This is a genomic window from Marinomonas alcarazii (genome assembly GCF_003208215.1).
In the GTDB taxonomy this organism is placed as follows: Bacteria; Pseudomonadota; Gammaproteobacteria; order Pseudomonadales; family Marinomonadaceae; genus Marinomonas; species Marinomonas alcarazii.
In genome coordinates this window covers 1-57,671 of record NZ_QKLW01000007.1, presented here as the reverse complement: position 1 = coordinate 57,671, position 57,671 = coordinate 1, and the positions used below count along the sequence as shown (strand labels likewise).

General features: G+C 42.1%; 49 protein-coding genes (1 of these 49 running past the window's edge). 37 read left to right on the top strand and 12 right to left on the bottom strand.

Going from position 1 to position 57,671, the window contains the following annotated elements:
- The 8 genes from xylB to DFP75_RS13770 all read left to right on the top strand — a co-directional run.
- On the top strand, positions 1-255 hold the 3' end of the coding sequence (xylB, locus tag DFP75_RS13805; RefSeq protein WP_110576638.1) for a xylulokinase. Its footprint begins 1,194 nt before the window's first position; 255 of the gene's 1,449 nt are visible here — the last part of the coding sequence; its start codon lies off the left edge, out of view; the stop codon is at positions 253-255.
- Positions 256-412: 157 nt separating this feature from the next.
- Positions 413-1,594, top strand: a complete 1,182-nt coding sequence (locus DFP75_RS13800) for a XylR family transcriptional regulator (protein WP_110576637.1) — start codon at positions 413-415, stop codon at positions 1,592-1,594.
- 223 nt (positions 1,595-1,817) lie between these two features.
- Complete coding sequence (locus DFP75_RS13795; RefSeq protein ID WP_110576636.1) at positions 1,818-2,831, top strand: substrate-binding domain-containing protein; 1,014 nt, start codon at positions 1,818-1,820, stop codon at positions 2,829-2,831.
- 338 nt (positions 2,832-3,169) lie between these two features.
- Positions 3,170-4,114: a D-ribose ABC transporter substrate-binding protein gene (locus DFP75_RS13790; RefSeq protein WP_110576635.1), complete on the top strand. Its 945-nt coding sequence runs from the start codon at positions 3,170-3,172 to the stop codon at positions 4,112-4,114.
- Between the two features lie 53 nt (positions 4,115-4,167).
- Positions 4,168-4,782, top strand: coding sequence for a DUF2291 family protein (locus DFP75_RS13785; RefSeq protein ID WP_110576634.1), 615 nt, complete (start codon positions 4,168-4,170; stop codon positions 4,780-4,782).
- Positions 4,779-6,302, top strand: a complete 1,524-nt coding sequence (locus tag DFP75_RS13780) for a sugar ABC transporter ATP-binding protein (protein ID WP_245927064.1) — start codon at positions 4,779-4,781, stop codon at positions 6,300-6,302. Before DFP75_RS13785 ends, DFP75_RS13780 begins: the two co-directional genes overlap by 4 nt.
- A 1-nt stretch (position 6,303) precedes the next feature.
- A complete protein-coding gene (locus tag DFP75_RS13775; protein WP_110576632.1) occupies positions 6,304-7,368 on the top strand; it encodes an ABC transporter permease in 1,065 nt (354 codons plus the stop codon).
- A gap of 45 nt (positions 7,369-7,413) precedes the next feature.
- Positions 7,414-7,854: an RbsD/FucU family protein gene (locus DFP75_RS13770; RefSeq protein ID WP_110576631.1), complete on the top strand. Its 441-nt coding sequence runs from the start codon at positions 7,414-7,416 to the stop codon at positions 7,852-7,854.
- Positions 7,855-7,946: 92 nt separating this feature from the next.
- Here the strand turns inward: DFP75_RS13770 and xylA are convergent, their stop codons facing one another.
- From xylA to DFP75_RS18440, 6 genes are all read right to left on the bottom strand, one after another.
- On the bottom strand, positions 7,947-9,266 hold the full coding sequence (gene xylA, locus DFP75_RS13765; protein ID WP_110576630.1) for a xylose isomerase: 1,320 nt from the start codon (positions 9,264-9,266) through the stop codon (positions 7,947-7,949).
- A gap of 1,719 nt (positions 9,267-10,985) precedes the next feature.
- Entirely contained in the window at positions 10,986-11,438 is a 453-nt protein-coding gene (locus DFP75_RS13760) for an REP-associated tyrosine transposase (RefSeq protein ID WP_110576629.1), read from the bottom strand.
- Positions 11,439-11,596: 158 nt separating this feature from the next.
- Complete coding sequence (locus tag DFP75_RS13755) at positions 11,597-13,822, bottom strand: YjbH domain-containing protein (protein ID WP_245927063.1); 2,226 nt, start codon at positions 13,820-13,822, stop codon at positions 11,597-11,599.
- The gene (locus tag DFP75_RS13750; protein WP_110576628.1) at positions 13,822-14,592 is read right to left on the bottom strand and encodes a capsule biosynthesis GfcC family protein; all 771 of its coding nucleotides are present in this window, start codon (positions 14,590-14,592) and stop codon (positions 13,822-13,824) included. The genes DFP75_RS13755 and DFP75_RS13750 overlap by 1 nt, the downstream gene beginning before the upstream one ends.
- Complete coding sequence (locus DFP75_RS13745) at positions 14,589-15,350, bottom strand: YjbF family lipoprotein (protein WP_110576627.1); 762 nt, start codon at positions 15,348-15,350, stop codon at positions 14,589-14,591. The genes DFP75_RS13750 and DFP75_RS13745 overlap by 4 nt, the downstream gene beginning before the upstream one ends.
- Positions 15,351-15,440: 90 nt before the next feature.
- Positions 15,441-15,791, bottom strand: coding sequence for a hypothetical protein (locus DFP75_RS18440; protein WP_181417032.1), 351 nt, complete (start codon positions 15,789-15,791; stop codon positions 15,441-15,443).
- 382 nt (positions 15,792-16,173) lie between these two features.
- Between DFP75_RS18440 and DFP75_RS13735 the strand changes: the two genes are divergently transcribed.
- The 3 genes from DFP75_RS13735 to DFP75_RS13725 all read left to right on the top strand — a co-directional run bounded on the left by DFP75_RS13735 (position 16,174) and on the right by DFP75_RS13725 (position 21,223).
- Positions 16,174-17,442, top strand: a complete 1,269-nt coding sequence (locus DFP75_RS13735) for a capsule assembly Wzi family protein (protein WP_110576625.1) — start codon at positions 16,174-16,176, stop codon at positions 17,440-17,442.
- A gap of 68 nt (positions 17,443-17,510) precedes the next feature.
- The gene (locus DFP75_RS13730) at positions 17,511-20,117 is read left to right on the top strand and encodes an SLBB domain-containing protein (RefSeq protein ID WP_110576624.1); all 2,607 of its coding nucleotides are present in this window, start codon (positions 17,511-17,513) and stop codon (positions 20,115-20,117) included.
- Between the two features lie 158 nt (positions 20,118-20,275).
- Positions 20,276-21,223, top strand: a complete 948-nt coding sequence (locus DFP75_RS13725) for a Wzz/FepE/Etk N-terminal domain-containing protein (RefSeq protein ID WP_110576623.1) — start codon at positions 20,276-20,278, stop codon at positions 21,221-21,223.
- A 168-nt stretch (positions 21,224-21,391) separates the two neighbouring features.
- On the opposite strand, the gene DFP75_RS13720 is transcribed toward DFP75_RS13725, so the two are convergent.
- A complete protein-coding gene (locus tag DFP75_RS13720; protein WP_110576742.1) occupies positions 21,392-21,814 on the bottom strand; it encodes a type II toxin-antitoxin system HicB family antitoxin in 423 nt (140 codons plus the stop codon).
- A gap of 152 nt (positions 21,815-21,966) precedes the next feature.
- Positions 21,967-23,457, bottom strand: coding sequence for an MBL fold metallo-hydrolase RNA specificity domain-containing protein (locus DFP75_RS13715; RefSeq protein WP_110576622.1), 1,491 nt, complete (start codon positions 23,455-23,457; stop codon positions 21,967-21,969).
- 380 nt (positions 23,458-23,837) lie between these two features.
- On the opposite strand from DFP75_RS13715, the gene DFP75_RS13710 reads away from it, so the two are divergent.
- The 13 genes from DFP75_RS13710 to DFP75_RS13650 all read left to right on the top strand — a co-directional run bounded on the left by DFP75_RS13710 (position 23,838) and on the right by DFP75_RS13650 (position 38,435).
- Positions 23,838-24,158: a MarR family EPS-associated transcriptional regulator gene (locus DFP75_RS13710; RefSeq protein WP_110576621.1), complete on the top strand. Its 321-nt coding sequence runs from the start codon at positions 23,838-23,840 to the stop codon at positions 24,156-24,158.
- A 121-nt stretch (positions 24,159-24,279) separates the two neighbouring features.
- The gene (locus tag DFP75_RS13705; RefSeq protein WP_110576620.1) at positions 24,280-25,266 is read left to right on the top strand and encodes an NAD-dependent epimerase; all 987 of its coding nucleotides are present in this window, start codon (positions 24,280-24,282) and stop codon (positions 25,264-25,266) included.
- Between the two features lie 125 nt (positions 25,267-25,391).
- A complete protein-coding gene (locus DFP75_RS13700; RefSeq protein WP_110576741.1) occupies positions 25,392-26,567 on the top strand; it encodes a nucleotide sugar dehydrogenase in 1,176 nt (391 codons plus the stop codon).
- Entirely contained in the window at positions 26,568-27,806 is a 1,239-nt protein-coding gene (locus tag DFP75_RS13695) for an oligosaccharide flippase family protein (RefSeq protein WP_110576619.1), read from the top strand.
- A complete protein-coding gene (locus DFP75_RS13690; RefSeq protein ID WP_110576618.1) occupies positions 27,803-28,399 on the top strand; it encodes an acyltransferase in 597 nt (198 codons plus the stop codon). The genes DFP75_RS13695 and DFP75_RS13690 overlap by 4 nt, the downstream gene beginning before the upstream one ends.
- Positions 28,392-29,882: an asparagine synthase-related protein gene (locus tag DFP75_RS13685; protein WP_110576617.1), complete on the top strand. Its 1,491-nt coding sequence runs from the start codon at positions 28,392-28,394 to the stop codon at positions 29,880-29,882. Before DFP75_RS13690 ends, DFP75_RS13685 begins: the two co-directional genes overlap by 8 nt.
- Positions 29,883-29,955: 73 nt before the next feature.
- Positions 29,956-31,047, top strand: coding sequence for an EpsG family protein (locus DFP75_RS13680; RefSeq protein WP_110576616.1), 1,092 nt, complete (start codon positions 29,956-29,958; stop codon positions 31,045-31,047).
- A 217-nt stretch (positions 31,048-31,264) separates the two neighbouring features.
- A complete protein-coding gene (locus tag DFP75_RS13675; protein ID WP_110576615.1) occupies positions 31,265-32,386 on the top strand; it encodes a glycosyltransferase family 4 protein in 1,122 nt (373 codons plus the stop codon).
- Positions 32,379-33,668 carry a hypothetical protein gene (locus tag DFP75_RS13670; RefSeq protein WP_110576614.1) on the top strand — a complete coding sequence of 430 codons (1,290 nt, stop codon included), beginning with the start codon at positions 32,379-32,381 and terminating at the stop codon, positions 33,666-33,668. The genes DFP75_RS13675 and DFP75_RS13670 overlap by 8 nt, the downstream gene beginning before the upstream one ends.
- Positions 33,665-34,495: a glycosyltransferase gene (locus DFP75_RS13665; protein ID WP_110576613.1), complete on the top strand. Its 831-nt coding sequence runs from the start codon at positions 33,665-33,667 to the stop codon at positions 34,493-34,495. Before DFP75_RS13670 ends, DFP75_RS13665 begins: the two co-directional genes overlap by 4 nt.
- Positions 34,495-35,436, top strand: coding sequence for a UDP-glucose 4-epimerase family protein (locus tag DFP75_RS13660; protein WP_110576612.1), 942 nt, complete (start codon positions 34,495-34,497; stop codon positions 35,434-35,436). Before DFP75_RS13665 ends, DFP75_RS13660 begins: the two co-directional genes overlap by 1 nt.
- Positions 35,437-35,453: 17 nt before the next feature.
- Positions 35,454-36,005, top strand: coding sequence for a sugar transferase (locus tag DFP75_RS13655; protein ID WP_110576611.1), 552 nt, complete (start codon positions 35,454-35,456; stop codon positions 36,003-36,005).
- 450 nt (positions 36,006-36,455) lie between these two features.
- Positions 36,456-38,435: a polysaccharide biosynthesis protein gene (locus DFP75_RS13650; RefSeq protein ID WP_110576610.1), complete on the top strand. Its 1,980-nt coding sequence runs from the start codon at positions 36,456-36,458 to the stop codon at positions 38,433-38,435.
- Positions 38,436-38,757: 322 nt separating this feature from the next.
- Here DFP75_RS13650 and DFP75_RS13645 read toward each other — a convergent pair whose 3' ends face one another.
- A complete protein-coding gene (locus tag DFP75_RS13645) occupies positions 38,758-39,768 on the bottom strand; it encodes a T6SS phospholipase effector Tle1-like catalytic domain-containing protein (protein WP_110576609.1) in 1,011 nt (336 codons plus the stop codon).
- A gap of 90 nt (positions 39,769-39,858) precedes the next feature.
- Between DFP75_RS13645 and galE the strand changes: the two genes are divergently transcribed.
- From galE to DFP75_RS13585, 12 genes are all read left to right on the top strand, one after another.
- Entirely contained in the window at positions 39,859-40,878 is a 1,020-nt protein-coding gene (gene galE, locus DFP75_RS13640) for a UDP-glucose 4-epimerase GalE (RefSeq protein WP_110576608.1), read from the top strand.
- A gap of 140 nt (positions 40,879-41,018) precedes the next feature.
- A complete protein-coding gene (locus DFP75_RS13635) occupies positions 41,019-42,416 on the top strand; it encodes a mannose-1-phosphate guanylyltransferase/mannose-6-phosphate isomerase (protein WP_245927062.1) in 1,398 nt (465 codons plus the stop codon).
- Positions 42,417-42,575: 159 nt separating this feature from the next.
- Positions 42,576-43,829: a flippase gene (locus tag DFP75_RS13630; RefSeq protein WP_110576606.1), complete on the top strand. Its 1,254-nt coding sequence runs from the start codon at positions 42,576-42,578 to the stop codon at positions 43,827-43,829.
- A complete protein-coding gene (locus DFP75_RS13625) occupies positions 43,822-44,685 on the top strand; it encodes a glycosyltransferase family 2 protein (RefSeq protein WP_110576605.1) in 864 nt (287 codons plus the stop codon). The genes DFP75_RS13630 and DFP75_RS13625 overlap by 8 nt, the downstream gene beginning before the upstream one ends.
- Positions 44,686-44,696: 11 nt before the next feature.
- The gene (locus DFP75_RS13620; RefSeq protein ID WP_146219961.1) at positions 44,697-45,788 is read left to right on the top strand and encodes an EpsG family protein; all 1,092 of its coding nucleotides are present in this window, start codon (positions 44,697-44,699) and stop codon (positions 45,786-45,788) included.
- Positions 45,789-45,840: 52 nt separating this feature from the next.
- Positions 45,841-46,773, top strand: coding sequence for a glycosyltransferase (locus DFP75_RS13615; protein WP_110576603.1), 933 nt, complete (start codon positions 45,841-45,843; stop codon positions 46,771-46,773).
- A 29-nt stretch (positions 46,774-46,802) separates the two neighbouring features.
- Positions 46,803-47,660, top strand: coding sequence for a glycosyltransferase (locus DFP75_RS13610; RefSeq protein ID WP_110576602.1), 858 nt, complete (start codon positions 46,803-46,805; stop codon positions 47,658-47,660).
- Positions 47,661-47,772: 112 nt separating this feature from the next.
- A complete protein-coding gene (gene rfbB / locus DFP75_RS13605) occupies positions 47,773-48,855 on the top strand; it encodes a dTDP-glucose 4,6-dehydratase (RefSeq protein ID WP_110576600.1) in 1,083 nt (360 codons plus the stop codon).
- A 10-nt stretch (positions 48,856-48,865) separates the two neighbouring features.
- Positions 48,866-49,747 (top strand): glucose-1-phosphate thymidylyltransferase RfbA, encoded by an 882-nt coding sequence (gene rfbA / locus DFP75_RS13600; protein ID WP_110576598.1) that lies wholly within the window; start codon positions 48,866-48,868, stop codon positions 49,745-49,747.
- 26 nt (positions 49,748-49,773) lie between these two features.
- Positions 49,774-50,310 carry a dTDP-4-dehydrorhamnose 3,5-epimerase gene (gene rfbC, locus DFP75_RS13595; protein WP_146219960.1) on the top strand — a complete coding sequence of 179 codons (537 nt, stop codon included), beginning with the start codon at positions 49,774-49,776 and terminating at the stop codon, positions 50,308-50,310.
- The gene (gene rfbD / locus DFP75_RS13590) at positions 50,311-51,186 is read left to right on the top strand and encodes a dTDP-4-dehydrorhamnose reductase (RefSeq protein ID WP_110576595.1); all 876 of its coding nucleotides are present in this window, start codon (positions 50,311-50,313) and stop codon (positions 51,184-51,186) included.
- Positions 51,183-52,103 (top strand): glycosyltransferase family 2 protein, encoded by a 921-nt coding sequence (locus DFP75_RS13585; RefSeq protein WP_110576593.1) that lies wholly within the window; start codon positions 51,183-51,185, stop codon positions 52,101-52,103. Before rfbD ends, DFP75_RS13585 begins: the two co-directional genes overlap by 4 nt.
- Positions 52,104-52,118: 15 nt before the next feature.
- Here DFP75_RS13585 and DFP75_RS13580 read toward each other — a convergent pair whose 3' ends face one another.
- On the bottom strand, positions 52,119-53,519 hold the full coding sequence (locus tag DFP75_RS13580; protein WP_110576591.1) for an undecaprenyl-phosphate glucose phosphotransferase: 1,401 nt from the start codon (positions 53,517-53,519) through the stop codon (positions 52,119-52,121).
- A 173-nt stretch (positions 53,520-53,692) separates the two neighbouring features.
- Here DFP75_RS13580 and DFP75_RS13575 point away from each other — a divergent pair, with 173 nt between their 5' ends.
- On the top strand, positions 53,693-54,928 hold the full coding sequence (locus DFP75_RS13575) for an O-antigen ligase family protein (RefSeq protein ID WP_110576589.1): 1,236 nt from the start codon (positions 53,693-53,695) through the stop codon (positions 54,926-54,928).
- A gap of 106 nt (positions 54,929-55,034) precedes the next feature.
- Here DFP75_RS13575 and bamJ read toward each other — a convergent pair whose 3' ends face one another.
- Both bamJ and DFP75_RS13565 read right to left on the bottom strand, forming a co-directional pair.
- Complete coding sequence (bamJ, locus tag DFP75_RS13570) at positions 55,035-55,748, bottom strand: BamJ family beta-barrel-assembly machinery protein (RefSeq protein ID WP_175404960.1); 714 nt, start codon at positions 55,746-55,748, stop codon at positions 55,035-55,037.
- A gap of 728 nt (positions 55,749-56,476) precedes the next feature.
- Positions 56,477-57,388, bottom strand: coding sequence for a LysO family transporter (locus tag DFP75_RS13565; protein ID WP_110576584.1), 912 nt, complete (start codon positions 57,386-57,388; stop codon positions 56,477-56,479).
- Between the last annotated feature and the right edge of the window lie 283 nt (positions 57,389-57,671).

The window sequence follows — 57,671 nt, the reverse complement described above, 5'->3', positions numbered from 1 at the left end:
AGCATCTATTGGCTACAAATGCTGGCGGATGTCTTTAATGTGCCCATGGATTACCGTGCAGGTGGTGACGTTGGCCCCGCCTTGGGTGCTGCTCGATTAGCCGCTATTGGCGATCAAGGTCAGGATGTATTAAGCGACATTTGCACCAAGCCTGCGCTCATTAAACGCTATTTGCCTAACCAGAAAGACAGTGCTCGATATGCAGAGAAACGCAGGCGCTTTCAGGATTTATACCAAAGAGTAAAAGGGCTTTAATGAGCAAGAGCGGTGTTGTTGCATAACAGCGCTCTTTTTTTGCCAACTTTTTATTACGATTTCTGTTATTTCCTTTTTGATTTTTATCATTATCTAGAACCTGAATTATCAACAAGAGTATGATCAAGCCAATAATAAAAATTAGAGATGCTTTTGTATGTTTGAAAAACGCTATCGACTCAACTTGGTGTTTAATGCCAATAAAGTGTATGACCGACAAGTTATAGAAGGTATTGGTGAATACTTACATGCAGCTCAATGTGATTGGGATGTATATTTTGAAGACGATTTTCGCAGTCGGCTAGATGCCCTAAAACACTGGCAAGGGGACGGCATTATTGCCGATTTCGACAACCCCGAAGTGGAGGAGATTCTTAAAGACACCAATATTCCCACCGTAGCGGTTGGTGGCTCTTATCATCATAAAGAAGATTATCCACGGCTGCCTTATGTGGCCACAGACAATGCCGCCTTGGTTCACTGTGCGTACCAACACTTGAAGCGAAAAGGCCTGCCAGCGTTTGCCTTTTATGGTGTGCCAAGCACAATTTACAGTAGATGGGCCAGTGAGCGCGAGCATGCCTTTGTTGAGCAAGTGCACTCTGATGGATTTGAACCACATGTGCATCAAGGCTTCTGCACCTCGGCTGAGGTTTGGGAAACCGCACAGCGCGAATTAGAAAGCTGGCTAACAAACCTCCCTAAACCCATTGGCATTATAGCCGTCACAGATTCCCGTGCACGCCATTTACTTCAGGTTTGCGACCATTTGAATATCTTAGTGCCAGAGCAAGTGGCCATTGTAGGCATTGATAATGAAAGCATGGCGAGAAACTTGAATCGTACGGCTCTGTCTTCAGTGGAACAGGGGAGTAAACAAATGGGCTACGAAGCGGCAAAAATGCTGCACCGTATGTTACAAGGCTATTCTGCAGAAAACTCGCTAGTGGTGGTCGATCCTATTGGCGTTGAAGAGAGACAGTCATCTGATTACCGAGCCTTGCACGACCCTTATGTCATTCAAGCTATGCATTTTATTCGTCATAATGCGTGTCGAGGGGTGAAAGTCGCGCAAGTGGTGGATTACATTGGTATATCAAGAACCAACTTGGAAACCCGCTTTATCGACGAAATCGGCTGCTCAATGCACGAACAACTGCATATGACCAAGTTTTACCGCGCCTGTGAATTGATCACTTCGACCAACCTGCCATTTGATGAAATTGCCCGAACCTGCGGTTATCCATCCGTGCAATACATGTACACGGTATCGCGTAAAAACTTGGGCATGACGCCTGGTGAGTATCGTGTGTCGTCACGGCTTGATAAAGAGTCTTAAGCGATTTTTTAGCAAGAAAAGACACGTAAACGAAAGATTATAAAAAACTCTTGATGCATTTTAACGATGTCGTTAAGTATACTTCCTGAAATAGTATTGGATTCTAAGTCGTTCTTTTGTAGGTAAAGGCAAGTCATAAGCGATTGATCTATCGGCCTTTATTTTCATAAATTGGCTGCGATGAAATTCAGTTAACACAATTCATGCAAAGGGGAGTGTAAGTTTGTCTGCGACAATAAAAGACGTTGCGTTACGGGCTGGAGTATCAACAACCACCGTATCTCATGTTTTGAACAAAACGCGTTTTGTCGCCAAAACGACGCAAGAGCGTGTGCTGCAAGCAGCGGAAGAGCTTAATTATGCTCCCAGTGCGGTAGCACGTAGCTTAAAGGTTAAAAATACCAAAAGTCTTGGCATGCTAGTCACCACCACCTTAAACCCCTTTTTCGCCGAATTGGTCAACGAAGTAGAAAAATGTTGTTACCGAGAAGGTTACAACCTTGTGCTGTGTAATACCGATGGCGAGCTTGAAAAAACCAACTCTTACCTACGAATGCTGACGCAAAAACGTGTCGATGGCATTTTAGTTATGTGTTCCGCCTATGACGACTCGTTATTTAGTTCTTTGATCGGCCAGCGTAATTTGCCCATGGTCGTCATGGATTGGGGCCCATCTGATGATTATGTCGATCGCATTCAAGACAACTCGGTAAAAGGCGCACATTTGGCGATTCGGCATCTAATTGAACAAGGTCATAAGCGTATTGCTTATATTGGCGGTCCACTAGAAAAGTTACCTGCAAAGCAGCGTTTTGACGGCTTTATGGAAGCTATGGAGCAAGCCGATTTAGCTATCCAAGACGATTGGGTAATTGAATCCGACTTCGAATTTGAAGGCGGTAAATTAGGGATGCGCCAATTGTTGTCTTGTTCGAGTTTGCCAAGTGCCGTGTTTATCGGTAATGATGCCATGGCGATGGGCGCCATGAGTGAAGCGCAGTTGTCAGGTATTAAAATCCCGCAGCAATTGTCTGTCATTGGTTACGATAATTGTATGTACTCTGCTTACTTTAGCCCACCTTTAACCACTATTAATCAGCCTAAAGAGCGATTAGCCGAGTTGGCGATCAGCACCATGATAGAGCGAATTGAGAATCCACGCCAAGAGGGCAAGATGATCATGCTGGAGCCAAATCTGGTGGTTCGTTCGTCGGTGGCTGCTGTTTCTACAAAATAGTTCCAACTTCTTGTTGTTTTCTGTGTATTTTACTTTCAGCTTTTTGGTGCCTCACTTTGAAATGAGACTAAAAACGCGTTTTAAGGTTGAAAATAGGACTTTTAATAAGTCGTTTTACATAGAAAAACCTTATAATTCAGTTGCTTGATTATTTGTTGTTAAATTACACCAGCATTTCATGATTTCATTGTCATAACCGTTTGATAAATATAGATTTTTTCTTATCGGTCAAGAATTTATTGACAAGCTCCGTGCGCTTAATATAAAAATAGCAAACGATTACGCAATCGTTTGCTATTCGACTATTTTAATAAAAATAAGCATACCGGAGACATACAATGAAAAAGAAAGCCTTCTTGAAATCTTGCTTTGCTGCAACATTACTGACCTTGGCCAGCAGCAGTGTTTTAGCTAGTAATGGTTTGATCGCCATTATTACTCCATCCCACGACAATCCATTTTTTAAAGCCGGTGCCGAAGGCGCGGATGCGAAAGCGAAAGAATTAGGTTATGACACCTTGGTGGCTTCCCATGACGGTGATGTAAACAAACAAAACCAATTAATTGAAACAGCGATTGCTCGTCAAGCCAAAGCGGTGATTTTGGATAACGCAGACGCAGACGCCAGTATCGGATCACTAGAGCGTTTGAAAAAAGCGGGTATTCCAGCTTTCCTATATGACCGTGAAATCAATAAAACCGGTATCGCTGTCACGCAAATCGTATCGAATAACTTCCAAGGCGCTCAGCTTGCAGGTGAGAAGTTTGTAGAATTAATGGGTGAAGGTGGTGAATACGTTGAGCTAGTAGGGCCAGAGTCCGACACTAATGCGCAAGTACGTAGTGAAGGTTTTCACGATATCGTTGATAACTTCCCTGAGTTTAAAATGGTAGCTCGCCAGTCTGCCAACTGGAGCCAAACCGAAGCGTTTAGTCGTATGGAGTCGATCTTACAAGCGAACCCAAACATTAAAGGCGTGTTCACTGGTAACGATTCGATGGCGTTGGGTGCAGAAGCGGCACTTCAAGCAGCGGGCCGTAAAGATGTTTTCATCGTTGGTTTTGACGGTTTAGATTATGCGCGTGATTCCATCCTAAAAGGCTCTAATATCAAAGCAACCGTTATGCAACCAGCCTATGCTCAAGCTCAGCGCGTTGCTGAACAAGCTGATCTATACATTCGTACTGGCTCAACAGGATTGCCAGAAAAACAACTTATGGATTGCGTATTGATTGATAGCTCTAATGCGAAAAATCTAAGTAACTTCGCTCTAAAAAAATAACAACCTGACTCGAAGCTTTCATTTTTGAAGGCTTCGAGTCCTTGGGTATCATTATGTCTTATAAAAAACTCTTTCAATGTATCGGGCTCTTTGCGTGCCTTAATTTGCTGACAGCCTGTACTGTTACGGACTTAGACGCTGACGGCAATCCTATTATTCCTAAAGATCCTAATGCCGTGGTTAGCTTTGCAGACTTCACCTTGTCTGAAGTGGCCGATCAGCTTTGGCAGCCAAAAGTCTTTCCAGAAGCTACACAAGAATTTACCCCATGGGAAAGCATTAAATCCCAGTTGGATGCGCAGCAAATTAATACCAAGCAAAGCTTTTTTGTGCGTTTAAATGGCACCATCGACAGCGTGAATTTAGGCAAAATGAGAGGTGTGATAACGCTAAAAGTGGGCGATACCAATATCGATTTACAAGTTGGCCGCATCATTAAAGGCAATGCGATTCGTGACGCGTCTAAATACGTTCTGTTCGATGATTTTAAAAACCAGATTCGTTTTGCTCAAATCTCACGAGAGTTTAATAATCGCGCTATGGCATCGATTGGTGAGCCTGACACTAGTTGGGTAGGCGAAAAAGCCACGGTTATTGCAGCGATTACCATAGACCAAAATACCATCAGCGATGCTGTACCAATGCAGATTACTCGTGGAGGCAAATGATGAGCCAAGCTAACGCAGACATCGTCATTCGCACCGAAAAAATCTCCATGATTTACCCAGGCACTATCGCGTTAAACGAAGTAGATTACCGAGTTTATCGCGGCAAAGTGAACGTCATCATAGGTGAAAATGGCGCGGGTAAATCCACCTTGATGAAAATTCTGGCGGGTGTTCAGCAGCCGAGCAAAGGCAGCATTTATCTCAACGATGAAGCTGTGTCTTTTCAGCACACACGGGACGCAGCCGCCAAAGGCATTGGCATGGTTCATCAAGAGCTGAATCTGTTTGGCAACTTAACGGTGGCTGAAAATATCTTCTTGGGTCGCGAAAAACAGCATGGCCTGATGCCGCTAGATACCGCGGAACAACACAGAGTCACCGCTGAACTCATGGCGCGTCTTGACCAAGACATCGCGCCATCTGAATTACTGTCTAACTTGAAAGTTGGACAACAGCAACTAATCGAAATCGCCAAAGCCTTGGCCGATGAAGCCGATGTGCTGATTTTGGATGAGCCGACTTCGGCGCTGAGTAAAACCGAGGTTGAGTTGCTGTTTAAAGTCATTCGAGACTTAACCGCTCAGGGTGTTTCTATTATCTATATTTCCCATCGTTTAGAAGAGTTAATGGCAATTGGCGATCACATTACGATTCTGCGTGATGGTAACTTCCAGTCTGAAGCGGAAGTCAAAGACATCGATGTGCCGTGGATTGTCAGAGAGATGTTGGGCAGTGACCCTGTTTCTAACTTCTTGAAACCGGGTCGTAAGTTTGGCGAGCCAGTATTAGACGTAAAAAACATCAAATTGATCAATGAAATGGGTCTTACCTTAGTTGACGATGTGTCGATGGATGTGAAATCCGGCGAGATAGTTGGTGTATACGGACTCATGGGCGCAGGTCGAACCGAGCTAATGGAATGTCTACTTGGTCTGCAAGAATACTCAGGCGACGTAGAGATTGCGGGGCATAAAGTATCTGCCAAAATGGACACCAGCGAACGCATTAAATTGGGCATTTGTTTGGTACCAGAAGATCGAAAAAAGAACGGTATTTTTCCCATTTCATCAGTCAGCAATAACATGACGATTTCTAGCTTATGGCGTCGACTCAAGCATCGTTTTTCCATTGATGAAAAAGCCGAAACCGAAGCGGTAACGTCCGCTATTGGTGATTTATCTATCAAGGTGTCTTCGCCTGATATTGAAATACGCGCATTGAGCGGAGGTAACCAACAAAAAGTGGTGATTGGTCGAACCCTGTTAACCAGTCCGAAAGTATTGTTATTGGATGAGCCAACTCGCGGTATTGATATCGGTGCCAAAGGCGACGTATTTAACATGATGGTGAAGCTTTCTGAACAGGGTATCGGGGTGTTGTTCTCGACCTCCGACCTGAAAGAAATAATGGCGGTTTCTGATCGCATTCTGGTGATGTCCGGAGGCAAACTCACCGCCAATATACTTCGTTCTGAAGCCACAGAATCTGCACTTGTGTCAGCAAGCGCGCAAGGACTTTAATATGAAAACTTCTCAAAATATTGCATCTCAACAATCGTCTGTTTTTTCTGGCGAAAGTCTGTTGTTACTGGCGTTAAAAATGCGCACCTTTATTGCGTTGTTTTTAATCCTCGCTTTCTTCACCTTTATGGTGCCGGGATTCTTGGCGGCGAGTAGCGTGGTCATCATGGTTAAGCATATTGCCATTAACGCCTTTTTGGCTCTTGGCATTACCTTCGTCATTATCACTGCAGGTATCGATCTCTCAATCGGCGCGATTCTCGGGTTTTGTGGCATGGTCGCGGGTTGGCTGATCACTAAGGGAATCGTCTTGCCAATGTTTGGCATCGCTATTTTTCCTAGCGTTTGGCTGATTGTGCCTATCGTTTTGGTTATCGGTGGTTTAATCGGTGCGGTAAATGGCATCTTGATAACGCGCTATAACGTCGCGCCTTTCATTTGCACCTTGGGCACCATGTATATCGTTCGTGGCGCGTCCATGTTGTTGTCTGGTGGTGAAACTTTTACAGGCTTGTCTGGAAATGAACAGCTGGGCAATACGGGGTTTGAGTTAATTGGTTCTGCGAAATTATTGGGTCTGCCTTACGCGATTTGGATGATGTTTATCCTTGCTGGTGTGATTGCCTACATCGCTAAAAGAACGCAGTTTGGTCGCCATGTGTTTGCCATTGGTGACAACGAGCATTCTGCCGAATTGTCTGGCGTAAAAGTGCGCAGTGTCAAAGTTTGGGTTTACACCATTTCTGGTTTTTGTGCAGCGATTGCGGGCATTGTGGTGTCTTCACAGTTAGTGGCTAGTCATCCAGCAACGGGTGTCTCTTTTGAAATGAACGCCATTGCCGCTGTGGTATTAGGCGGAACCTCATTGGCTGGTGGTCGCGGCACCATTATGGGGACGCTGATTGGCGCTTTCGTAATTGGTATTTTAGCCGATGGTTTGGTGATGATGGGCGTGAGCGAATTTTGGCAAATGGTGATTAAAGGTGTGGTGATTATTCTTGCTGTCATCATCGACCAAAAACAAAGCCGTTTGCAGCATAAAGCCGCCATCGTGCAGCAAAAATAGACTATCAATATTTGCTTTCAGCCTATCGGTGATTAGGGAAAAAACATGTTAAAAAATATAGATCCTTTGCTAAGTGGTGAATTACTGAACGTGCTACGTACCATGGGTCACGGTGATGACATCGTACTGGTCGATCGTAATTTTCCAGCGGCTTCGATGGCAGCTGGAAAACCGGTTATTCGTTTAGATGGTGTGAACGTCATTCAGGCCGCTAAGGCGATTTTATCGGTATTGCCATTGGATACCTTTGTTGATCAGCCAGTGACTCGTATGCAAGTGGTCGGTGAAGATGAATCCGTGATGCCAGAAGTGCAGCAAGAATTCGCTGCCGTGCTAAAAGCGGCTAATAGCGACAATGCGGAAATGGGGTCGTTAGAGCGTTTTGCTTTTTACGAAACAGCGAAACAAGCCTACGCTTTTGTTGTGACTGGCGAAGGGCGAGGTTACGGCTGTTTTCTATTGAAGAAAGGCGTGATCTTTTCTTAACTTTTTTGTACAACCAAGTCATACAAAAACACAGGCCAGCTTTCGTTGGCCTGTGTTTTTTATTTTAAACGGTTTAACGTTTATCTAACGGCTTATTTAAAAATGTAGCCATTCACCATGTTTTCGAGCATTTCTTGGCGACCGGAAACCGGTTTAGGGTTTAAGTTGTTTTTCTCTGCATACGTCGCAAGGTCCTGCAGAGTATAGTTACCAGCCAAAATATCGGCTCCCAAAGAGTCGTTCCATTTCGCATAGCGTTGTTCAACCAGTGTCGCTAGTTTTTCGTCTTCAATCATTTTTACTGCCCGTTCTAAAGACAGCGCCAAAGTATCCATCGCACCAATATGGCCATGGAACAAATCTTCTAGATCCATGGACTGACGACGTAACTTGGTGTCGAACATGTAGCCGCCGTTCTGGAATCCACCGTTTTTCAAGATTTCATAAGTAACCAACGTGTATTCTTCGACACTGGTGGGGAATTGGTCTGTGTCCCAACCGAGTTGCGCGTCGCCTTGGTTGGCGTCGACAGAGCCAAGAATGCCCAAAGAACAAGCCGTGGCGATTTCATGATGGAAGCTATGACCAGCCAAGGTCGCGTGGTTAGCTTCGATATTGACCTTGATTTCTTTCTCAAGCCCAAACTCTTTTAAGAAACCATAAACCGTCGCAGTATCGTAATCGTATTGGTGCTTGGTTGGTTCTGCAGGTTTTGGCTCGATCAACAAAGTGCCTTCAAAACCGATTTTGTATTTGTGTTCAACCACCATTTGCATAAAGCGACCAAGCTGCGCACGTTCGCGCTTTAAGTCAGTATTCAGCAAGGTTTCATAGCCTTCGCGACCGCCCCATAGAACATAGTTTTGACCACCTAGTGCCTTGGTTGCATTCATTGCATGAAACACCTGAGTCGCTGCGTAGGCAAAGACTTCAGGGTTCGGATTGGACGCCGCGCCAGACATGTACCTTGGGTTGGAAAAGGCATTTGCCGTGCCCCATAACAGCTTGATACCAGTGGCTTCTTGTTTGGCTTGGAGCACATCGACCATTTGTGCGAAGTTATTAATGTACTCTTTTAGTGAGCTGCCCTCTGGGCTGACATCCACATCGTGAAAACTGTAATAAGAAATGCCCAGCTTTGTGAAAAACTCAAAGGCTGCGTCGGCTTTCATCTTTGCCGCTTCCATCTCGGACGTCGACTTGTACCAAGGGCGGTCAAAAGTATTTGCCCCAAATACATCGCTACCCTGCCAACAGAAACTGTGCCAATAACAGACAGCCATTCTTAAATGCTCAGCCATGGTCTTGCCCATTAGTACTTTGTTGGCATCGTAATGTTTAAAAGCAAAAGGGTTGCTGGAATTCGCGCCTTCGTATTTTATATGTGGCACGTTCTTAAAAAATTCACTCATATCAGAACTCCTGATTGTTGTTATTTTTGTCCCTATGAATGATTGGTTTTTTGAGCGATGGCTTCAATTACGAAATTTCTTGAGACGATTATTGAATTTGTCGATAAATGTAGGTCGTGCATTTATGCCGACAAAAAGTTATGTGGTACCAAATTAGATCTTGTCGGGCTAAAGCCGCGACCTACAGCGAAAAATGTAGGTCGTGCATTTATGCCGACAAAACGTTATGTGGCATCAAATTAGGTCTTGTCGGGCTAAAGCCGCGACCTACAGCAAAAAATGTAGGTCGTGCATTTATGCTGACAAAACGTTATGTGGTACCAAATTAGATCTAGTCGGGCTAAAGCCGCGACCTACAGCAAAAAATGTAGGTCGTGCATTTATGCCGACAAAACGTTATGTGGCATCCAATTAGATCTTGTCGGGCTAAAGCCGCGACCTACAGCGAAAAATGTAGGTCGTGCATTTATGCCGACACAAAGTTATGTAGCATCCAATTAGGTCTTGTCGGGCTAAAGCCGCGACCTACAGCAAAAAATGTAGGTCGTGCATTTATGCTGACAAAACGTTATGTGGTACCAAATTAGATCTAGTCGGGCTAAAGCCGCGACCTACAGCAAAAAATGTAGGTCGTGCATTTATGCCGACACAAAGTTATGTAGCATCCAATTAGATCTTGTCGGGCTAAAGCCGCGACCTACAGCAAAAAATGTAGGTCGTGCATTTATGCTGACACAAAGTTATGTAGCATCCAATTAGATCTTGTCGGGCTAAAGCCGCGACCTACAGCAAAAAATGTAGGTCGTGCATTTATGCCGACACAAAGTTATGTAGCATCCAATTAGATCTTGTCGGGCTAAAGCCGCGACCTACAGCAAAAAATGTAGGTCGTGCATTTATGCCGACAAAAAGTTATGTGGCATCAAATTAGGTCTTGTTGGGCTAAAGCCGCGACCTACAGCAAAAAATGTAGGTCGTGCATTTATGCCGACAAAAAGTTATGTGGTACCAAATTAGGTCTTGTCGGGCTAAAGCCGCGACCTACAGCAAAAAATGTAGGTCGTGCATTTATGCCGACAAAACGTTATGTGGCATCAAATTAGGTCTTGTCGGGCTAAAGCCGCGACCTACAGCAAAAAATGTAGGTCGTGCATTTATGCCGACAAAACGTTATGTGGCACCCAATTAGGTCTTGTCGGGCTAAAGCCGCGACCTACAGCAAAAAATGTAGGTCGTGCATTTATGCCGACACAAAGTTATGTAGCATCCAATTAGATCTTGTCGGGCTAAAGCCGCGACCTACAGCGAAAAATGTAGGTCGTGCATTTATGCCGACAAAAAGTTATGTGGTACCAAATTAGGTCTTGTCGGGCTAAAGCCGCGACCTACAGCAAAAAATGTAGGTCGTGCATTTATGCCGACAAAACGTTATGTGGTACCAAATTAGATCTTGTCGGGCTAAAGCCGCGACCTACCGCAAAAAATGTAGGTCGTGCATTTATGCTGACAAAACGTTATGTGGCATCCAATTAGGTCTTGTCGGGCTAAAGCCGCGACCTACAAAGGTACGTTTGTCGGGCTAAAGCCGCGACCTACAGCAAAAAATGTAGGTCGTGCATTTATGCCGACAAAACGTTATGTGGCATCAAATTAGGTCTTGTCGGGCTAAAGCCGCGACCTACAGCAAAAAATGTAGGTCGTGCATTTATGCCGACAACACTACAAATAGACCGAATCCCAATAAGGGTAATCTCTTATACTTTTAACTAATTTTTTTCGTAAAGGATTCGCAACAATGTATCGCGCTATATGAAGGCGGTCGTCTTCAGCTCGTAAAGCGTGATCATGAAAAGAAGGTTGCCATAAGTTTCCATTCTTTTTTAGGTATTTATTTATCTTAAAGGCACTAGCTCCTTTCAAGTCCCCAACAATGCGAGGCAGTGTTGAGCTATTACTTTTTAGCTCTAATAAACCGTGGAAATGGTCGGGCATAAGAACCCATGTTAACCATTTGCAATTATTGCGTTTTTGGTTTGTCTCTATCTGCTCGCAAAATAAGCTAGCAGTATAAAAATCATTGAAGTAGGGGATTCGGTTAAATGTATTAAAAGTAATTAAATATTCACGATTGGGCTCTGAATACCTTCCTTTTCTCAAGTCATTCCATGACATAAAGTCTCCTTATTGATATTAAAGCTGCGACCTACAGCAAAAAATGTAGGTCGTGCATTTATGCCGACAAAACGTTATGTGGCACCCAATTAGGTCTTGTCGGGCTAAAGCCGCGACCTACAAAGGTACGTTTTGTCGCGGCTTGTAGGAAGCGAATATTATTCGTTCTGACTGGGGCGTTGGTACCAAGGTGACACCATGTCGGTAATACTGAATAAGCTGTTGCGTTTATTCAACACTTGTCCACCGTCGCGGGTGATTGGTTGCCAGTTGAGGTTGCCTCGGCTGGTGGTTGGTTTTAGTGATACTGTGTCGAACGGAATGGACAAATAGAAGCCTTTGGTAAAGCTGCCTTCACCAAATTCCTCTGCAGACATATTCGTCCGGCTGGCGTACGCGCCGATAATCATGCCGCTGTCAAACTGCTTAGAAAAGTCAAAACGGGCGCCAACATCTGCGGCTAAGAATTTGCCCACATCCAAACGAAACAGGGTATCTTCTAAGAATGACCATTCGGGTTGATAATACAAAGACAAATGCCCTGTGGTGCCTCTGGCAAGTACCTTGGTATTGTTACCGTAGGTGCTTTCTTCAGAAAAAATACCAAACACTGAGTTTGGATCGCGCTGAGAAATGGCGTTTATGTCTGCACCAATGGCCCAGTTTGAGTTAGGCTGACGATACAAGACCTCTGTCCCAAAACCTGCAAACATGGTTTCTAAATAACCGCCATAGATTTGTTGATACCAATTCTTACCATAGCGATCAAACCAAGTTAGTTGCAGGTTATTCAAACTGGCATCGTTATCACTTACATAGGCCCGCACTAGAGTACGAACACGGTAATTAGATGTGCCATCATCAGGGACAGCGAAATTAAGTTTGTCGTAGTTATCTACTAAGTTAACTGACACGGCACTGGATAATTCTAAATTTCGGCTAAGCCAGTAAGACGCGCCACCTTGCATAGTTAAGCTGTACATATAAAAGTTTTCTGGGCCACCAAAAGATTGGCTTAAATGTGGTGCGAAGCCGTAATTAAAAGGCTCAAAATTATCGTATAAAGGCGTGTCATTAATGTCTTCTGGTGGTAACTCAATAATGGCGTCTTTAATGGATGGATTAAAATAGTCGACCGTCGCCACATCGAGGTAATCTCTGGCTGAAATCTCAGTGGATTTGACAGGAATATTTTTTGATTCTTCAATGATCTTGTAAGCGCCCACATTGGTTGGCACATGGTTCGCGATCACCGCTGCAGCGCGTTCGATCGCCACATCACGATCACGATATTTGCTTTGCTGAGTGACAAAAGTCACCGTGTTGCCTTGTTGATATACGCGGTCGGTTTTATACCCTGCCACATCATTCAGTTCTTGGTCGAGGACTTGCCAGTCAACTCCACTGAGCGTAGCGGCTTGGTTGTTGCCCAAAGCAGGAGCATTGTTGTCTATCCATGGGCTTTTCATGGTATTAAAGTTGGTGGACAGCGTAAAGCCAAGCGCTACAGTGGTGCCGCGTTCGTAGCTCAAACGCACATCTACACCATCCGTTACCTCATAAATTGCCCCAAAGTTCCATGGTGTTTTGGGTGTCATATCCACACCACCACGAGTAACCGGGTAATCCTGACTGTAGTCGTTGCCGTCGTATTCCAGTTTTAAGCGCAATGGTTCATAAGGGGTCTGATATTCGATACCGCCAAACAAGGAGGCGCTGCCAGTAAACCAGCGGTTGTAATCGATAGAGCCACCGTTGTCAGCATAGTCTGAAATACGCTCACAGAAGCGGTCGGCTGCAGTACACAGCGGGTTACTGATGTTGCCACGTTCGCCAAAATAGCCCCAGCCTAAGCCGAGTGTGACATCAAACTGACCGTAGTTTTCCGTGGAAAAACGCTTAGTCGCCGCTATAAATTCCCCGTCGAACAAGCCCGTTCCGCCAAGGTCGCGAAAACCAACAGACACTTCAGGAAGCCAGTAATCTTCTTTGATTAGCCTTAATTTGGCATCAATGCCTTTGTCAGCCAGTTTGGTATTGCCACTAAAGTCTTTTCTGTCGCTATATAATAGGTCTTCTACTTGAGTGTAGCGAATAGTGGTTTCTAACCAAGGCATCAGCTGCAAAGACACAGTATAAAATTTGTATTCACTGTTATCGTTGTAACCAAAACTGAATGCTCCATCTTCTGCCATGCGACCAGACGGCATTTGTATTAAACCCACACCACCCAGATCCGTTTGTGATGGTGTAAGTTGTGGTCCTTGAAACGGCAAAGCAAAATAGGCATCGTCTTCAGCATGGCTTTTAGCGTATAGATCGCCGTTCAACAAAAAAACACAGCCAGCAAGAAAGGGTGTCATAGGGAAACATTTAAATGACATTATAGCTCCAAACGAAAAGCAAGCAGATGGGCGATATTGGCATTCAAATCGCGGTAGTCATCAGGGAGGTTTTGCAGCCCAACAAACACAATGGCACCAGGGCTAAGAAAATATAAGGTGTTTTTCCAGGACAAGTTGTCAACCTGATATACTGCTCGATCTGCCTGAATAATCCACGCCGAATCATAGCGATCTTGTTTTGTCATCTGGCTTAGTTTGGCTAGATAGTCTCGTAAGTCAGCGTTTTCTTGCAGCGCCATGGTCACGCTATGGTCCAAGGTTGGGTCAAACGCCTTGATATGAGTAGGGCGCTTGGGCAACGATAGCCAGTAATCTTGTTTAATGAGCGGGTTGAACTTAGATGAAATGCGAACTTTCGTGAGGTCTGTTGCAATCTGCTCATGATAAACCAAAGGCAGCGAATCGAGCTGCTTAGCCATATTTGTAGCTTCTGGTGTATTCAGCTGTTTTAACTGACGCATAATCACGCGCTTTTGCGTATCGATAATGGTTTGCTTATGTGGATCAATCAAGCCAGTGCCTATCGCATATATCTCTCCATTAGACTGAGCATAGGCATCGCTCAGTACTTGAGAAAAGCGTACGTCTTGTGAATAAGATAAGGTTATCTGGCTTGGTAATAAAGTAACTCTGGTTGTATAAATATTCGGTGTTTCAGCGTCTGCTCGGCTAGTGGGTAACGCCGCCATTAGTAATAAACCACCTAATAAAATGGTGCGTAACAGGTTTATGTTTAACGGCAGTATCATGACTGAATATCCTTAGTCTTTGTTTCTCTGGTATTTGAGCGTGGCGGCACAAAAGGCTTCACCATCAGCATTTCCACCTTGTCCATATTGGGCCCTAAATATTGGATGCTTTTGACCACAAAAGGGTCTGCCGTTTCTGTTGCAGGCGTAAGCCAGAAAAGATTATTAAATGACGCGTCTAGATTGTTAAATACCACGGTTTCTTGGATTTGCTCTGCTTCTTGGTGCCATAAATCGGTGATGACCGTGTCCATACCAAGAGAGCGAGCGGTCACTTGGGCAGTAAAATTATAGCGATAGCCAGGTGACCAATCGTATCGGGCTTGCCAAGAGGTGGTACTGGCAAGTTTAGGGAAAGGTGTCGCAACCGTCGAACTGGGAGAAGTCGCAGAGGATGGCGTCATTGATGAAGTAATCGGCATCAGAGTGTCTAAATTATCACTCGTAAAGCCAGTGGTATGAACGATACGACCATTTTCGGTGACGATACTGCCTGCGTCTTGGGTTAACCAGGTAAGTCGGTAAGTATTTGTTAGTGGGTCGTGGTCGACAAAGGTCAGAATCAAAAGCAAAGGTCGAGAATCGTTGACAGTGACCAGAGTGCTAGCATAAGGCAAAGACGAGATATAATCAGGAGTGATAGCTTGGTTTAAGTTGATGGCCGCTTTCGCCGAGTCTAAGCTGTTTTTGAAGTTGCCCGAGCAGCCCGTTAACGCCAATAAAATAAGAGCCATGGAAAAGTAACGAAGAAAACGCATGCAATCGCCAATACGAAAGAAGAAAGAAGGAGCCGCCTGATAAGTTATTATCAAGCGGCTTAGGGGGATTACTTAGTAGTAATACTCGTGCTAATTAGTAGTAACAGTCGTGCTAACGGTGGTGTTGTCGTTTGCAGACACCGCAACTGCTGCACTTACTGCCACGGCTGCTGCCGCTGCTGCCGCTGCTGCCAAACCGCCTACTGCTGCTGACGTCGCTGCACCAACACCCGCCGCTGCTACGCCAGCACCTGCAGCACCCGCACCCGCTGCGCCTGCAGCACCTGCTGCGCCCGCACCTGCTCCTGCGCCCGCACCTGCTGCACCAGCAGCGCCAGCACCACCAGTAGAAGCTGCACCAGCACCAGCACCAGCCGCTTCACCATATGCTTGGCTAGCTAGGCCAAGTGCTACAATTGTAGCCAAAGTAACAAGTTTCATAATATTTCCTTATCATTAAACATCGATGTTTGAAGAATGTTCTTCATTTTCGATTTTAGAGCAAGATTTATGACAATGTAAGCGTAAAAGAGGAATTATTTGATAGTTTTTTATACAATTTTGATGCATTGCTAGACTGAAAAAGGTCGATCGACACTATAAAAGCCACTTTCTCTGTCAGTAAACCGTTTATTCTGGCTGAAAATGATACAAGAGAATAAGGCTATTCCAAAAAGCGCTTAGCTTTGTGAAAGCATTAAGTAAGCGACCTTTATTTTTGCGGTGTTTTGGGACATTATGTGCACCACCCTAATAATAGTCTGATAAGAATTATGCTCATAACAGCGTCGACTCTTTCAATACAAGGAACTGTGAGCTATTAATGTCCTCGTTTAATGTAAAAACAACGTTCTGGTTGGCTTTTTTGGGCTGTGCTTCGGCTCCAGTGATTGCCTCCCCTTGGCTAGAGGCCAATGATCCCTTCTTACGTTCTTCCTTGGTGTTGCTTTCCGATACGGGGCAATTAAGGTCTCCCGTTAACCATTATCCTATGCGTTGGTCTATGTTTGGTGACGATCTAACCTATACCAAACAAGAAAGTGATACTGTGTTGTTGGCCAACCAAGAGCTGCTTTACACATTGAATACGGCGAAATTAAATCGCGGTAATAGAATGTTTAGACTATTACATGGCACCAACCCATCCTTACCATTAGGTTTTGGGCAGTTCAATGAAGACGAAAAAGGCGTTTATAGCAGCTTCGAACATTTAGGTGACTCTTTTTCTTACCGTTTAACCGCGGGCTACAGCGAATACCAAGATGATACAAGTCTAAATTTAGATAATAGTTACTTAGCTTTTAGTGCTGGGGCTTGGTTTTGGTCTATCGGTAATATAGATCGCTGGTGGGGGCAGGGCTGGCAGCATAATTTGATTTTGGGATCTTATGCAAAAGCAGCACCCGATATCAGTGTTAGTTACCTTGGCGAAAACGATATGTTGGGCGTATGGAGTGTCGAAAGTATCTTGGCGAAACCTGCAAAGTCGGATTACGACTATCATAGTGCAACGCGATTAGTATCAAAGCCTTTTTCGCTTTTTGAGTATGGCGTTACTTATCAAACTTGGCTTTCAGGTATGGACTCAGGCGAGCAAGATGAGCAGCTAGCGTTGGATGCCAAGCTGACCTTGCCCCGTATCGCGAGTCTGTATCACAGCGTATATGCCGAAGCCGCTTCTACTGCGGATAGCACAGAGCTGGGGGCTTGGTTGTTGGGTTGGACGGGCAGCTTTCCAGTCGGCAACAACACCGCACGAATCGTTTTAGAATCCCAACAAACCACAGATGCACATGATACGACATTATGGAAATCGGGCAGCTACCCTTCAGTGACGGATGGCGTTGCGAATACAAGCTATTTATTGGATGACAGCGCATCTATTGCATTTTATCTGCAATTGGCAAATGACCATCAGGTGGGCTTGAGCTACCAAAGTGCCACCCAAAACGACGAAAAAACCAATACCAGCCAATTCACTTATAACCTTCCAGCACTGGCCGGGATGGTGCGTTTAGGGGCGAGCTATCAACAGGTAAAAGGCGGCGATAATCAAACCAACCTATGGGCTGACTATGAATTCCGCTTTTAGGCGGTGCTCATAAGTTGTTTCTTAAACCAGAATTTAATTTTTAATTGAACCTAAATAGACCACACAGTATGCGATTTAAAAAATTACTAACAGCGTTAATGATGACACTTGCAGGAAGCGTGTTTGCTTTTACCCCTACCGCGGCGCAAATTAGTCAATTTCAAAATCTTCCGAAGGCGCAACAAGAGGCACTAGCACGTCAGTATGGTGTTGATATAAGCGCCTTTGCAAATGGTTCTGGCGGTTCTGTTACAGACGTTCAGCAAGCGCCAGTGTTAGAACCTGTCGAGAACAAGGAGCCCGTCCCAGCACCGGTTCGTCATGCCGCAGAAGAAGATGATGATTCGGGATTGCCATTGTTTGGTTACGATGTATTTAGCGGTAACAGCTTAGGGCTTACTGTGGTGGATGATTTGCCCGTGCCACTGGACTACCAAATGGGGCCAGGCGATGTGATTAACGTGCAAACCTTTGGTAAAACCAACCAGAATTTATCCTTAACAATAGACAGAGATGGCTCTATCAACTTGCCAGATATTGGCCCTGTTGCTGTGTCTGGTCAGACCTTTGCACAACTTCGCAAACAAATTAACGATGTCATCAAGAAAAAGACCATAGGTGTCGATGTGTCCGTTACCATGGGCGCGATGCGAACCATGCAGGTATACATCGTTGGTGAGGCTGCTCAGCCTGGTGCTTATAATGTGAATGGCTTGACGACAATAACACAAGCACTTATTGCCAGTGGTGGTGTGAAAAAATCAGGCAGCCTGCGTCATATTCAGTTAATAAGAAAAGGTCAGGTGGTTTCAGAGTTTGATTTGTATGATTTGTTAATCAAAGGCGATACCTCGAAAGATCTGCGTTTATCATCTGGCGATACCTTGTTTATACCTATTCGTGATAACGCCCTTACTATAGAAGGCCAAGTGGCACGTCCTGCTGTATATGAAACCAAGGGTGGTACGACGCTTGCTCAGCTATTATCGCTGGCTGGTGGTGCAAAACCAAATGCTTACCTTTCTCGCGTTAGCGTGCGCAGAACAAGCACCAATGGCGTGCAGCAATTTACGCTGGATCTTTCTTCTCCATCAGGAAGAGGGTTTAAGTTAGAAAATGGCGACAAGGTGAATTTGTCTGCGGTTTCTAAGTCCCTTAAAAATGCGGTCGCTGTTCGTGGTGAAGTGGTAAGGCAGGGGGCACTTAACTTCAAACAAGGCATGAAAGTAAGTGATGCGATTGGGTCTATCGAGGACGGTTTAAAACAAACGGCGGATTTGAATTACGCATTATTGGTGCGAGAAGTTAACGCTAATCAGGATATAGAGGTGTATCAATTTAGTTTATTGGATGCGATCACCCATCGTGGTTCGGCAGCTAACCTGACACTGCAAGAAAAAGATCAAATATTTGTGTTTGATAATGGCTTGGCGCAGGACTACTGGTTTGGGTCTTATGCAAACAGTAAAGTCAAATCAACTGCTGGATCTGATAAAACGCGTGAAGTACTGGATACGGAAACAGGGGCTGTTATCACTAAAGAAGAAAGTACCGCGTTGAAGGTTCCGACTGCGGATGCCGTGTCAGATGCCGCAGAGCTTCGCAAAGCGAGTCGCGAGGCATTGCTTAAGCCTATTATAGAACGTTTAAAAGAGCAGGCGAGCTACGGAAGCCCAGCAAAAGTTATCGAAGTGTCTGGCGCGGTTAAATTTCCTGGTCTTTACCCTTTGGCTAAGAATACCAATGTGTCTTCTTTGATCGCCGCTGCGGGTGGTTTAAACCAAGATGCCTATTTAACGTCGGCGGAATTGAGTCGTCGATTGATGCAAGGTGATAAGGCTACTTTCGAACGCATTGATTTTTCGTTAAAAGATGCGATCAGCGGCAAATACCCAGTTAGTTTAGGCGCACAAGATACGCTTATTGTTAAAACTCAGCCGGGTTGGCAAGAAGGCATTGTGGTCGAACTACAGGGGGAGTTTGTTTTTCCTGGGACTTATACCTTTAAGCGTGGCGAAACTTTAAAAGACGTTGTCGAGCGTGCTGGCGGCTTTACAGAATATGCTTACCCTGAAGGCGCTGTGTTTAGCCGTGAACGCCTAAAGCGTCAGGAGGCAGAAAGGCTTAAATTTATCAATGCACAGCTCAAACAAGAAATCAGCACCATGTCGTTGCGTCGTCAAGGGTCTTCGGTGCCTGATCCTGCGCAAGCGATTGCGATAGTGGATCAGCTTGAAAATGCTCAGCCTGTAGGGCGTTTGGTCATTGACCTGAATTCAGCAGTAGAGGGCGACAAACTGGCTAACCTGATGCTGGAAAAAGGCGACAAGCTTTTTGTGCCTGCCGTGAACCCAGTAGTCAGTGTGGTTGGCGAAGTACAATTTACATCGAATCATACCTTTAACCCGAACTTAACAGTTGAAGATTACATCACATCGGCAGGTGGCACGAAACGCCAAGCCGACACAGACCGTATTTATATTGTTAAATCCAATGGCTCGGTTGAATTGCCTAATAACTCCTTCTGGTTTAGCCGCAATTATGAACCTTTAGAGCCGGGCGATACCATCATTGTACCAGTAAATACGGATTACCTAGATGGCTTAAGTACCTTGTCTACGGCGACTCAAATTCTTTACCAAATTGGTGTGGCTTGGAGTGCGGTCAAAAATTAACTTAGCAGCCTAATGCTAGAGTGAAAACGGAAAACATCAGAGGTAAGTCTTGAGTGAAAAACTTACCTCGTTTACTTAATAGAATTGAATAGGATAAAACAGAAAGGGTTGGGTGTTGGTGAGTTAAGACTGGCATTCACATTTTTCTAATATTTAATATGGCTGATAATTACAATCTCCCCCCGCAAGCATACCAACAGCATGACGATGAAATAGACCTCAAAGAGTTATTTTTGGCTCTATGGAAAGGCAAATGGATCATTATATTCGTGACCGCTATTTTTGCAGTTGGCGGTGTTCTTTACGCCTTGTCGCAGCCTAATACCTATAAAGCGGAAGCGGTATTGGCGTCGGCAAACGACAGTAAGTCTGGCGGCCTTGCGGCCATGGCATCGCAATTTGGTGGTTTGGCTTCCTTGGCGGGCATTAGCCTTGGCGGCGGTGGCACGGACAGTAAAGCCATGGCGTTAGCTACCTTACAGTCACGTCAGTTCTTGAATTCATTCATTCACAAATACGACATACTTGTGCCACTAATGGCGGGTGAAAAGTGGAGTGAGCCAACGGACACGCTTCAGTTAGACCCTGAAATATACGACGCACAGAGCAAAACCTGGGTGCGTGAAGTGGAGCCTGGTAAATCCCCAGAGCCAAGTGACTGGGAAGCCTATAAAGAATTCAAAAAGCTAATTGCGGTATCAGAAAGCAAAGATAATGGCCTAGTGACCTTATCCATTACGCATTTATCTCCGACTATTGCTAAGCAATGGGTAGATTGGCTCGTTATCGACATAAACGCCTGGGTGAAAAAAGAGTCTTTGGATGAGACGAAGCGCAATATTAGCTATCTGGAAGAGCAAATTGAAAGAACCAGCATATCAGATATGCAATCTGTGTTTTATCAGCTGATAGAAGAGCAAACCAAAAACCTCATGCTGGCTCAAGTGCAAGAAGAATTTGCCTTTAAAATCATCGACCCAGCCGTTGTTCCAGAAGAAAAAGCCGGCCCGAAACGTGCCTTAATTTGCATACTGGCCGTCTTGCTCGGTGGTATGCTGGGTGCGGCAATAGTGCTTATCCGTTACGCCTTCGCCAAAAAAGACTAATATGGCGTTTATGAAAGCCACAAGACCTACGGAAACCAACGCAACCCGTAGGTCAGATGAGGCGAGGAACGAGGCGTGATCTGACGAATGGTCACAAACCAACGTCGTTAATGACCACATCACACTCCGCTAATGATGGCCTACGAAAACATGACAACCCACCAAATGTTACTTCGATTGCATATAACGGTCGGCTGCTTTGGCTAAAAAATCCGATCGATCTTTAAACTCATGATGAAATCCAACATAGGCATCGACTCGTGCTAATAGCGGTTCAGATAAAGTGATGTTAACGCGTTTTTGTTTGCCTTTTAAGCCTTCAACGGGCACTTCAATGGCTAACCATTCGGTAAACTCTGGGTACTTAGTGCGATAATCAACAAACCCAGTATTTAACATCGATAACATATGTCCATCAGCTATAACCTCTTCTGCCATTAAAAGAATGACCTCTTTGGCGCGATACAATACTTCTTCTTGTTCATCGGCTGCAGAAATACAACCGTATCCTAATTCTTCAAACGCCGGAACAATAATGCCCCATGCTGTGTGGTTGTCCTGTGGGCGTTCTATACCAACCATAAATAACATAATCACCTCGTTTACCATGCCTGACAAACACGCATCCATTGTCTTTAAGTTGTTTAATGAGATCCTTTGAGTTCATGTTTACATCCTTATACCGAACTGGCTTCCTTGGATCAGGATAAATTATACACACGCATAAGTATAATTCGAGTTTTTTACGGCACCACCACTTCACACTTTGGGTACTCTTTTTCAATCAGCCCCTTTAGCGTCCGTTTGGCACCATCATCCCCGTGCACCAAATGAATTTTTTGTGGCTTTACTCGCATGCGATTTATGAAATTCAATAAATCCCGTTGCCCTGCATGGGCGGAATACCCGCTTATTTGCTGTACCTTGGCGTTAATGGCATATCGTTCACCATCGAACATGACATACCCATTGGGTTTATTGTGATACTTCAAAATGTCCCGGCCTGGCGTTCCTGTCGCCTGATAACCTACAAACAACACGTCATTGCGCGCATCGCCCAATAACGCTTTTAAATAATTTACGATCCGCCCACCGGCGCACATGCCGGAAGCGGCGATAACAATGGCAGGACGAGTTTGGCGTTGTAGATAAGAGACAGTTTGCAAATGGGTGGCATGATCATCAATCGTCGTAACTTGCTCAAAACTTAATGGATGACGGCCCGAGCTCAAACGACGTTTTGCCTCGTCATCCCAATAGCTCGCCAAAGACCGATACACATCTGTAAAGCGGCTCGCTAAAGGGGAATCGATAATAATGTCGATGTCCTCCCAATTTAACGAAACCCCAGAACGCGTCTTGCTTACGGCCTTTTGTTTGTTCTGGTGGATAATATGTTCCAGCTCATACAGCAATTCTTGTGTACGGCCAATGCTAAAAGCAGGGATCAACACAGTACCAGAATCGCTTAACGCGTGCTCCAAACTTTGTTGTAGGCGCTGGCGTCTTGTGGCTCGGTTTTCGTGATTGCGATCCCCGTAAGTGCTTTCTAAAACAAGCTGATCAGCGCGATAAGGTGACTGCGGCGCACATAATAAAGGCGAGTAGGGCGCACCCAAATCCCCAGAAAATAACACATCCCAATACTTTTGTTGAATCGTACCTTGTAACTGACGATCAGCAGCACCTTCTGTTCTGTAAGTCGTGCCTTTAGGCCGACAAAAGTCATCGCCCTCAACTCTAAAAATCGCATACGCCGACCCTAATATATGCCCTGCACGGCACAGCTGTACTTGCGCTTTAGCGTTATTGTTTAAAGGAATATTCGTCCATACCTTATAGTCCAACGGCACCAACTGCGATGCCAAACGATCTAAACACGCCTTAATAATACTGGCATTGCGTGTCACCCCTACCTTAAGTGCATCTTCAATCACTAATGGAAGCAATTTAGCACTCGGCTTAGAACAATAAATCGGCCCAGTAAATCCCGCTGCCAATAAATAAGGCAAACGCCCAACGTGATCGATATGAACATGGGTAATCACCAATGCCTGAACAGCTGAAAGATCAAAATCGATTTCTAAACTGTTTGAATCCGCCCCAGACCCAGACGTTTCCGCCCCCTGAAACAAACCGCAATCCACCAGCACAGACTGATCAGAATCGATAAACAACTCATGACAAGACCCCGTCACCCCCTGCACAGCACCATGATGCTTAATATCCAACATACAAATCCTTATGTATCGTTTAAAAGAAGCGCCAAGACTAAACCACAACCCTGATCAGCATCAACCTAACGGTTCCTTTCCCACTCACTTGTCGGTCAGATGAGCCGAGGCACGAGGCGTGATCTGACGAATGATCATAACCAAGCATATCTTTATATCCAAAAACGCTTAAAAAACGTCCACTTTACAAACAATTTTCAAACACATTCTTTGCATAATTCCCCCTCTTGAATTATCATCGTTCACCAATTGAACATGGTCAAATAAACAACGATCAACATCAAACGAGGCAAACGCATGGAAAGCTTATACTCACCGTCACACACTACACCTCTCCACGCCTATTTTTCCTCGTTACTACGCATCACCAAGGTGCAAACATGCTAACCGACGAATACCGCTACAAAATTCTAAAAGAACTGCAGCAAGACCCAGATCTCAGCCAGCGAGAGCTAGCAAAGCGTTTGGGCATCAGCCTAGGCAAAGCCAACTTTTGTCTAAAAGCGCTAATAGAAAAAGGCTCAATAAAAGCAGACAACTTTAAAAACAGCGCCAACAAAACCGGCTACTTATACCTACTTACCCCAAAAGGCATAGAAGAAAAAGTCACCCTAACACAGCGCTTTTTACAAAGAAAAATCGCCGAATACGAAGCCCTAGAACAAGAAATAGAACAACTGCGCAAAGAAGTAAAAACATAAGCGACAAAACCGTAGGTCAGATGAGACGAGGAACGAGGCGTGATCTGACGCACGAGGCGTCTGACGGTAAAAATGAACGAGTAATAAACCGCAAGATTTCAAAGAATATGGAAACAATTAAATGAAGTATTTAGTCACCGGAGCCGCAGGCTTCATTGGTATGAACGTTTGTAAACGTTTGCTAGAAGCAGGCCATAATGTGGTCGGTCTAGACAATTTAAATACCTATTATATGCCAGAGCTTAAGCAGCACCGTTTAGGCCAGCTTTTGCCTTACGCGAATTTTCGTTTTGTGAAAATCGATCTCGCTGACCGTGACGGTATGGCGCAATTATTTGCAAAAGAACAATTCCAGCGAGTGATTCACCTAGCCGCTCAGGCTGGTGTGCGCTATTCCTTAGAAGCGCCGTTCGACTATGTAGACAGCAACCTCGTTGGCATGATGACCATTTTAGAAGGTTGCCGTCAAAATAAAGTAGAGCATCTAGTCTATGCCTCTTCCAGTTCCGTTTATGGCATGAACGCCAAAATTCCGTTCAGTGAATCCGATACAGTTGATTACCCTGTGTCACTGTATGCCGCGACCAAAAAAGCCAATGAATTGATGGCGCATTCCTATTCGCATTTGTATAACATCCCAACTACTGGCTTACGTTTCTTCACCGTGTATGGCCCAGGCGGTCGTCCTGATATGGCACCTTGGTTGTTTACGGAAGCCATTTTGAACGACAAACCGATAAAGGTATTTAATCACGGCAAAATGATGCGTGACTTTACTTACATCGACGACATTGTGGAGGGCGTGTTACGCATTCAAAATGTACTGCCACAAGCGCAACAGAGCCAAGGCACGACAGCGCCTTACGCGATTTACAATATTGGCAACAACCAGCCGATTCAACTGTCTGAATTCATCGAAGCGATTGAAACCGCCTGCGGCAAAACCGCCGAGAAAATCTACATGGACATGCAACCGGGCGATGTACCAAAAACCTACGCAGATACAGCACAACTTGAAAACGCCGTAGGTTACAAGCCCGCCACCACGATACAAGAAGGCATGCTCAAATTTGTTGAATGGTACAAAGACTTTCAGAAAGAGTTATAACGATGTAGGTCGCGCCTTTAGGCCGACAAAAGATGTATCGTAATCTGACTGTTGAATATGAACTTGCAATGAACGATATGATTTTGTCGTTCGACAAAATACATTTGATATTAATGGTAAACACAATGAAAAAATACAAAATCGCCATTGCCGGAACGGGTTACGTTGGCCTATCCAATGCTATGTTATTGGCACAACACAATGACGTCATCGCGGTGGATATCGTTCCTGAAAAAGTGACCATGCTAAACAACAAGCAGTCACCGATTGAAGACGTTGAAATCGAAGATTTTTTAGAAAACAAAGCCCTCAGCTTCACCGCGACATTAGATAAGCAAGTCGCTTATCAACAGGCTGATTTTGTGATTATTGCCACGCCAACCGACTACGACCCAACGACCAACTACTTCAACACTAAATCGGTTGAAAGTGTGATTCAAGACGTACTGGCGATCAACCCACAAGCCGTCATGGTAATCAAATCCACCGTACCAGTGGGTTACACCAAAAGCGTGAATGAAAAATTCAACACGTCGAATATTTTCTTTTCGCCAGAATTCTTACGCGAAGGCAAAGCCTTGCATGACAACTTATATCCATCACGCATCATCGTGGGTGAACGCAGTGAGCGTGCAGAGGTGTTCGCAAACTTACTCGCACAAGGTGCGATAAAAAGCGATATAGAGATACTTTTTACCGACAGCACAGAGGCCGAAGCCGTTAAGCTTTTTTCTAATACCTATTTAGCCCTTCGTGTTGCTTATTTTAATGAGCTGGATACCTATTGTGAATCTCATGGCTTAGACACTAAGCAAATCATCGATGGTGTTTCATTAGATCCTCGCATTGGCAACCACTACAACAACCCAAGCTTTGGTTACGGTGGTTATTGTTTGCCAAAAGACACAAAACAGTTGCTAGCTAACTACCAAGACGTGCCTAATAACCTGATTCGTGCCATTGTGGAGTCCAACTCAACTCGTAAAGATTTTATCGCTGACTCTGTTATTAAACGTAATCCTAAAGTCGTGGGTATCTACCGACTGGTGATGAAAACAGGCAGTGATAACTTTAGAGCCTCGGCCATTCAGGGCATCATGAAGCGCATCAAGGCCAAAGGAATTGAAGTGGTGATCTACGAGCCTGTATTAGAAGAAAATGAATTTTTTCACTCGAAAGTCATAAAAGATATAGAAGAATTTAAAAACGTAACTGATGTGATTATCGCTAATAGACAAGACAAATTGTTGAGTGATGTGGTGGATAAAGTGTATACCCGTGATTTGTTTGGAAGTGATTAAGTGATTCGTAAATTAATCAATTCAGAGGATAAGCGTAGATTAGTAGGTAACTTCTTTTCTCTTGTAGTGTTACGTGGTTTTCAATTCCTAATACCATTGATCACACTACCTTATTTAGTGCGTACTATAGGCTTAGTTAATTTTGGTTTGGTTAATTTTGCCTTGTCATTAGCTATATATTTCGGTGCTGTCATTCAGTTTGGTTTTGGTATTACTGCTACCAGAGAAATAGCGCGTAATAGAGATGATAAGGCTAAATTAAGCCAAATATACTCTGTAACTTTAATGGCTTCATTTTTTTTAGCTGTCATCAGTATTGTTACGTTTGGTTTAATATTGATGATTGTTGACGATTTTAATCAGTACTTGTTTTTGTATTTATTTACTATGGCGTTTGTTGTTTTTCAGAGCCTATTCCCTATCTGGTTTTTTCAAGGTATGGAGGATATGAAATACATTACCTTTTTAAGCCTTGGCACTAATATCATGTTTTTAATTAGCTTGTTTTTCTTTGTAAGACAAGCCGACGATTTTCTATTGGTCCCTTTGCTTAATGCAATTGCTGCATTTATTACTTTTCTCGTATCGATGTTGGTAATAAAAAAACAGTTTGACGTGAAGTTTATATTACCAAAAACTCAGGAAATAAAATCTACCTATAAAAATGGTTATAATGCATTTGCCAGTCAGCTTGCCCCAAATCTCTATAACAATTCTGCGATTTTTTTGTTAGGGCTGTTTACCAACAATACACTAGTTGGTCTTTATACTGCTGCAACAAAAGTTATCGATGCGATGATTTCGTTTGCTTATATTCTATCCAACACATTTTTGCCATATCTTTCACGTAACTTACATAAACATAAAATATTTCAAAAAGTCATGTTGCTATCAGGTTTTGTGCTAAGCATCAGCACTTTTATAATGGCAGAATGGATCACAGTATCCCTATTTAGTGAAGATAATCTTGAAGTTGCGAATTATATTCAATGGTTATCGATTGCTATTTTTTTTGGCTTTGTTTATTTAACCTATAATACAAATTTTTTAATGATCGCTGGAGGTGAGAAAATTGGTAGAAATATTTCCCTATATGTTTCTTCGGTTGCCTTCTTATGGACTATTATATTGACTTGTTTTTTTGGTATTTTTGGCGCGATAGCTTCCTTACTGTTGGCAAGGGCTGCTTTATCATTTTTATCATTTTTCTTTTATAGAAAGGCATTAAAACAATCATGATGACTATAAGTAAAATGTTATTTAAGTTAATTAGTTTTTATTTTAAAAAGAAGGTTTTTTTTATAAAAGACCTTGATGTGGGTGATGGAGTTGTAATAAAAGGTAAGCCTATTATTCAAATATCAAAAAATGCAAAAATAGCACTTGGAAAAAATGTAACCTTGAATTCTCTTAATTATGGTTATCATGCAAATATGTATTCCCCCGTTAAGTTGATGGCAGATAGGGAGCATGCGATTATCAAGATTGGGGATAACACCAGAATAAATGGCGCATGTTTGCATGCTTACAACAGTATAGAAATTGGAAAAAATTGTTTGATTGCAGCTAATGTTCAAATATTAGATGCAAGTGGACATGAACTTTCGTTTGAAAATCCTTCAAATCGAATAAATACAAGCAGTGAAGGCAAACCAGTAGTTATAGAGGATAATGTCTGGATTGGTTTAAATGCAATTATTCTTGCTGGTGTTAGGATAGGGCAAGGGTCTGTAATTGGTGCTAATACAGTTGTTACTAAAGACGTACCGTCTATGGTTGTCTTCGTAGGTTCTCCCGGTAAAGTAGTTAAAAAAGTGGATTTAAATGATTAATCAACACACCCCTAACCAACCAGATCTGTCTCTTAAGTCCGATTTAGCGGGCGAGTTTCCGTTGTATCTTTATTGGCCTAAAGACCAATCTACTCTACTATATTCAAAATCGATGACTGAGTTATTAGGTGATGTACGAGTGCCTAAGCCATTGAAGGTTTGTAGTAAAGGCTTGTCATTTTTATTACAAAGCGGTGTTGTGCCACCTCCGAAAACTGCTTATCAGGATATTTACATTCTCGGTATTGGTGACAAGGCCAAGGTGTCAACGGTCAATGGCCAAATCGACATTCAGTTTAGCCACGAATTTCCGTTTTTAAACGCCAACCGCTTGCAAGCCGATGAAATGCAACCCGATGAAGATTTAATCCTGCAAATGTTGGCCGAAGCGACCATTAGCCGTATTGATGAATCCAAGCCAAGTTTTCTATTCCACAGCGCAGGCAAGGATAGTAACAGCATTGCACTGGCCTTGGCGAAAGCGGGTTGGCAAGACAAAGTTACTTTGATTACTCATAAATCAAAAGGTCAGGCGGATGAAAGTGAGATAAGTGCCAAAATCGCCAAACAACTGGGTTTTAAGCATCAAGTTTTACACGAAGTTGATCAACTACAAGCTGAACATAAACATGCCATCAATGACTATTTTGTGAATGCGCCTTTCCCTTGCACCGACAATGTCACCTTGGCTTATCCACTCTATGCTCACCAGTTACCTGAACTCAAAGGCGCGAATATTATTGATGGGGGTGGTAATGATTCTTACATGATGACACCGCCTACTATGCGAGAGCTTAAAGTATTACCCTTGTCAAAGCTCACACATTACGCCAGTTTTATGCGACATATTGTAAGGTCAGAAAGTCTGTTTTCACCTTTAATCCGCACACCAGCGGAGTGGTGCGGTATGAGTGGGTTAAGTTTTGCCGATACTCAAAAAATACTGCCCAATGCGGAGAATGTGTATTCGTACTGGAAAGAAGTAAGCCAGCTAAGAAAAGACTGGGATTTATTTGACTTTAAAACCAGTATTTTAACTCCTGTCACGGCATCTGAATTACACATTCGAAAAGCTCGTAACTTTGCCGACTCAATTAGCTCAAATTTAGTATTACCGTTTGCTAATCAACAGGTCTCTGAATACTTTGCCAAAATGCCCGAACAACATCTATTCGACCGCAAAGCTTTCAAAAACAAACTTATCCTCCGTAAAATTCTAAAAGACCGCATTGGCCTCGACTCAGATGCACTCGGTAAGTTGGGGTTTAGCTATGATTCCCGTTCAATCGTCCTACAAAACTGGGACTGGATGCTGCAGGAAATACAACAATGTAATCTTTGGCACCAAGCAGACCTTACTAAAATTCTTGGTAGAATGCGAAACAATATGGATAAGAAAGGTTGGCAGGCAAAAGCTGCTCGTTCTTGGATTTATAGGCTTTATTTAATTTCAGCTTGGTATAACAAAAATCAATATTTTTAAAAGCTTGGGTAGTCAAATGTAGTTCTAAAAGGGCTTTTTTATTGAATTTTATTTTTTGGGGTTGTGTTTTAATATGGGGCCTTACTTTTTTATTTTCTTTATTGTTGCAGTGCTTGCATTATTTCATAGTGATAGAGATTACAGAAAAAATCGTGATATAAGCGCATTTTTTGTTTTTTTAACATTAACCTTATTGGCAGGATTAAGAACAAGCCAAGTTGGTGCTGATTATTTAAACTATAAATCAATTTTTTTTGAATTTAAGGGGGTTTTTGATGGTGGGTTGAAGCAAGTTATTGAAGGTGATTATTTTTTTGAGCCGGGCTTTGCTGTTTTGATAGTTTTTATACGTACTTTTACTGATAGTAGTATTTCTTTTTTTATAATGGTAGCCTTTGTTACTTCCCTTATTAATTTTTTTGCAGTTAAAAAAGTTACTGATTTCTTGCTTTTATCTTTGCTTATATTTTTTTCGTATGATTTTTTCACCAACTATATGGTTGCAATTAGATTTGGTATAGCTACAAGCTTTGTGTTTTTAGTTATTTTTTTTCTTGCTCAAAAACGTTTTATTTACTCATTTTCTACAATATGTTTTGCAATGACTTTTCATACTGCTGCTGTTGGGATGTTGTTACCTTTTTTTATGTCATTTTTAAAGTTTAAACGATGGTATATAATTGTTTTAACTTTGGGTGCTCTCGTGTTTGGGTATTTAGGTTTAGGTAAGATTATTTTAAATAGTATGTTGCCAGGCTGGGTGCCACGTGCCGACTCTGCTGAAGCTTACTCAGCTAACTCACAGTATGGAAATAGCTTAGGTTATTTAGGTTTTATTAATGTTAAATACTTATTGATTTCAGTTTTTTTATTTATTTACTGGGACTTGCTTAAAACAAGAGTGAGGTTTTTTGAGTCTATTTGTTTGTTTCTTCTGTGTGCAATGATCATTAGAGTTGGCTTTCATGATTTGGGTTTTATATCTGGTCGAGTTTCTGCTTTATTGGGAGTAGTTGAGATAGTTATAATACCTAGTGCCGTAGTGTTTTTATTCAAGCAAAAGTTAGTATCATTTGTATTCGTTTTTTCTTATGCGCTGATTCATTTGTTTTTTTTACTTTATGTGCGTGGTTTTAGTGAGTATGATTTTCATGGTGTGTTATAGTTTTAAGTTGATTTATATGGCTGTTAGTTGAAGCTCTAAGTTTTTGTGTTGATATTGAAGTGAAAAAAAATCAAGTGAAATTAGATTTTGAATAGTCAAGCGCATTGAAAGTATGCTTTCCGTTATTGAAGAAAGTTTTGTTTTTGTATCTTCACCATTCTTGGGTTCTGAGAGATTTAAGGGATGGGTTGCAATTTAGTATTATTAGAGGTTATTTTTGAAAGTTCTATACATTACATCGACTTTAAAAAAAGCAGGGCCCACATCTCAGCTTTATTACATATTAAGTAATCTTGCTGAAAATATCACACCTGTATTAATAACACTTTCACCAGAGCCGACACAGAGCAGACTCGCTGACTTTGAGATGTTGGGTATTAGGATCTATCAACTAAAATTGAGTCGAATAGAAGGTTTATTTCTAGCTCAAAAAAAAGTTCAAGCAATAGTTGAATCTGAAAAGCCAAGGGTTATACATTCACAAGGTTACAGAGGCGATCTTCTTGCGTCTAATTTTGCAAAATTATTACCAGTAGTTTGTACTGTTCGTAATTTTCCTCAACTTGACTTTGCAATGACTTATGGGCGTTTTATCGGCCGGGGGATGGCTTATAGGCAATCACTTGCTTTGAGGAAGGTAGCTTGTGTATGTGCAGTTTCTGACGCTGTAAACAATAACCTCGAGCAAACTTATGATATAACTGATGCAGTTACAGTACTTAATGGGGTAGATACTGAGAAGTTTTACCGTGCCAATATAAAACAAAAAACATCTCTTAGAAAACAATACGGTATTAGCGAAAAAAATAGGGTATGGATATCATCTTTAGGTAAAGATAGCAGAAAAAATTCAGTGACAGTTGCAACTGCTTTTAAACGCTTTTTAACTAAGAATCCTGAGGATATGTTGATTTTTATCGGTGATGGCCTGCAAAGAGATGAATGCGAAAAGATTGCGGCTGGTAATCAGCAGTTTAAATTTTTTGGTAAAGTGAGTAACGTGTCTGATTACCTACAAATGGCAGATTATTTTGTATCTGCGTCTCGTGCTGAAGGTATGCCTAACGCAGTTCTTGAGGCTATGGCATGCGGTCTACCATCTATTCTGTCTGACATTGCACCCCATAACGAGATACACTCACTGAACCCGGACGGATGTATTGTTTTTGAAACTGAAAGTCACAATGACTTATATGACAAGCTTGTGGAACTAGTAAAAGTTGAGCAGAATTATATGGCAGATGCCACCTTCGTCGTTGTAAATGAGCATTTTAGTAGTAAAGCAATGTCTACTAACTATCAACAGCTCTATCGTGAACTGGTACAAAAATATGAGTAATGATGAATTGAAAAGTAAAATTAGTAGAAGGCATATTGCTACCTTTGCAAAGCATATGCTTTGTCCCTATAGCATATTAAATACTGATCAAAATGGCGTATTATCGAAGCAAGGTGTGAAAGACTTTAAAATGTATCCATACCGTATGCGATCTGATTTTTATGCAGGTGATAGTATTGCTAATGATGATGTTTTGCTAGAAAAAATTTCAGAAACATTAGGTGGTGGCGATCGTGGTAAACGACCTTTGTTGTTACTGAGTGATGGCAAAGATTCTATGAGCTTAGCATTAGCTTATGCTTACTTGGGGAGAAAAATTGACACCATTACTTTTTTAAGGCGTGATGATGAACAACTGAAAAATTTTATATCCTCGACCTGTAATAGGCTTGGGCATACAGCACACTTTGTCGAAGTTGATGAAATCTTAACGGGCTTTGATAAAGAAACATTTCTAGCGGCATGTAAAGAAATGAAAACTCCAGTGTTAGATCAGGGGTTTTTGTTCTTTTTATTTGGTTTACAGACATTTTTTAGTAAAAATAATTTTAATCCAATTGATTATTTAGTTGTTGATGGACTTGGTAATGATGAAACTTTTGGTTATTTACCGTCAAAAAATCAGATTCGATCTTTTAGGTTGGCTAAGCTAGGGTTGTGGCGTTTACTTCCTCCTTTTAGTCGTAGTTTTAAGTGGTATTTACGTTCTCCAGCTGAATCACATGGAGATTTGTCTGCTTTGGCTTGTTTTTATCCTATTAGTGCAAGTTATGATTTAAATGCATACTTTTCAAAAATAGAAGCTGATACAGAAGCATTATCTTTCATTGACTTCAGAGCTTTTTCACGAGGTTCTTTTCACGATCATCAGTGTATGATGGGGAAAACCATCACTTCAGCTAATTACCTTGGTGCTGCTATTGTATTTCCATGGATAGAGCCATCGCTGGCAAATTATGTATTTAATTTGCCTCAAGTGGCAAAGTTTGATTTTTCTCTTTTAACAAATAAAGTGGCGTTGCGTCAACTGTTGGAAAACAAGTTAGGTTGGCAGCAGCAAAAAAGAGGCGTTGATTTGTATTTCGATTTAGATATGCCATCTTTTAAGGCAAACATATTGGCCGCAATTGTACCTTCTAATCTGATTCAGATAATCGATAGTAATCGATTGCTACCAGAGTACGTTAAAAAGCGAGCATATCTCGAGCTATTAAATCTCTATGGATTTTGTCTTGGTCAAGGTATGTCAAAATCTGACATCGAGGCTCTGTTGCTCAGATGATAGCTTTTTCAGTGCTAATGTCCGTTTATGCAAAGGAAAATCCGCAGTGGTTACGTCAATCTTTATCCAGCATTCTATGTGAACAGACGGTAAAGCCTACACAGCTGATACTAGTAGCTGATGGCCCGTTAGGGTCTGAGTTAGAAGGAGTTATTACTTATTTCCAGCAGCTGTTCAATGACATAATTGAAGTACTTCGTTTACCTCATAATGTTGGTCTGGGGTATGCGTTAAATGAAGGTTTACAGCTATGTAAGTTTGATTTAGTTGCACGTATGGATGCTGATGATATCGCTTTGCCGGAGCGATTCACCCGTCAGCTAAACTTTATAACGCAAAACCCACATATTGATATAGTTGGTAGTTATGCTGAAGACATGGATGCGACCGGAGCTACAATTGACGTTCGTAAAGTGCCCCTCGTCATGGAGGAAATTCATGCATTGATATGGTCATGCCCTTTAATTCATCCATCTGTTATGTTCAAAAAAGACGTTGTACTTAAAGCAGGTTCTTACTCAAAAACCTTAAAGCGGCGGCAAGATTATGATTTATGGTTTCGCTGTGCTCGAAATGGTGCCTATTTTGCAAATATCCCCGAGGCTTTAATTCGCTATAGAATTACTGATAATACCTACGCTAGAAATAGTCTGAAAGTGTCGTGGCAACAAGCAATCATTGGCTATAAAGGGTGTCGAGCTCTCTCATTAGGTGCGAAAGCGCATATCGGAGTTTTTTATCCTGTAGTCAAAGCATTACTGCCATTAAAGGCTAGAAAAGCTCTTGAGGGTTTAATAAAGAGGTTTGATCCAAGAGGGGGGCAATAGTGATAACTTCGCGTGTTTTACTAACGGGTGTCAGTGGCTTTGTAGGTTGCCAACTCCTAAAAAAGCTAGGTGGAAAAGAGCTTGTTCTCGTTGGACGCACACCTCTAATGCAAAATCGACACGCTTTTTTTCAGATGCTGCTGGATGGTAGTTCTAGCTATATATCAGCTTTGGATAAAGTATCGGTTGTCATCCACCTTGCCGCCCGCGTCCATATCATGAATGACTCCTCTTCTGATCCGCTTGCTGAGTTTCGCGTCGTCAATACTGAAGGTACGTTAAATCTAGCTCGCCAAGCGGCAGAGGCGGGTGTTAAGCGGTTTATCTTTTTGAGTTCGATTAAGGTAAACGGTGAATCTACTTCGGATCGTAAACCCTTTACGGCTTCTGATATGCGTAACCCAGAAGACCCTTACGGCATGTCTAAATCCGAAGCAGAAGAGCAGTTATTGGCACTAGGCAAAGAAACGGGCATGGAGATTGTGATTATCCGCCCGCCTTTGGTTTACGGTGAAGGTGTAAAAGCCAATTTTGCGTCTCTGATGAAACTGGTTGGTAAAGGTTTTCCCTTACCATTTCGATCGATTAATCAGAATAAACGCAGCTTAGTTTCTGTGTATAATTTGGTGGATTTGATTAAGGTGTGTATTGATCACCCCAACGCGGCAAACCAAGTGTTTTTGGTATCGGATGATCATGATTTATCCACGGCTCAAATGGTTGCTTTGATGGCCAAGGTTCAGGGTAAAGCAAATTTATCGCTCCCTGTGCCAGTCTGGTGTTTCAAATTGGCGGACAAGCTTTTTAAGAAAGAGGCCGTGGTGGATCGCTTGGTTGGGTCTTTGCAGCTCGACATCGAGCACACTAAAAAAACGCTTGATTGGGTTCCGCCTTATTCTGTTGAGCATGGATTTGCCTTGGCAGCGAAGAAAAAAGATTAAAAATTGGATTGAATGAAATGATTAGGTTATTGGATTTGGTGTTTTCTTTGTTGGGCTTGGTGTGTGGCTCACCTGTGTTGTTGGTGATTTATCTGATTGGCTTATTTGACACAGGCTCACCTATCTTTCGTCAAGAGCGCGTAGGCCGTAACAAAAAGCCGTTTGTTTTGGTGAAGTTTCGTACTATGTCGGTGGATACGGCGTCGGTGGCGAGTCATTTGGCCTCTACCAGTTCTATTACGCCTTTGGGCGGTTTTTTACGTAAAACTAAATTGGACGAACTGCCGCAGCTTTGGAATGTGTTAAAAGGTGAAATGAGCTTGGTTGGCCCGCGTCCTGGGTTGTTTAATCAAACGGAATTGACTCAAGCGCGCGATGCAAAAGGCGTGTTTGACGTGCGTCCTGGTATTACTGGGTTGGCGCAGATTTCAGATATTGATATGTCGACACCTGAGTTGCTGGCGGAAACCGATGCGAAGATGATTCAGAGTTTGTCATTGAAATTGTATTTTTCTTATATCATCAAGACAGTAACGGGCAGTGGGTCGGGCGATAGAGTGAAAGGGTAAGTATTGTTTATTGCAATTTTTAATGCACATTATTTGCAAGTTTTACGTAAAACGTTTTTACTTAGGTTTGGTGTAGGTTGCGTTCTAGTATTGCGTTTTTATATTTGTAGATAGACGTTTTTGTCGCCCTAAAGGCCGACCTACGGGTAATTGGTTATATTAGGTTATGCGTCAGATCACGCCTCGTTCCTCGGCTCATCTGACCTACGGGGAATGATTGGGGAGGATTGTCAGATCACGCCTCGTGCCTCGGCTCATCTGACCTACGGGGAATGATTGGGGAGGATTGTCAGATCACGCCTCGTGCCTCGGCTCATCTGACCTACGGGGAATGATTGGGGAGGATTGTCAGATCACACCTCGTGCCTCGGCTCATCTGACCTACGGGGAAGTTAGTTTTTAAGGATGGTTAGTAAACATGATGTTTAATTTTAGTACATATAGGTGTACATGATGGTAAAAAAATTGGATTTTATTTGGTCTCTTCCTCGTTTTTATAAGCGCCTTATTAGCCTTGCTGTTGATAGTTTTTTTGTTTACCTTGCTTTTATCTCTGCTTACTGGGCGCGTTTGGGCGAGTTTAGCGGCTTCCAAGGGCATGCAGTTTGGTTTGTTCTCATCGGTACTATTGCTGTCACGCTGTTGGTTAATATCAAGCTTGGCTTGTACCGGGCGGTTCTGCGCTATTTAACTTTTCATGCGTTTAGTGCGATTTTAGTGGGCGCTGCCATTTCGGCATTGAGCATTACCTCTTTTGCGTATTTTTTTGAAGCCAGCATTCCGCGTACTGTGCCTATTATTTACTTCCCTTTTTTGGTTATGTTGTGTGGTGGCTCTCGTGTTTTGATCCGTGGTTTATTGACGCAAGCGCCACAAAAAGGTTCTGAATCTGTGTTGGTATTTGGCGCTGGATCCACTGGTCGACAGCTGACTTTGGCGCTTCGTCAGGCGTCTAGTTATCGCGTGAAGGGTTTTATCGATCGTGATCAATCTTTAGAGAATACTATTATTCAGGGAGTGCCTGTTTATCATGTCGATAAAGTGGGCGAGCTGATTGAAAAATATGATATCGAGAAGGTGTTGCTGGCTATCCCTAAGGCGAGCCGTTCCGAACGTAAGCAAGTCATTGAGCAGCTTATGCCTTATCCCGTTGAAGTACTGACTGTGCCAGATTTTAATGACATTGTTACGGGCAAGGCCAAGGTAAGTGAACTGCAAGATGTGGCCGTTGATGATTTGCTTGGTCGTGATGTTGTGGAACCTGTTGCTTCGTTAATGCAGGCGAATATTTCTGGTAAAGTGGTCATGGTTACGGGGGCGGGCGGTTCGATTGGTTCTGAACTGTGTCGTCAGATTATTGCTCAGCAGCCTAGTACATTGATTTTATTTGATGTATCTGAATATGCGGTGTATCAGATAGACAAAGAGCTGACCGAAATTATTGAACAAGAGTCTTTTAATGTCAGAATTGTGCCTTTAATTGGTTCTGTTCAGCGTATTAATCGCTTGGCATCGACAATGAAGGCGTTTGGTGTAAATACGGTTTATCATGCTGCCGCTTATAAACACGTGCCATTGGTTGAATACAATGTGGTCGAAGGGGTGCGTAATAATGCCTTTGGCACCTATTACTGCGCCAAAGCGGCGATTGAGAGTGGCGTGGAGTCTTTTGTACTAATTTCTACTGATAAAGCGGTGCGACCGACTAACGTCATGGGCGCAACCAAGCGCATGGCAGAGTTGGGCTTGCAAGCTTTGGCTGAAGCAGAAGCAAACAAAGCTGCTAAGCAAGAAAAATTTACCCGTTTCTGTATGGTACGCTTTGGCAATGTGCTTGGCTCGTCTGGTTCGGTTATTCCTGTCTTTAAAAAACAAATTCTTGAAAACCAGCCTATCACTGTTACTCACCCAGATATTATTCGCTATTTCATGACGATTCCTGAAGCAGCGCAGTTGGTTATTCAAGCTGGCGCGATGGGCAAGGGTGGTGATGTATTCGTATTGGATATGGGTGAGCCAGTTAAGATTGTCGATTTGGCAAAAAATCTGATTCGTTTGTCTGGACTAGAAGTGAAATCCCCTGAAAACCCTAATGGCGATATTGAAATCCAGTTTACTGGGTTACGCCCTGGTGAGAAGCTTTTTGAAGAGTTGTTGATTGGCGATTGCGTAGAAGAAACCCAGCATAAGCGTATTATGACGGCTAATGAGCGGTTCTTGTCTTTGTGTGATTACGAAAAAACGATGGCAGAGCTGGATCAAGCTTGCCACGATTTTGACCATGAAAAAGTACGTGAGATATTGATTAGTGCACCTACCGATTTTCAGCCAACCGATGGCATTGGGGATTTGGTGTGGAGTGCGAAAAATGCGTTAGATCAACAGTTGGTTGATTCAAATGTTGTGCAATTGAAAGGGCGTGTTTTATAGGACCAAGGTCAAGGACATAACCCCACCCTAACCCTCCCCTTGATAAGGGGAGGGAACAAAGATCAACAGCAGAACCCCATCCTAACCCCCTTGATAAGGGGAGGGAACAAAGACCAAGAGTAGAACCCATCCTAACCCCCTTGATAAGGGGAGGGAACAAAGACCAAGAGCAGAACCCCATCCTAACCCCCTTGATAAGGGGAGGGAACAAAGACCAAGAGCAGAACCCCATCCTAACCCCCTTGATAAGGGGGGGAATTGTCAGATCACGCCTCGTACCTCGGCTCATCTGACCTACGGGTTATGTGGTGTATAAGTGGTTTTATCGTTTGGAGCGCCAGAGTATGGCGGGTGTTGGGCAGTGTGCAATGGGGAAGTAGCCAATGTTGCTGCGGATACGCTGAGCAACGCTTTGGTGCCAGTTGGGAGATAGGGCTCGGTTGGGTTGGTCGTTTTCCAATACGCAGCAGTGTCGTGGTGCAAGGGTGATTTCTCGCCATGTTTTTAAGTGGCGATGTTGATAGTGTATTTTGCCTAGGTGCTTTGGTTCTATGGTGAGTAATGTCTGCCAGTGCAGTGGCCGATTCTTTGCTAGACGTGCTGTTTGGTAGCTGCGTTGTTTGGTCTGTTTCTCTATCCAGTCTATCAAGAGGCGCAGCACTATGTCTCCTATCCCATCTTTGCGGTAACCACCGCCAATATCCGAATGCACACCTGCTAGCCAAATTTCAACGGCTCTGTCGTCATGGTTAATTAGTGTGGGGCGAAAGGCGAGGCGTTGTTCATCTAGTGCAACAAAATGTAAGGCTCGGTGTACTCCCTCTGGCAGTGTGTTTCCATGTTCGAATACCACTTCTGTGCTGGGGCGTTTTGCTTTATTTAGGTTTGGCATACCGACGGAAGCCACGGTATCGATAACGGCTTCTATGATAATAGGGCGTTCGATCAGTGGCGTGATGAGTGCGGCGAAGCGTCTTGCGAGCGCTGCGCCTCGGCTAAAGCCGATTAAGACAATATGGCGAATGGATGGCGTGTAATGTGTTTTGAAGTCGTTTATGGCGCGATTTAAAATGTTGGCAACGTGACCGGATTCGATGGCAAAGGCGGCATTGAGTTTCTGCTCTAGCCAACTGCCATAGGTGCCAATGCCCGCATAGTAAAAACTGCGATGAGGTGAATGAGTTGGCGCACTGTTTGTCTGATGTTGTAACTGGCCACCAAGTAACAAATGGGATTTTAGTACATTGGTGATGCTAGAAACGCTGTGTGCTGGTGCGAAGGCGTCATTTGGGCTATTGTCCGTGCCATCGAAATGAAAAAATAACGTCGACATACTTGTCTCCTTGTTGTGTTGAATACCATCTTCCTGATGGTTGTCGTTAGAATAACATGGTTTTTTGTTTTTTTATTTTTAGGGGGAAGGATGTTTGTTTTGGTAACGGGTGGAACAGGCTTTATTGGTAGTCATACTTGTGTTGAGCTGTTAAACCAAGGTTATGATGTTGTCGTGGTAGATAACTTATGCAATTCGAATATTGAAGTTTTAAATAGAATAGAGCGTATTACGGGAAAGCAGGTGACTTTTTACCAATTAGATTTATTGGATAAAACTGCTTTAAATCAGGTATTTGAGGCTCATGCTATTCAAGCGGTAATTCACTTTGCCGGGTTAAAGGCGGTAGGTGAGTCGACCAAAATCCCTTTGGCTTATTATCATAATAACTTAACTGGTACGTTAAACTTGCTTGATGTCATGGCTGGGCATGGCGTATTTGATTTGGTGTTTAGTTCTTCTGCTACAGTATATGGAGAAAACAACCCAATTCCTTATGTTGAGCATTTCCCTCTTAGTTCGACCAGCCCTTATGGTCGAACTAAGGTGATGATAGAGCAGTTTTTGCAAGACGCTTATGCTTCGGATACTCGCTGGAATGTATCTTTATTGCGTTACTTTAATCCAGTTGGTGCGCATCCGAGTGGCTTGATGGGTGAGGATCCTCGTGGAATCCCTAATAACCTTATGCCTTTTATTACTCAAGTGGCCGTGGGGAAGCGTGCTCAATTAAGTGTGTTTGGTGGTGATTATGCAACACATGATGGTACGGGCGTGCGTGATTATATTCATGTAGTGGATTTGGCTTTGGGTCATATTAAGGCTTTGGAGAAATTGGCGAGCCAAACCGTAAAAAGTATTGATGCCTATAATCTTGGTGCAGGTATTGGTTTTAGTGTTTTAGATGTTGTTCAAGCCTTTGAAAAAGCCTCTGGGCAGGCTATTCCTTATGAGATTATGCCAAGACGTGCTGGTGATATTGCAGAATTCTATGCTAACGCGGAAAAGGCTCGTGATATCTTGGGCTGGGAAGTCAGCTTGTCTTTAGAGGATATGTGTCGGGATGCATGGCGTTGGCAATCGAGCAATCCGAATGGGTTTGATGTGTAGATTTATTTATGGGGTGGTGTTTATGCGACCCCATATTAGCTTTCCTCCTTTATTTGTCCTTCTTTAATCCATTCTTATATTTCTTATTTCCTACTTTTGCTAGAATGTCGGGATTAGTTTGCTATTGGCGATGTTTTTTTGTGAAGATTGTTCCTGTAATTTTGTCGGGTGGTGTGGGCAGCCGTCTTTGGCCGTTATCTCGTGAATTTTTTGCTAAGCAATGTCTGCCTTTGACGGATAAAGAATACAGTCTTTTACAGCAGACTATGCTGCGCACGTTGGCTTTGGATGTGGCGGCCCCGATTGTGGTTTGTAACGAAGATCATCGTTTTTTGATTGCTCAGCAGCTGCATTCAATTGGTGTTAAAAAATCCACCATTCTGCTAGAGCCTAACGGACGTAATACGGCGCCTGCTATTGCATTGGCGGCGCTTGAGTCTATACGCAGCCAATCTGACGATACTTTGATGCTGGTGTTGCCAGCAGACCATGTTATTCGTGATATCGCGGCGTTTGAGGCCTCGATTAAGCAAGCGGTTGAACTGGCTAACGATAATGCTTTAGTGACTTTTGGTGTTAAGCCTACTCGGCCAGAAACGGGTTACGGTCATATTCGTGCAGGTGAAAACTTCTCTGTGCTGGAGTTTGTTGAAAAGCCCGACCTTGAAAAAGCGCAGGCGTATTTAGATTCAGGTGATTACCTGTGGAACAGCGGTATGTTTTTGTTCCGCCCCAAAGCCTTTCTAGATGAACTGTCTGTTCACCGCGATGATATTTTTCAAGCGGTTCATAATGCTTATCAACAACGTTCCGAAGATTTAGATTTTGTACGCATAGATGCGGATTTGTTCGCCCAATGCCCTGCAGAGTCTATCGACTTCGCGGTGATGGAGCCTACTAAGAAAGCCAAGGTGGTACCTTATGCAGGGGATTGGAGTGACATTGGGGCATGGGATACGTTGTACGATTACGCAGATAAAGACGCTGATAATAATGTCCTGTTAGGGGATGTTATGTCAGAAGGTTCGTCTAATTGCTTTATCCGTTCTGAATCTCGTTTGATTGCGGCTGTTGGTGTGCAAGATTTGGTCATCGTCGAAACGGCCGATGCTGTTTTAGTGATGGACAAAAACAACGCTCAAGATGTGAAGAAAATTGTGAAGCGCATTAAAGCCGAAGGTCGTGAAGAACATATGTATCACACAATAGTGCATCGCCCTTGGGGAACCTATCAGGTAGTCGATGCTGGCGAGAGACATAAAGTGAAGCGCATTGTAGTAAAACCAAGCGAGAAGTTAAGCGTGCAAATGCATCATCATCGTGCCGAGCATTGGGTGGTGGTATCTGGTACGGCGAAAGTGCAAATTGGTGATCGTGAGATTTTGCTGACCGAGAACGAGTCTACTTATATTCCTGTTGGTGTGATTCATGCCTTAGAAAACCCAGGTAAGGTTCCGCTTGAATTGATTGAAGTGCAGTCAGGTAGCTATTTGGGTGAAGATGATATAGTGCGGTTCAGTGATTGGTATGGGCGTTAGGAGGATTGTTTGCATGTTTACTGTCCAAAGCCAATAGTCATGGTTATAATGCATTCAATTGTGCTTACTAAGCTCAACCTATCTGGTTACTCTCCATAGCTATGGCTGCATTGCTTTGACTTGGAATATTCTAGAACTTTTTGATGAAATGCGGGCCGTATGTCTCTTGCGAAAACTGAAAATAGGACTTTTTTAGCAAACGCTTCCTTTCTTGCCTTAATGCAAGCTGCTAATTCTTTTCTTCCTCTATTGACGGTGCCTTTTTTAGTTCGAGTACTGGGTGTCGAGTTATTTGGGCAGTTGGCCTTTGTTACCGCTGTGATGTACTACTTTTTTGTATTGACTGACTATGGTTTTAATTTAACAGCGACGAGAGATATTTCAATTAATCGATCTGATATCAATAAAGTCAATGAAATATATACGTGTGTTTTTTTCATTAAATCTGTTTTGATTGGTATGAGTTTTTTATTGTTAATGGTTGGTTTTTTTGTTTTTCCTACTGTTATTGAAAATTGGCCTTTATACCTTTGCTCGTTTCTTGTCATTGTTTGGCAGTCTTTGTTTCCTACTTGGTTTTTCCAAGGCATGGAAAAAATGAAATACATTACCTATTTAAGTGTTCTAGCAAAAATATTGTTTACTGTTGGTATATTTGTTTTTGTTCAAGGGCCTGAGGATTATCTTTTGGTGCCGATTCTAACCGCTTTAGGGTTGTTTTTTTCAGCATCTTATGCTGTGTATTTAATTCATTATCAACATGGTGTTTCGTTCGTGTTTGTATCTTGGGCATTGGTTAGAAAAAATATCATTGATGGTTGGTACGTTTTTTTATCTCAAATGAAAATAACTCTGTTTAGTTCTACTAATATTGTGATATTAGGAATAATGACTGGTCCTGTTGCTGTCGGTTATTATGTGGCTGCTGAGAAAATTATGCGAGCATTGGCGTTAGCACAGACTCCTATAACGGGCGCATTGTTTCCGTTAATTGCCAATAAGATGAAAAAAGACAAAAAATTGGCGATGCAAAAGTTAAAGAAGATTGCTTACCTAGGCAGTGCTTTTTATCTTTGCGCACTTGGTGTGGGTTATTTTTTATCGGATTATGTTATTGCTCTTTTGTATGGTGATGATTTACAGGAAAGTGCTTGGGTCTTGAAAGTTATGTTGATTATTCCCTTGCTTATTTTTCTTAATAACATTTTTGGTACTCAGATCCTATTAAATACAGGTCGTGAGAAACTCTTTTTTTATGTTTTATTGATTGCTGCGATACTGAGCTTGGTTTTGTGCTTTAGTTTGACATATCTATATTCCTATCAAGGTACGACAATAGCCTTATTGATAACCGAAGTGTTTGTCGTTTTAGCTTTTTTCGTTCTCGTTTACAAGGATTGGGTACATGCATAGACCTGATGGTGTAGTCGTTTTATATAATCCTGATGAATCTATTTGGTTAAATATTACCTCATATATAGATCATGTTAATTTGCTGTATGTTGTCGATAACTCAGAACAAAAAAATATAAACCTTGTTGAAAAAATAAAAAGTCATCCTAATGCTATTTACATTGATAATGAATCGAATCTGGGGATCGCCTCAGCCCTAAATAGGGGGGCTAAAGAGGCAATAAACAACAGTGCTTCTTGGTTATTAACCATGGATCAAGATAGCCGATTTGATGAGACGTCATTGCAGTCATTGATTGATTTTGCGTATTCTTTACCAGAAGATCATAAAGTGGGCGTTTTGTCGCCTGTCCATAAAACTATTAATACCGCTATTCCTGTAATTAAAGATGATATATCGACCGTTGAAGTCGATAGTGTTATGACGTCAGGTAATTTAATTTCTCTTAAGGCGTTTCAGACTGTCGGAGGATTCTTAGAAAAATACTTCATAGATTGCGTTGATCATGAATATTGCCTAAGGGTAAAGAGCAAAGGCTTTAAAGTACTCTTATACCAAGTCTGCTACTTAGAGCATAACCTTGGTGATATTGCGTGTTCAGATTTTTTTGGGCGTAAGGTTTATTACACCAATCATAGTGCCGTTCGACGTTATTATAGTACGCGAAATCGGTTGGATTTGTTCTTTAGGTATGGCATTAATTTTCCTGTATTTACAAGTCATGAGCTGTTTAAAATATTAACTGAAGGGGTTAAGGTTTTGCTTTTCGAACAAGACAAATTGAAGAAGACTCTATTCATGTTTAAAGGTTTTTTTGACTTTATATGTCAAAAATTTGGGAAGATTATTGATTAAGGGGTAAACTTTTGGCGATTCTGATGACGGTTTTTTCAGGATTTTATATGATGCTTATGACTTGGTTGTATTCTGAAAAAAAAATTAATAAATATATTTTTTGCGTTTTGTGTGGCTTGTTGTCTGGCTTTTTTTCAATTTATTTTTCTCATGATGCAGTAGCATATCAAAAAATATTTTCTCATTATTCAATTAGTGGGGTTTCAAACATAGTTGATGAAATTGCAAGTTACGAGTTGTTTTTTTTGTTTTCTATGAAGGCTTTATCATTTTTGCCAATGGTAGTTTTCTTTTGTCTTTACGCGATGTTATCTTTTTCAGTTAAACTGACATTAATAGAAAAGGTTAGTCGAGATCCATTATTGTCATTGTTTTGTTTTTTTGCATTCTTCTTTTTGTACTTTGACGGTACGGTGGTTCGTGTCAGTTTGGGAATTGCAGTTGCTTATTGGGGGATGTATTTTTTATCTAAAAATAAAGTTTTGTATTTTAATTTAATTATCTTGATTAGTTGCTTGTTATTTCATTATTCCTTGTTGATTTTGATGATTATGCCTTTGTTCAAAACTCATTTTTCTGTCAAGATTGTTTTGGGGCTCATCGTTGTTTTTTTAATAATATATGTTTTAGGTTTTGGGATCCTAGACCCTATTTTGTGGGTGATGTCTTATTTAGATACTTCTATACCAGGTTTGAGCAAGTTTAATTCTTACCTTATGCGTTCTAATGAAGGTGATCCGTACTCATTGGTTCTGTTTTTTTTATTTCTTGCCTGTTTATTTAGTTATTGGCTTTTTATGAGAGAGCTGTCAGATTTTGAATTGATTTCTTATAATATGATGTTTTTATCTTTTCTTATTTTGATTGTATTTTATCAGAATCAAGTTTTTCAAAATAGATTTAGCGAGATATTTAGATATTCACTTGTTTTCATTTCCCCATTTTTTTATAGGTTTTTCTTTGTTTTTATTGGTAGTCGATTTTTATCAATAATAGCTTATATTTTTTTAATGGGCGGATATTTTGTTTATTTTTATTACTACAAAGAAATAATTTCTATAAATAATCTTGATATGATTGATTTTTCGTTTATTTTATTTTGAGATTTTTTTATATATATTATAAAGCTGATCTTTAAGTCGCAGTGAGATTTTAATGATGAGAGATATTGATATTGTAATGGCTTCATATAATGGAGCTGATTATGTTGCTGAACAGATATTTAGTATGATGAATGCTGATTCTTTTCATGAAAAAATAGATAAGATTATTGTTTCTGATGACAATTCTATTGACGGTACAGCTGAAATATTAGACTCTTTGGATTTTGAAAGAATTGATTTTAGTCTTAATGATGGTGAGAATGGTGTGATTTATAATTTTGCTAACGCATTCTCAAAAAGTACTGCAGATTATATTATTATTTCAGATCAAGATGATGTCTGGCTTAATAATAAGATTGATGTGCTCTATAAAGGTATTAAAAGCATCGAGATTAATAAAAAAACTCCTGCTCTTTTTTTTACGGATTTAAAAGTTGTAGATCAAGATTTAAATGTAATTTCTGGTTCTTTTTGGGATTTTCAAAAAATAGATCCAAAATTAAGCGAATCACTGAAAGGTATATTGTTAAAAAATATATCGCCTGGTTGTGCAATGATTATAAATAGAGCTTTGCTATTAAAGGCTCAACCTTTCCCTCGTGACATACTGATGCATGATTGGTGGTTATTGCTGGTGGCTAAGGTTTTTGGTTCTGTTGGCTTTTCTGAGGAAAAAACTTTTTTATACAGGCAGCATGATAAAAATGTTCTTGGTGCGAGAAGAAAAAAAATTTTAGAAAAGCTTGGTAACTTTATTTCTAATGATGAATCTAGTTTAGATCGAGTGTTTAAACAAGTGGTTATGTTGGACAAACTATTACCTGATGAAAACGAGAATAAAGAAGTGGTGAAGAGTTTTTTTAATTCGAAAGAAAAAAGCTATGCTTTAAGGTTTAAGTTTTTATTTAATTTTTTTAATAGAAAGTTAACATTTTCAGAAAATTTTAGCCTTTTTGTATGGGTTTTTTCTGGTTTTATTAAATGATATGATTTTTGCTCTTTTGGAGAGAAATTTTGAAAATTGGTGTTGTGATTGTTTGGTTTAATCCTTCTTCTGAGCATTTGGATAATTTAAAATCCCATATTAAGCAATGTGAATACATTTGCGTTGTAGATAATAGCTCAAATAAGTATCTCCTACCTTTAGATTCAAATATACATTATATTCATAATTCAAATGTAGGTGGGATTGCAGGTGCATTCAATAGAGGGGCAGATTGGCTGATTAAAAATAATGTTGATTATTTTTATACATTTGATCAAGATTCAGTAGTTCCAGATGATTTTTATGAAAAAATGACTCAATTTACATTAAACAATAACGCGTCTATATCTTGCCCTAACTTTTATGATGTTAATTCAAAAACTTATGGTAAGTTTGTAAAGATGTCAAAGTTTTACTTTTCGGATACAGACGATAATAAAACACATTTTTGCATTTCATCTGGGATGTGTATAAAATCATCAGTATTTACTAATTTAAATAAATTTGATGAAAGATTTGTTATTGATCATGTGGATACAGAGTTTTTATTAAAAGCTGTGGATTCTAATGTTGATGTTTTTTATAATAAAGATGTATTGCTTAATCATCAAATAGGTGAAAGAGATTTACATAATTTTTTAGGGGTCAATTTAAAGCCTAATCATCACAACCATATAAGAAAATATTATATATCAAGAAATGGTACTTATCTTTCTTTTAAGTATTTTAAGAAATACAAAGGATATTTTGTATTAAATATTATGCGTATTGTGCATGAACTAGTTTGTGTTGTTTTGTATGAAAAGAATAAGAAGGTCAAGATTTATTGTATACTTAAAGGTTTAAAAGATGCCTTTAAAGGAAAGCTTGGAGTGTATGAAGAGTAAAATCTAATTTTCACTAACGGTTTGTTATCTTTTTTATAAGAGCTAGGTGCCTTAGTTAAATAGTATATTAATCACTAAAAATTTAATGCAACGTATATTTAAATGGATCACTATGAAAATTTTAATCACCGGCGGTGCCGGTTTTATTGGAAGTGCCGTCATTCGTTATTTGTTGAGCAGCACTCAGCATGGTGTTGTTAACCTAGATAAGCTGACCTACGCTGGCAATTTAGAGTCTATTCCTGAATCTATGCAAGACCAGCGTTACGCTTTTGAGCAGGTGGATATTTGCGACTCTGTTGAGTTGGATAGGGTGTTTCAAGCGCATCAGCCAGATGTGGTAATGCATTTGGCGGCTGAAAGCCATGTAGACCGTTCTATTGATGGGCCTGGTGATTTTATTCAAACGAATGTGGTTGGTACTTATACCTTGCTGGAAGCGAGCCGTAAGTATTGGATGGGGTTAACGGACGATAAAAAAGCCGCGTTTCGTTTTCATCACATTTCGACTGATGAGGTATATGGGGATTTGCCGCATCCTGATGAGGTGGAGGGTGAGTTGCCTATGTTTACCGAAACCACGCCTTATGCGCCTAGTTCGCCTTATTCAGCAAGCAAGGCCAGCTCGGACCATTTAGTTCGTGCTTGGTTGCGTACTTACGGTTTGCCTACCATTGTAACGAATTGCTCTAATAACTACGGGCCTTACCATTTCCCAGAAAAGCTTATCCCTCATGTGATTTTGAATGCCTTGTCTGGTAAAGCCTTGCCTGTGTACGGTGATGGCTCGCAAATTCGTGATTGGCTGTATGTAGAAGACCATGCTCGCGCTTTGGTGAAAGTTGCGACAGAAGGAAAAGTAGGTGAAACCTATAATATTGGCGGCCACAATGAGAAACGTAATATCGATGTGGTGAAAACGATCTGTGCTTTATTGGAAGAGCTTGTTCCAACCAAACCAAATGGCGTTATTGCCTATCAAGATTTGATCACTTATGTAAAAGACCGCCCTGGTCATGATGTTCGTTATGCGATTGATGCTAGCAAAATTGCCAATGATCTAGGTTGGAAGCCTGAGGAAACCTTTGAGACAGGTATGCGTAAGACTGTACAATGGTACTTAGACAATCAAGATTGGTGGCAGCGCGTGTTAAGTGGTGACTATCAATTACATCGTATTGGTGAAAACGCTTAAGGGCAGGGTTATGACAAAACGTAAAGGGATTATTCTTGCCGGAGGCAGTGGTACTCGTTTGCATCCGTTAACTTTAGCAACATCGAAGCAGTTGATGCCCATCTATGATAAGCCGATGATTTATTATCCTTTGTCTGTCTTGATGTTGGCAGGGATCAACGAAGTGTTGATTATTACGACACCAGAAGATCAGACGAGCTTTCAGCATTTATTGGGCGACGGTAGTCAGTTCGGTGTTGAGCTGACCTACGCGGTACAGCCAGCGCCTGATGGATTAGCGCAAGCATTTTTGATAGGTGAAGACTTTATTGGTGATGACAATGTCGCGCTGGTATTAGGTGACAATATTTTCTTTGGTCAGCATTTTTCTGAAAAGTTAAAGCAAGCCTCGTCTCTTGATAAAGGCGCAACAGTATTTGGGTATCACGTTTCTGATCCTGAGCGCTTTGGGGTTGTGGCCTTTGATGATGCAGGAAAGGCCATTAGTATCGAGGAAAAACCCACTAACCCTAAATCTTCTTATGCGGTGACGGGGCTGTATTTTTACGATAACGATGTGGTTGAAATTGCCAAACAAATTAAGCCTTCAGTGCGTGGCGAGCTAGAGATTACCGATGTGAACCTTGCTTATCTTAACCGTGGTGATTTACATGTTTCCTTGCTCGGGCGTGGCTTTGCTTGGTTAGATACGGGGACTCATGATTCCCTGTTAGAAGCGGGACAGTTCGTACAGACTGTTGAGCATCGTCAAGGTTTGAAGGTCGCTTGTTTAGAAGAGATTGCGTATCGTCAGAAGTGGATTAGTTCAGATCAATTGCGCGCTTCTGGTGAGTCATTGAAAAAAACAGGTTATGGCCAATATTTGCTTAAAGTCGCTGATGGTTATCAATAAAAGACCATTAAAAGAAGGTAATAGTGATGAATGTTATTAAAACCAATATTGACGGCGTAGTGATTATTGAGCCTAAGGTGTTTGGTGACGAACGAGGCTTTTTTTTAGAGACGTTTCAGGCTGAGCGTTATAAAGAGCTGGCGGGTATTGATTTGCCATTTGTTCAAGATAATCACTCCCGCTCAGGGAAAAACGTTTTACGCGGTTTGCATTTCCAAAAAACGAATCCGCAAGGCAAGTTAGTTCGTGTTGTGCGTGGTGAAGTCTTTGATGTGGCGGTTGATATCCGTAAAGATTCGCCTACTTATGGTTTGTGGGCTGGGGTTATTTTATCAGAAGAAAATAAACGTCAGTTTTGGGTGCCGCCAGGCTTAGCCCATGGCTTTGTTGTGTTATCGGATGTGGCTGATTTTGAGTATAAGTGCACAGATTACTATGACCCGACCGATGAAGGTTGTCTGATGTGGAATGATCCGACCGTTGGTATAGAATGGCCTGAAGGCATTGAACCGATTTTGTCGGCAAAAGATCAAAACGGCCTTACATTAGGTGAGTTGATTTAAATGCGTATTTTACTCACAGGTAAGAATGGCCAGCTTGGTCGTTGTTTTCAAGATGCCTTAAAGGGCACAAATCATGAATTGTTTGCTTATGGCTCTGCCGAGCTGAATATTGTGGATGCTGATCTTGTGGCGGCAGTTGTTGAGCAAGTGAAGCCTGATATCATTGTTAATGCCGCTGCTTATACGGCGGTGGACAAGGCGGAAACCGATTCCGAAAATGCCTACCTAGTGAATGCTACTGGCCCAGAACTTTTGGCGAAACAAGCGGGTATTTTAGGTATTCCTTTTATTCATGTTTCCACCGATTATGTTTTTGATGGTGAAGCCGTTGAGCCGTATCTACCCACAGACCAAACTAACCCGAAAGGTATTTATGGCGCCTCTAAGCTCGCTGGCGAACGCGCAGTGTCGGCGGCATGTGATAAACATATTATTTTACGCACGGCTTGGGTATTTAGCGAATACGGCAATAATTTTGTTAAGACCATGGTGCGTTTGGCAAAAGAGCGTGATGCGCTGAGTGTGGTGGCCGATCAATACGGCTGCCCAACGTATGCTGGCGATTTAGCTAAGGCGATATTGCACATTTGTGAACAGCATGAGCAGGGCAAGCTCATAACTTGGGGGACATACCATTATTGTGGTGATACACCGACCAGCTGGCATGGTTTTGCTCGTGCTATTTTTGCGAAAGCAGAGTTACTTGGTATTATCGCTAAACGCCCACAGCTTAAAGCGATTAGCTCCGACCAATATCCTACCCCGGCTAAGCGACCTGAGTATTCGGTGATGTCGACGCAAGCGCTTGCTTCTTTTGGTATACAGGCATCTTCGTGGAGTACTAGCCTTGCTCTCGTTTTGAGTAAGTTAACATGATGAACTTCACTGTTGTTATTCCTACCTATAATGGCGGTGAGTTGTGGAAAGAGTCAGCTAGGCGCTTAGCCGGTCAAGCTCTGATGCCATTCAGAGTTAAGGTAATTGATTCATCTTCTAAGGACGATACTCAAGCAACGGCTCAAGAGTTTAATTTTGAAATTGAGCAAATTGAGCAAAAAGATTTTGATCATGGTGGCACAAGGTCTTATGCATTGGCTGACATTGAAACTGAGCTTGTTGTATTTTTGACTCAGGATGCTCTTTTAGAAGACGAGAAAGCGCTTTCGAATTTAGTCTCAATTTTTGACAAGGATCCGGAGGTGGTTTGTGCCTATGGTCGTCAGTTGCCGCACTTAGATGCTAATCCACTTGCGCAACATGCTAGGTATAACAGTTATAAATCCGATAGTTACGTAACCAGTTTAAAGGAAGATTTTCCCGCTGGGTTTAGGAAGGCTTTTTTGTCTAACTCTTTTGCTGCGTATCGTGTAGATTTCTTACGTTCGATTGGTGGTTTTCCAGAGCATCTAATCTTAGGTGAAGATGCCTATGTAGCAGCAAAAGCTTTGGTTGCTAATAAAAAAGTCGCTTATGTCTCTGGGGCAAAAGTACGACATTCTCATAACTACTCTGTTTTCCAAGAGTTCCAACGCTATTTTGATATTGGTGTTTTCCACTCTACACAGTCTTGGATGATTGATGAGTTAGGCTCGGTCGAGGGAGAGGGGGTGAAATTTGCTTTAGATCAGCTGAAATATGTCTGTAAAAGCAAAAAATACACTTGGCTTATTTCGTCTACTTTTACATCAATGGCTAAGTTTATTGGTTATAAACTTGGAAAAAAACATTCGCAGTTTGGTGTAGGGTTATCTAGAAAGTTGTCAATGTATAAAAGCTATTGGAACAGAGTGTAGTAAGAGAACGCCGCTTTATGCGGCGTTTTTATGTATGAAACCTTTCCAGAATGTCAAAAAGATAATTCTAAGGTCAAACCAAATCGACCAATGTTCTATATAGTATAGATCGCATTCAATACGTTTTTTAAGGTCAGTATCCCCGCGCCAGCCATTAATTTGCGCCCAGCCTGTAATGCCAGCTTTCACCATATGCTTTTGCATGTAGCCGGGGATTTCATGCTTAAACTGATCGACAAAGACGGTTCTTTCTGGGCGTGGTCCAACGATAGACATGTCGCCTTTCAGAACATTTATAAATTGTGGCAGTTCGTCTAAACTGGTTTTGCGAATAAAGGCGCCAAACTTGGTGACAGACATGCTCGTTGCTCCACCCCATTTTACGCCGTCCTTTTCACTGTCTACGGACATAGAGCGAAATTTTAGCATGTTGAATGAGCGACCATTCCAGCTTACACGCTCTTGTCGATAGAAAATAGGTCCTGAAGAAGACAGTTTTACACCTATGGCTAGGGCAATCATGATTGGGCTAATGCAGAGTAAAATGATGCCGGATAAAAGCTTGTCTTCTAACGATTTCAAAAAGCGGTTTTTACCTTCTAGCATGTGCGACGTGGACAAATTGATTACGGGTAAACCAGCCACTTCTGTCATTGAGTGGTTTAGTAGCTGAAAACCAAAAATGTCTGGCACCATGCGTATAGTGACAGCGCTGGTCGCTAGCGTTGTTTGTACTTGCTCCATTTGTTCCGCTTCACTCATGGGAAGAGCTATCCATACCTGATCTATATGTAAGTCACGAACTAGTTGGTCTATATCTTTTAACCCCCCAAGAATTGGAATACCTTCTACAGAAGTTTCATTGTTTGCTGAGGTTTGATCTGTAATAAAGCCTTTAACTACCAACCCCATAGATGGATTCTGAATCAGTTTATGGGCAACATTTTGGCCTAATTCACCATTCCCTATAATGAGCACTCGGCGTATGTTATAGCCTTTTGCTCTTAGTGCGCCAAGAGTTTGTCTTAACACAAGTCGATAACCAATGATAAAAAATGTTGAAGATGCCAGCCAGGTAGCCACCCAGATCCGAGAATAAAGTTCGGATGTTTGTGTCGCGAAGGCGCTTAGTACAAGCAATAAAAAAGTGCCAAAAGTGGCGCTGACAACGCATTGTATTTCGCTGGTGAAAGAAGAGCCTCGCCATGCGCGGTAGCCACCAAATATGGATAATAGCGTCGCGCCAATAATGACACCTAATAACAAAACATTCTTATAGGCGATGTTTAGATCTAGGTGTGAAAAGCGTAACCAGTAACTAAGTAAACCAGTAGCGAATAAGCATAAAATATCGAGAACTCTGTGGCTTATACCGACAGATGCACTGTGTTCTTTTAATGTTAGTCCTTTTTTCACTTCTTTCTCATCTCGTATATTAGGTATAATCAATGACTTATATCCGCTGTATGATAGCAGTAAACGGATAAAAATTAATTGAATAGTCGCTCGTTAATCTGAGCGTTGTGCATTTTAACGGTATGCTTGGTATATCTGCCAGTCATGAGACCTAATAAAGGATTTTTTTTTGTATGTTGAACACTGTTTTTAGTGCTTTAGCGTGGTTTTTCGCTGCTCTGACTTTCGCGTTATCGATTACTGTGCCTAACGGCTACAACATTGGTACGACTTTTATTTTTCTTTTGTCACTTATTTTTTTGCTAAAGCCTAAATGGTCTGTGTTGAACAAAGAGGACAAGTTACTTTTTTTTGGATTTGCGTTCTATGCTGTCGCTATGTTTGGTTTTGTGTATCTAGACGGATGGCATACTCGGGAGCTTGATAGACCCTCTCGATTTATTTTAGTCCTTCCAGTGCTGTTGTTATTGCTGAAATCGGCAGGGCGAGAAAAATGGCTTTGGTTTGGAACCATTATTGGGGCTATTGGAGCATTTTCTTTGGCCGTTTATGAGCGAAAGGTGCTTGGTTATGGCCGCGCTCATGGTAGTGAACATCCTATAATGTTCGGTAATACAGGGATGTTGCTTGGATTGATGAGCTTTGTGTCTGCAACCTATTTTTACGCTAATAAACGTCGTATATGGATGATGTTGGCTGTTCTGGGTGGTTTGTGTGGTATTGGAGCTTCAGTCTTGTCTGCTTCTCGTGGTGGCTGGGTTGCTCTTCCTCTGATTGGTTTTTTCCTGCTGTGGCAAAGTCGTTTTTTATTAGGGAAAAAGCTTGTGTGGGGTGTTTGTATCACGTCTATGCTCTTAGTCACTGCGGCAGTAGTTGTTCCTCAGACGGGAATAAAAGATCGAATTGGTCAGGCGATTAACGATGTTGTTAGGTATGATAAGGGGGTTGATAAAGATTCCTCTGTTGGACTTAGGTTCGAAATGTGGAAAGCGGCCTTGATTATGTTTGAAGAGTCTCCTTTAGTCGGGGTTGGCGAATACGGTAGCGTCGCAGTAAAGGAACGTCTTATTGGTGAAGGGACAGTATCTGAAAAAGTATTAACTCATAGTCATGCACATAATGAATTTATTAATGCATTGGGTTTAACTGGTATTATTGGTTTTGCATTTCTCATAGCTGTGTATTTGATTCCTCTACGGCTCTTTCTTAAGAAAATGCGTCAGTACCCTGACAATTGGAATATTCGGTCCTTTGCTATGGCAGGGGCTTTGGTCCCTATGTGTTATATGGATTTTGGTCTATCGCAGGTGATGTTTAGTCACAATATTGGTGTGATGATGTACGTCTTTTCGATTGTGTATTTTTGGGCTGCGGTTCGTTGGGCTGAACGAAAAGAATTGTCGAAATGAAAGCGTATTTCAAAAAGGCATTAATTCACCAAGAAGGGTAATGTTCCATAAAAATGGCCATCAAATGATGGCCATTGTTTTAAGTGTTTCGCTATTTTTTAAAAGCTTATTTCGCTTCTTTTGTTTCTTCTGCTTTTTCTATGTTGTGTAGTTCTACAACAAATTTAAGCGCGGCATTTGGTGGAATTGGGCCTGTGCCGCCAGGGCCGTAAGCAAGGTCCGCTGGGATGTATAGCTCGTATTTAGAGCCAACAGGCATAAGCTGTAGACCTTCTGTCCAGCCAGGGATAACGCCATTCAATGGGAAAGTAATGGACTCGCCACGTTTGTATGAGCTATCGAATACGGTGCCGTCTGCTAGGCTACCTTCGTAGTCCACTTCAACTGTGTCTGTTGCGCTTGGCTTATCGCCTTTACCTTCGGTGATGACTTTATAAAGCAAACCCGATTCGGTTTTTTTCACGCCATCTTCTGCTTCTTTCTCTTTTAACCATGCAGCGGAAGCGGCTTTGGCTTCTTCAGCGGCTTTTTCTTGCTCAAGTTGCGCTTTTTCCATTTGCTCTTGCTGATAAGCTTGGATGGTTTGAGTGACTTCTTCCATGCTCATTTTGCCTTCTTTGCCAGCAAATGCATCTTGGAAACCCGCCATGAAGGTTTTCATGTCTAGTTCAGAGAAATCTTGTGACATGCGTGTGCCAAACATGGTGCCAATGCTGTAGCCAAGGCGTTGTTCTTTCGAATCTAGTTTAATTGCACTGTCGTCTGCGTACGCAAAAGAAACAGAGGACATAACCAGCGCCGCAATAAGTGTTTTTTTCATAAGAAAGTGTTCCATTATTTATTAATTTATCACCGGGTGATGTGAAGCGTAAGACGGAGTTCGATTCGCATACAGTATTTAATAAAGCATTTATGGGGCGTTAACAAAGCAGGAACAATGGTATACGCCTTGTGCTTTGCAAAATCAGATCCGCTGACCTTTTGTAACATAAGTGTTTAACATAAGGTAGGCTGTTTTACGCCCATTTATATGCTAGTACGTTAGTTACCAAAGTGACCCCTTCACCTGCACACTTTGTTTTCGTTCCAATAGATCTCTCTTTTATTTCGAGAACGGTTCCACAAAGCACAAGACGTGTTGAGAGATTAATCCGCTATTCTTTGGTCAGACAATCGCTTTTACAAAAGCATGACGGTGTTTGCGAAAGACGCTTTTTTTGTCTGGCCGTCTTTACGGTTTACTGACATTTTTCGTAGGGCAGATGAACGAGGTACGAGTGTGATCTGCCGTTGGGTTTGTTGGAATGTCGGATCATGATCGTGTCTTCCTTATGCAGGCCTATGGTCTTGTAGGGCAGATGAACGAGGTACGAGTGTGATCTGCCGTTGGGTTTGGTTGAAATGTCGGATCACGCCTCGTTCCTCGCCTCATCCGACCTACGGGGTGTGGTGTTGTGATGTGGTTGGTGGTTTCGTGGACTTGGTTGGGAATGTCGGATCACGCCTCGTTCCTCGTCTCATCCGACCTACGGGTTGGTGGGTGTTGTTCTAAACTCTCATAAACAATGGGATTAAAATGGGCACTAGAATGCTCATAATAAAACCGCTGGCGATGCAGACAGGGATGATTTGCGCACCATGAAACTTGCCCAGCATGGGTAAGGTAAAGTCCATGGCCGTGGCACCAGAATAGCCAACAGACATGTGGCTGTTGAGTCTCGCTAAGAATGGTATCAGCATGAGCGCCAAGATCTCGCGTCCAAGGTCAAGTAAGAAAGCGGTAGTGCCAAGCACAGGATCGCCTAGACCTGTGATAAGAATGCCTGACAAACTGTACCAGCCGAAGCCTGAGACGACGGCTAGGCCTTGGTTCCAGCTTAGTCCTAATACAACACTGCCAATCCAACCAGCCAGTAAGGTGGTGACGATGGTAACAAGTGCAATGATGACGCCTTGTGAATTCAAGAAGAGCTTACGTAGGCGATGGTTGCCTTGACGAAGTTGGCAGCCGATCAAAAACAGTAGAACATACAGCAAGCCTGTAACCAGCTCGTCTACACCCGTTAGCCAATCTTTGGCAAAAATCCCGACAATCAAACCACCGATCACCCAAGCGAGGGTTTTTGCTGCGTCCATTAGAGCATGGCTTTTGCTGTCTGAGGGGCCTTGCGCAAGGCTGTCAGCATGAGTGCCACCAAAGCGCAGACCGCTTAGATATAAGCCTCCTAGGCTTAATACGCTGATCAGCACAAAGAAAATCGTGGCTTGGTAACCAGCGATAAATAATTTCTGCGCTAGGTTATCCAGTGCACCTAAGCTAAAGCCGATTAAGCCCAAAATAAGGTAAACCAGCTGTTCTAATCCTTTCGCCACTCGAGCCGGTGTGAATAGTTTGATGTCGACCCAATAACCAAAGAGAAGGGCGATTAATAAGGGGCCAAGTGTGGTGAGAATGGTCATGTAAAATAGTCTTCCTAGACGTGTTTAATAAATGCTGGAGCGGCATTTTCTCGGTATTGAGTTGTAAATACAAGTTTGGATTGTGTGTTTCGGGTAAATGTCGGATCACGCCTCGTTCCTCGTCTCATCCGACCTACGGGGTGGTGGGTGTTGGGATGTGGTTGGTGGTTTCGTGGACTTGGTTGGGGATGTCGGATCATGATCGTGTCTTCCTTATGCAGGCCTATGGTCTTGTAGGGCAGATGAACGAGGTACGAGTGTGATCTGCCGTTGGGTTTGGTTG

Coding starts and splice junctions, on each gene's coding strand:
- rfbC (WP_146219960.1), top strand. CDS start 49,774: ATGAATGTTATTAAAACCAATATTGACGGCGTAGTGATTATTGAGCCT.
- DFP75_RS13585 (WP_110576593.1), top strand. CDS start 51,183: ATGATGAACTTCACTGTTGTTATTCCTACCTATAATGGCGGTGAGTTG.
- DFP75_RS13785 (WP_110576634.1), top strand. CDS start 4,168: ATGTCTTATAAAAAACTCTTTCAATGTATCGGGCTCTTTGCGTGCCTT.
- DFP75_RS13770 (WP_110576631.1), top strand. CDS start 7,414: ATGTTAAAAAATATAGATCCTTTGCTAAGTGGTGAATTACTGAACGTG.
- DFP75_RS13780 (WP_245927064.1), top strand. CDS start 4,779: ATGATGAGCCAAGCTAACGCAGACATCGTCATTCGCACCGAAAAAATC.
- DFP75_RS13650 (WP_110576610.1), top strand. CDS start 36,456: ATGATGGTAAAAAAATTGGATTTTATTTGGTCTCTTCCTCGTTTTTAT.
- DFP75_RS13790 (WP_110576635.1), top strand. CDS start 3,170: ATGAAAAAGAAAGCCTTCTTGAAATCTTGCTTTGCTGCAACATTACTG.
- DFP75_RS13705 (WP_110576620.1), top strand. CDS start 24,280: ATGAAGTATTTAGTCACCGGAGCCGCAGGCTTCATTGGTATGAACGTT.
- DFP75_RS13615 (WP_110576603.1), top strand. CDS start 45,841: ATGATGAGAGATATTGATATTGTAATGGCTTCATATAATGGAGCTGAT.
- DFP75_RS13760 (WP_110576629.1), bottom strand. CDS start 11,438: ATGTCATGGAATGACTTGAGAAAAGGAAGGTATTCAGAGCCCAATCGT.
- DFP75_RS13710 (WP_110576621.1), top strand. CDS start 23,838: ATGCTAACCGACGAATACCGCTACAAAATTCTAAAAGAACTGCAGCAA.
- DFP75_RS13685 (WP_110576617.1), top strand. CDS start 28,392: ATGATTAATCAACACACCCCTAACCAACCAGATCTGTCTCTTAAGTCC.
- DFP75_RS13630 (WP_110576606.1), top strand. CDS start 42,576: ATGTCTCTTGCGAAAACTGAAAATAGGACTTTTTTAGCAAACGCTTCC.
- DFP75_RS13755 (WP_245927063.1), bottom strand. CDS start 13,822: ATGTCATTTAAATGTTTCCCTATGACACCCTTTCTTGCTGGCTGTGTT.
- DFP75_RS13745 (WP_110576627.1), bottom strand. CDS start 15,350: ATGCGTTTTCTTCGTTACTTTTCCATGGCTCTTATTTTATTGGCGTTA.
- xylA (WP_110576630.1), bottom strand. CDS start 9,266: ATGAGTGAATTTTTTAAGAACGTGCCACATATAAAATACGAAGGCGCG.
- rfbB (WP_110576600.1), top strand. CDS start 47,773: ATGAAAATTTTAATCACCGGCGGTGCCGGTTTTATTGGAAGTGCCGTC.
- DFP75_RS13730 (WP_110576624.1), top strand. CDS start 17,511: ATGCGATTTAAAAAATTACTAACAGCGTTAATGATGACACTTGCAGGA.
- rfbD (WP_110576595.1), top strand. CDS start 50,311: ATGCGTATTTTACTCACAGGTAAGAATGGCCAGCTTGGTCGTTGTTTT.
- DFP75_RS13690 (WP_110576618.1), top strand. CDS start 27,803: ATGATGACTATAAGTAAAATGTTATTTAAGTTAATTAGTTTTTATTTT.
- DFP75_RS13680 (WP_110576616.1), top strand. CDS start 29,956: ATGGGGCCTTACTTTTTTATTTTCTTTATTGTTGCAGTGCTTGCATTA.
- DFP75_RS13750 (WP_110576628.1), bottom strand. CDS start 14,592: ATGATACTGCCGTTAAACATAAACCTGTTACGCACCATTTTATTAGGT.
- DFP75_RS13775 (WP_110576632.1), top strand. CDS start 6,304: ATGAAAACTTCTCAAAATATTGCATCTCAACAATCGTCTGTTTTTTCT.
- DFP75_RS13720 (WP_110576742.1), bottom strand. CDS start 21,814: ATGTTATTTATGGTTGGTATAGAACGCCCACAGGACAACCACACAGCA.
- galE (WP_110576608.1), top strand. CDS start 39,859: ATGTTTGTTTTGGTAACGGGTGGAACAGGCTTTATTGGTAGTCATACT.
- bamJ (WP_175404960.1), bottom strand. CDS start 55,748: ATGAAAAAAACACTTATTGCGGCGCTGGTTATGTCCTCTGTTTCTTTT.
- DFP75_RS13665 (WP_110576613.1), top strand. CDS start 33,665: ATGATAGCTTTTTCAGTGCTAATGTCCGTTTATGCAAAGGAAAATCCG.
- DFP75_RS13725 (WP_110576623.1), top strand. CDS start 20,276: ATGGCTGATAATTACAATCTCCCCCCGCAAGCATACCAACAGCATGAC.
- DFP75_RS13655 (WP_110576611.1), top strand. CDS start 35,454: ATGATTAGGTTATTGGATTTGGTGTTTTCTTTGTTGGGCTTGGTGTGT.
- DFP75_RS13670 (WP_110576614.1), top strand. CDS start 32,379: ATGAGTAATGATGAATTGAAAAGTAAAATTAGTAGAAGGCATATTGCT.
- DFP75_RS13800 (WP_110576637.1), top strand. CDS start 413: ATGTTTGAAAAACGCTATCGACTCAACTTGGTGTTTAATGCCAATAAA.
- DFP75_RS13700 (WP_110576741.1), top strand. CDS start 25,392: ATGAAAAAATACAAAATCGCCATTGCCGGAACGGGTTACGTTGGCCTA.
- rfbA (WP_110576598.1), top strand. CDS start 48,866: ATGACAAAACGTAAAGGGATTATTCTTGCCGGAGGCAGTGGTACTCGT.
- DFP75_RS13575 (WP_110576589.1), top strand. CDS start 53,693: ATGTTGAACACTGTTTTTAGTGCTTTAGCGTGGTTTTTCGCTGCTCTG.
- DFP75_RS13565 (WP_110576584.1), bottom strand. CDS start 57,388: ATGACCATTCTCACCACACTTGGCCCCTTATTAATCGCCCTTCTCTTT.
- DFP75_RS13645 (WP_110576609.1), bottom strand. CDS start 39,768: ATGTCGACGTTATTTTTTCATTTCGATGGCACGGACAATAGCCCAAAT.
- DFP75_RS13735 (WP_110576625.1), top strand. CDS start 16,174: ATGTCCTCGTTTAATGTAAAAACAACGTTCTGGTTGGCTTTTTTGGGC.
- DFP75_RS13625 (WP_110576605.1), top strand. CDS start 43,822: ATGCATAGACCTGATGGTGTAGTCGTTTTATATAATCCTGATGAATCT.
- DFP75_RS18440 (WP_181417032.1), bottom strand. CDS start 15,791: ATGAAACTTGTTACTTTGGCTACAATTGTAGCACTTGGCCTAGCTAGC.
- DFP75_RS13715 (WP_110576622.1), bottom strand. CDS start 23,457: ATGTTGGATATTAAGCATCATGGTGCTGTGCAGGGGGTGACGGGGTCT.